Genomic DNA, 50,318 nt, shown 5'->3' with positions numbered 1-50,318 from the left:
GCGGGCCCGTGTGGGGGGTGGGGGCCCCGCTCAACACAGTCGCGCCCCCGCCGCCCCGGAACCCCCCACCCGCACGTGCGGGGTCTCCCCACCACGCGCCCCGCCCGTCGTGACGGGCGGCCACTTTTTCGGTGGGGAGCTGATCGGCGGGCCGGGGAGCTGAGCCGGCCCGCCGATCAGCCCGTCAGGGTGCCCCTCAACAGGCTGTCGCCCGAGTGGCGGGTGTTGTTGTCGTACTGCTCGGCGGACACGTCGACCACCGAATAGCTCTTGAGGTCGACGTTCGGGGGCAGGGGCAGCAGAGCGTCCGCGTCGCCACCGAGGGTGCCGATCGAGAACATCTCCATGGTCGTCGGGTTGATGAGCCAGACCTCGTAGTACCCCGGCACGCGCGGGAGATTCGCCACATGCAGATGTAGTTGGCCGCCCTGCAGGACGCGCGCGTCGCCCTGGGCCGACTTCGGCGTCGAGCCGAACGCCGCCAGTGGCGCGCTGGCCAGCACCGTCGGCGTTTTCGCCGGCTCCGGTTCGGTCGGCTTCAGCACCGAGACCGTGCCCAGCACACCGATCGCCGCCGCCGCGACGGCGGTCACCGCCGTGGCCGCCCAGCGGGACCAGCCGCGACCCCGGTGGGGCCGGCGCGTCGGGTCCAGCCGGGTGACCGTCGCGGAGGTGGTGCCGCCGTCGGCGTCCTCGGCCGCCGTCCCGTGCGCCTGCGCGGGCACCTGCTGCCGGCCGGCTCCGGTCAGCACGGCTACGGGCGCGTGGACCGCGGTGCCCTCGGCCGCCCGGATCTCGGCTTCGATGCCCTGCCAGATGTGCTCCGGCGGGTCGGGCAGGTCGCCGAGGCCCTGCGTCTCGGCGCCGAGCCCGGCCACCTGCCGCAGGGTCGTCAGCTCCGTCCGGCAGTGCGCGCAGGTGTCGAGGTGGGTGCGCTCCCCGTCGTCCGCGTCGCTCTCACCGAGCGCCAGAAAGACCAGCCGCTCGTGCTCCAGGTGCTGCACCATCCACCTCCCATCTGCGTTTCAAGCTCGCCATGCCGCGCCGGATGTGACTCTTCACGGTGCCCAGCGGCACCCCGGTCACCGCGGCGATCTGCTGGTGTGTCAGGTCGTCGTAGAAGGCCAACTCCAGCATGCGCCGCTGGTCGTCCGGGAGTCGTGCCAGCTCGTCGGCGATCACCAGCCGATCCACCACCCGGTCCGGGTCCGGCCCGGTCTGCGCCGGCTCGGGCAGTTGCCGGACCGTCTCCACCACCCGGGTTTCCCGCGCCGAGGCGCGCATGCGGTCGATCACCTTGCGCCGGCCGATGCCGAGCAGCCAGCCGACCAACGAGCCCTTGGCCGGGTCGAAGGTCTCCCGGCCCAGCCACGCGCCCACGAACGTCGCCTGGGTCACGTCCTCGGCGTCGGCCCGGTTGGCCAGCATGGTGGTCGCCAGGTGCAGGACGGCGCGGCCGTAACGCTCGTACGCCGTACGCAGCGCCGCCTCGTCCCCGGCCCGGAACCGGGCCGCGAGGTCGTCCGCCGGTGGGTCCGGTTGCGGTGGCAGCGCCGTCACGGGGCGGCCCGCCTTCGATGGGGCATGCCCGACTGTAGCTGCCACAGCCCTCGCCCCACTCTCCCGGTCAAAGTCATCTCACCTGCTCTTCGGCCGCTGACGGTGATCTGGATGCGGCCGGAACCGAGAAAAAGAAACGCGTCGAGAGCGCATCCGCCCGTCGCGGAGCCGGCGTAACCCGTTCTGCAAGCCAGGCCTGACGAATCAGCACCAATCACCAGGAGGCAGACATGCAGCTCTCGTACTTCCGTCGGGTCGCCGCGGGCGGCGCGGTCGCCGCGCTCGCCTTCGCCGGTGTCGGCGCGTTCACCGCCACGCCCGCGTACGCCGCCACGTCGAAGGTCTCCGTCGTCCACGGCATCCCGGACACCCCGGTCGACGTCTACGTCAACGGCAAGAAGACGCTTGACAACTTCAAGCCCGGTGACGTCGCCGGTCCGCTGAACCTGGCCGAGGGGGAGTACGACATCGCCCTCACCAAGCCCGGTGAGCCGGTCGGCAGCGCGATCCTCAAGGTCGACGACGCCAAGGTGCCGGGCGGGGCGAACATCAGCATCGCCGCACACCTCGACGCCGCCGGCAAGCCGAAGATCACGCCGTTCGTGAACGACGTCTCCAAGGTCGACGCCGGCAAGGCCCGTCTGATCGTCCGGCACACGGCGGCCGCCCCGGCGGTCGACGTACGGGCCGGCGGCACCCCGGTCTTCAAGGGCCTGACCAACCCGAACGAGGCCAAGGGCGACGTCGACGCCGGCGCGGTGAAGGCGGACGTGGTGCTGGCGGGCACCGACACCGTGGCCATCGGCCCGGCGGACCTGAACCTCAAGGAGGGCACCGCCACGATCGTCTACGCCATCGGCTCCGCCGAGGGCAAGAACCTCGACGTGGTGGCCCAGACGATCACCGGCCTGCACTCCGCGCCGGGCGGCGTGCCGAGCGGTGACGGTGGCCAGGCGGGTACCGGCGTGGGCACCTGGTGGTACGTGCTCACCGGTGCCGGCGTACTCCTGCTGGTCGGTGGTGGGGCGCGGATGGCGACCGCGCGGACCGGCCGCAAGTGACGGTGCGCAACCGCGGCGCGCTGGCGGCTCTGGCCGCCGGCGCTGCCGCGCTCACCGTCGCCACCCTGGTGGCGTGCAACTCGCAGCCGGCCGGAACCGTCGGTGCCGAGGAGGCGACCGCGCTGGCCAGCGCCACCCCGACCACGGCCGTCCCGTCGGTGCCGGTGACCGGCGGTGACCTGCCCGCCGGCGTTCAGGCCGTCCCGCCGGTCCGGCTGGTCATCCCGGGAATCGGTGTCACCGCCACGGTCAACGCGGTCGGCATCAACGAGCGCACCAACGAGTTCGAGGTGCCGCCGAGCGTCGACGAGATCGGCTGGTACCGCTACGGCCCCGGCCTGGAGGCCGACGGCGGATCGGTGGTCATCGCCGGGCACGTGGACAGCGCCAGACAGGGCAAGGGCGCGTTCTACCGGCTGCGCGAGCTGGACCGGGGCGACACGCTGACCGCGACCGGCAGTGACGGCACGGCGCGGCGGTACCGGGTCGTCGCCCGGGAGGAGTACGCCAAGACCAAGATCCCGTTGGACCGCTACTTCGCCCGGGACGGCAAGCCGCGGCTGACCCTGATCACCTGCGGTGGGCCGTTCGACGCCAAGGCCCGCAGGTACCGCGACAACATCGTCGTCACGGCGGTGCCCGCCTGAGCGGGCCGCGTCCGCTTCGTGCCGGGGTGGCCGTCCCACCCCGGCGCGTCGCGCGCAGGCCACTCCGCCCTCAGGTCACTGGCCGGTCGGCCGTACGCTGAAGGGTGATGGCTTACCTGGATCACGCGGCTACCACCCCCATGCTCGACGAGGCACTGGAGGCGTACGTCGCCACCGCCCGCGAGGTCGGCAACGCGTCCTCCCTGCACGCGGCGGGTCGTCGTGCCCGTCGCCGGGTCGAGGAGTCGCGCGAACGGGTGGCCGCTGTGCTGGGCGCCCGACCGTCCGAAGTGATCTTCACGGGCGGTGGCACGGAGAGCGACAACCTGGCGGTCAAGGGCCTCTTCTGGGCCCGCCGGGACGCCGTCGCCGACCGTCGGCGGGTGGTCTCCAGCGCCGTCGAACACCATGCCGTGCTCGACTCGGTCGACTGGCTGGCCGAGCACGAGAACGCCGAGGTCGGCTCGCTGCCGGTGGACCCCACCGGCCGGCTCGACCCGGAGAACCTGCGCGCCGAGCTCAGCGCGCACGCCGACCGGGTGGCCCTGGTCACCGCGATGTGGGCCAACAACGAGGTCGGTACCGTGCAGCCGGTGGCCGAGCTGGCCGCCGTCGCCGCCGAGTACGGTGTGCCGTTCCACACCGACGCCATCCAGGCCGTCGGCCAGGTGCCGGTCGACTTCGCCGCCAGCGGGGCCGCCGCGCTGACCGTCACCGGTCACAAGCTGGGCGGCCCGATCGGGGTGGGCGCCCTGCTGCTCGGCCGGGACGTGGCCGCCGTACCGCTGCTGCACGGCGGCGGTCAGGAGCGCGACGTCCGTTCCGGCACGCTGGACACCGCCGGCATCGTCGCCTTCGCGGTCGCCGTCGAGACGGCGGTCAAGGGCCAGCAGGAGTACGCGGCCCGGGTGGCCGCCCTGCGCGACGACCTGATCGAGCGGGTCCGCCGGGCGGTGCCCGAGGTGATCTACAACGGCGACCCGACCGACCGGCTCCCCGGCAACGCGCACTTCTCCTTCCCGGGTTGCGAGGGCGACGCCCTGCTGCTCCTGCTCGACGCCCAGGGCATCGCCTGCTCGACGGGCTCGGCCTGCTCGGCCGGGGTCGCCCAGCCGTCGCACGTGCTGCTGGCGATGGGCGCCGACGACGACCGCGCCCGATCGTCGCTGCGCTTCACCCTCGGCCACACCAGCACCCAGGCCGAGATCGACGCCCTGGTGTCGGCCCTCCCCGCAGCCGTGGAGCGAGCCCGGAGAGCCGCCGCCCCCCGAACCCCCCGCTAACCCCCCCGCCCCGAAACGCCCTCGCCCGCGCCTCCGGTGCGGTCGATCATGAAGTTGTGGTGCCCGGAGTGTGGGGTTCAGAGGCCTTTGTCAACCACCACAACTCCATGCTCGACCCGGTAAGGCGGGGTGGGGGTTTGGCGGGGTGGTGGTTAGGGTTGGTGGGGAAGGGGGTTCGCTGGTGAGAGTTCTGGCGGCGATGTCGGGCGGGGTTGACTCGGCCGTGGCGGCGGCGCGGGCGGTGGCGGCCGGGCACGACGTGACCGGCGTGCACCTGGCGTTGGCCCGTAACCCGCAGACGTACCGGACCGGGGCGCGCGGCTGCTGCACGCTGGAGGACTCCCGGGACGCCCGCCGGGCTGCCGACGTCATCGGCATTCCGTTCTACGTGTGGGACATGGCGGACCGGTTCCACGAGGACGTGGTGGACGACTTCGTCGCCGAGTACGCCGCAGGTCGTACGCCCAATCCGTGTCTGCGGTGCAATGAGAAGATCAAGTTCGCGGCGGTGCTGGACCGGGCGATCGCGCTGGGCTTCGACGCGGTGGTCACCGGTCACCACGCCCGGCTCGGCCCGGACGGGCTGTTGCGCCGCAGCGTCGACATCGCCAAGGACCAGTCGTACGTGCTGGCGGTCCTCACCCGCGAGCAGCTGGACCGCTCGATGTTCCCGCTCGGCGACTCGACCAAGGCGCAGGTCCGCGCGGAGGCCGCCGAGCGCGGCCTGGCGGTGGCCGACAAGCCGGACTCCCACGACATCTGCTTCATCGCCGACGGTGACACCCGTGGCTTCCTCGCCGGCCGGCTCGGCGAGACGCCCGGCGACGTCGTCGACGCGAGCACCGGCGCGGTCGTCGGCAGCCACACCGGGGCGTACGCGTACACGGTGGGCCAGCGTCGCGGCCTGCACCTGGACCGGCCCGCCCCCGACGGTCGCCCGCGTTACGTGCTCTCCATCACGCCCAAGACCAACACCGTGACGGTCGGTCCGGCCGAGGCGCTGGAGGTGTCCGAGGTCCGGGCCGTCCGCCCGGTCTGGACCGGCGGTCCGCGCCCGGACGCGCCGGTCGAGTGCGAGGTGCAGCTCCGCGCGCACGGGGACGTGGTGCCGGCGACCGTCGACCTCGACGGCGACGCGCTGCACGCCGAGCTGCGCCGACCGGTCCGCGGCGTCGCCGCCGGCCAGGCCCTGGTGGCCTACCGACCGGACCCGGCCGGCGACATCGTCCTCGGCTCGGCCACGATCTCCGGCTGAGCGCCCGACTCCCGGCCGGGGCGCACACCAGGTGCTCGTCCGCGCGGCCAGGACGTCGGCTGGTCGCCGCATCGTCGCCGCGCCCACCGGGATAGCCTTCGGCCGTGACAGATCAGGCGTGGCCCTGGCCGGCGGGCGCGGCGACCGGCATCGGTTCGCTGCCCGGCACCGACATCGCCGAGGCCCAGCGGGTGGTTCTCGGCGAGCTTCCCGACCTGCCGCACCTGCCCGAGCTGCCGGCCCGAGGCCCCGGAGCCGACCTCATCGGGCGCAGCGCCGGGCTGCTGGTCGAGCTGCCCGTCGAGCTGTACACCGGGCGTTGGCGGGTCGCCCCCCGCGCCGGCCGTGACCTGCGCCGGGCCCGGGACCTGATGGAGCGTGACCTGGACCAGCTCGCCGAGCAGGCCGAGGGGTACGCCGGCCCGATCAAGGTGCAGGCCGGCGGCCCGTTCACCCTGGCCGCCGCGCTGGAGCTGCCGATCGGTGGCCGGCTGCTGCGCGACCCCGGTGCCGTGCGCGACCTCACCGGCTCGCTCGCCGAAGGGCTGCGCGAGCACGTGGCGGCGATCGCGCGACGGCTGCCCCAGGCGTCGGTGCTGCTGCAACTGGACGAGCCGTCGCTGCCGACCGTGCTGGCCGGACGGGTGCCGACCGAGAGCGGGCTCGGCGCGTACCGGGCGGTGGAGTCGGCCGACGCGGCTGCTCTGCTGCGCACGGTCGTCGACGCCGTGGGCGTACCCACGGTGGTGCACTGCTGCGCCCCGGACGTGCCGTTGGAGCTGATCCGCTCCACCGGGGCCGTCGCGGTCGCCCTCGACCTCGGTCTCGTCACCGACCTGGATCCGCTGGGCGAGGCGATCGACGCCGGCCTCGGGCTGTTGGCCGGCGCCGCGCCGACCCGGCCGCCGTCGGCCGGTGGCGCGCCGACCTCCGGGCAGATCGCCGATCGGGTACGCCACATCTGGGACCGCCTCGGCTTTCCCCGCCGGCAGCTCGCCCAACAGGTGGTCGTCACCCCGGCGTGTGGCCTGGCCGGCGCCACCCCGCGGTACGCCCGGGAGCTACTCGCGGCCTGCCGGGACGCCGGCCGCCGGTTCAGCGAGGAGTGAGGTTTTTCTGTCGTACCCGCTGGGCAGAATGACCGCCATGATTGGACAGCTACGTTCAGTGGTGATCGACTGCCCCGATCCGCAGGCGCTGGCCGCGTTCTACTCCGAGCTGCTCGGCATCCCCTTCGCCGAGGGCGCCTCCGAGGACGACGACTGGGTGGTGCTCGGTGGCCCGCCCGGCCACCAGCCGCGACTGGCCTTCCAGCGAGCGCTCAACCTGCGTACGCCGTCCTGGCCGGATCCGGAGCGCCCGCAGCAGTTCCACCTGGACGTGACCGTGGACGACATCGAGAGCGCGGAGAAGGCGGCGCTCGCGCTCGGTGCGCGGCGGCTGCCCGGCGACGGCGAGGGTTTCCGGGTCTACGCGGATCCGGTCGGCCATCCGTTCTGCCTCTGCTGGGACTGACCGCGCCCGACGGCGGTCGCGGCGGCCGGGCATGATGGCCGCCGTGACCTCCACCGCGGTGCTGCGCGCCTCCGGTTCGCTCTTCGGTCTCGCCTACGGCGACGCGCTGGGCAAACCCACCGAGTTCCTGACCGTCGCCGACATCCAACGCCGCTATGGTCCGACCGGCCCACGTGAGCTGACCGGCGACCCGGCGCTGGTCACGGACGACACGCAGATGGCGCTGGCGGTGGGCTGGGCGCTGCACGAGGCCCCGACGTTCACCCCGGACGCGGTGGAGCCGTTGCTGCGACGCCGCTTCGTGGCCTGGTCGGTCAGCCCGGACAATGACCGCGCCCCCGGGATGACCTGCCTACGGGCCTGCGCCGACCTGGATCGGGGGCTGCGCTGGCAGCAGGCGACGGTCGCCGGTTCGAAGGGCTGCGGCGCGAACATGCGCGTCACGCCCGTGGGGCTGTTGGACGTCGACCTCGACACGATGGCCGGTCTGGCCCAGTTGCAGGCCGGGCTGACCCACGGCCACGCGACCGGTCTGGCCGCCAGCGAACTCACCGCGTACGCGGTCGTCGCCCTGCGCGGTGGCGTCACGCTGCCCGAGCTGCCCGCGATCCTCACCGAGCGGGCGCGATCCCAACGCCAGGTCTACCGGCAGGACTGGCTGGGCGACCTCTGGCGACACCCGGGGGTCGACACGCCGGAGAGGTTCATCTCCCACGGTTGGGACGAGTGCCTGACGGCGCTGCGCCGGCTGACGACCGCCCTGGATGCGCCGGACGACGGCGGCGATCCGTGCCGGGCCACCGGGCAGGGTTGGGTGGCCGAGGAGGCGCTGGCCACCGCGCTGTTCTGCGCCGTACGCCATGCCGACGATCCGGTCGCGGCGCTGGCCCGGGGCGCGACCACCGCCGGCGACTCCGACTCGATCGCCGCCCTGGCCGGCGCCTTCGTGGGCGCGGCCAGCGGCCTGGCCGCCTGGCCGTCCGAATGGGCCGAGCGCATCGAGTACGCCGATCAGCTCGCCGCCCTCGGCGAGAGCTGGGACTGACCGCGCGGCCCGCATGGCGCTGCCGGTCCGGCCCGGCTGCCCATGATCGACTCGATTTCCTGGAAGTCGGGGTGCTACCGACAGGTAGACAGGCCGCTTTCCTAAAAGTCGAGTGGATCATGGCCTGCGGTCGGGGTGCCTTCGGCTCGGCCGGCCTCAGCCGGTGGGCAGGTGGCGCAGGCCGCGGACCTTGCGCCACAGGTCGGCGTCGCAGCGGCCGGCGCGGTCGGCGAAGTCGGCCGAGCTGATCCGGACCGGCTCGGTCAGGCTGAGGTAGCTGTCGTGCTCGGCGCCGGGATCCCAGTCCCGGGTGGGAATCCGGACGTGGTCGTCGCGGTCGCTCTTGTCCTGACTGGTGATCTTCAGGACGTCGGCGCCCCGCGAGTCGGCGCGTAGCACCAGGCAGGGGCGAATCTTCGAGCCGCTGCCGTCGGCGTACGGGACGTCGGCCCACCAGATCTCGCCCGCCGCCGGAGCATCGGTAGCCCGATCGGTGTCACGGGAACGGGGCGTCCCGCCCGGCCGATCGGTGCCGCGTGGCCTCGGGGGCGCGGGACGACGCCCACCCGCGCGGGTCGTGGCACCCGGACCGGTTCGGTTGGTCGGTCGGCGCGTGGCCGCCCGGTGCCGCCAACTGTTCCACGCCCAACCGGCGGCCACCGCGAGCAGGATCGCCACCGCCCAGAGCAGCGTCTCGTTCATCGCCACCTCCGTGTCAGGCGGCACGCCGGCCGCATCGTCCGGCGATCCTCGCACGTCACCGCCCCCGCCGCCCGTCGACGACACCGCCGCTCGTGCCGCCAGCCAGCGTCCCCACCCGCCGGGGCGGTCGATCCCGCGCCCGTGCCGCCCGAGCCCGCGCCCGTGCCGGCCGATCCCGCGCCCGTGCCGGCCCAGCCGCACCCGTGCCGGCCGATCCCGCGCCCGGCCGACCCCGCGCCCGTGCCGGCCCAGCCGCGTGCCGGCCGATCCCGCGCCCGCGCCCGGCCGACCCCGCACCTGCGTCGATCTTGCACTTTCTGCTGCGACATCCGGGGCATCCCACCCCTATCGACGACCGAAACTGCAAGATCGCCGGGAGGTTGGCAGCGGGCCCGCCTCTGCCTTTCGGGGGCACCGCCGCCGGAGTGGCCGGTGTCGCCGCGAGGCCGGCGTTTATCCCCGCTGGCGGCACCTCCGCCTGGGTCGCGCGGACGGTCCCGCCGGGTCCGCGCAGTTGCGGGGCCTTGATCCACTCCAGATCGCCGATGTGGGGGCATCCGGGGCATCGGGACACCCCGGCATCGGCGATCTGGAGTTGATCAAGACTGCGGGTTCGGTGGCTACGTGCCGCGGGGCCTGGGGCCGGGCGCGCGGGGTATCACCGTCGGCGCGGGTGGGCGGCGGATTGTCAGCCCGGACCGATACCGTGCCTTAGTAGCGTGATCAGGGAGGTCACAGGCGTGTCCGAAGGTGGCGGGGTGTCCGAGGAGCAGATCGGTCAGCGGGTCAGCCCGGCTCAGGAGGCGGCGGCCGGCGCGGAGCCGACGCCGCAGGCGCGGGAGCGGCACGCCACGCTGAGTGGCGAGCTGACCGAGCATCAGTACCGCTACTACGTGCTGGATTCGCCGATCATCACCGACGCCGAGTTCGACAAGCAGCTGCGCGAGCTGGAGGCGTTGGAGCAGGAGTTTCCCGCGCTGCGCACGCCGGATTCGCCGACCCAACGGGTGGGTGGCACCTTCTCCACCGACTTCACCCCGGTCACGCACGCCGAGCGGATGCTCTCGCTCGACAACGCCTTCGCCGACGAGGAGCTGGCGGCCTGGGCCGAGCGGGTCGAACGGGACGCCGGCGGGCCGGTGCCCTACCTCTGCGAGTTGAAGGTCGACGGTCTGGCGATCAACCTGACCTACGAGGCCGGTCGGCTGGTCCGGGCCGCCACCCGGGGCGACGGCCGTACCGGCGAGGACGTCACCGCCAACGTGCGCAGCATCCGGGACGTGCCCGTCCAGCTCACGCCGTCCGCCGAGTTCCCGACGATCCCCGAGCTGCTGGAGGTCCGGGGCGAGATCTACTTCCCGGTCGCCGCGTTCGCCGACCTCAACGCGGGCCTGGTCGAGCAGGGGCGCGCGCCGTTCGCCAACCCGCGCAACGCCGCTGCCGGCAGCCTGCGGCAGAAGGATCCGAGGGTCACCGCCTCCCGGCCGCTGCGTCTCGTGGTGCACGGCATCGGCGCGCGTCGGGGGTTCCAGCCCGCCGCGCAGTCCGAGTCGTACGCGGCGCTGAAGGCGTGGGGGCTGCCGACCAGTGACCGGTGGCGGGTCGTACCGGACCTGTCCGGCGTCGCGGAATACATCGCCTACTACGCCGAGCACCGGCACGACGTCGAGCACGAGATCGACGGTGTGGTGGTCAAGGTCGACCCGGTCTCCATCCAGGGCCGTCTGGGCTCGACCAGTCGAGCCCCACGCTGGGCGATCGCCTTCAAGTATCCGCCGGAGGAGGTCACCACCAAGCTCCTCGACATCGACGTCAACGTGGGGCGGACCGGCCGGGTCACCCCGTTCGCCGTGCTCGAGCCGGTGCGGGTGGCCGGTTCCACGGTCGCGCTCGCCACCCTGCACAACGCCCGCGAGGTCGAGCGCAAGGGCGTGCTGATCGGCGACACGGTGGTGCTGCGCAAGGCCGGCGACGTGATCCCCGAGGTGCTCGGTCCGGTGGTCGACCTGCGGCCCGCCGACGCCCGCCCGTTCGTCATGCCGACCACCTGTCCGTCCTGCGGCACCCCGCTCGCGCCCTCCAAGGAGGGCGACGTCGACATCCGCTGCCCCAACACCCGCAGCTGCCCGGCCCAACTCCGCGAGCGGGTGTTCCACCTCGCCGGCCGTGGCGCGTTCGACATCGAGGTACTCGGCTACAAGGGTGCGGCAGCGCTGCTCGACGCGGAGATCATCGCCGACGAGGGTGACCTCTTCCAGCTCGACGCCGACCAACTGTCCCGGTCGCCGTTCTTCGTCAACAAGGACGGCAGCCTCGGCAGCAACGCCGTCAAGCTGCTCGACAACCTGGCCGTCGCCCGGGAACGTGACCTGTGGCGGGTGCTGGTGGCGCTCTCCATCCGGCACGTCGGCCCCACCGCCGCCCAGGCGCTGGCCCGGCACTTCCGATCCATGGAGGCCATCGACGCGGCCAGCGAGGAGGAGCTGTCCTCGGTCGACGGCGTCGGGCCGACCATCGCGGCCAGCATCCGGGAGTGGTTCGCCGTGGACTGGCACCGCGAGGTGGTCCGCAAGTGGGCCGACGCGGGCGTACGGATGGCCGAGGAGGCGGTCGACGAGGGCCCGCGTCCGCTGGAGGGGTTGACCGTCGTGGTGACCGGCACCCTCGCCGGCTTCTCCCGGGACCAGGCCGCCGAGGCCGTGCAGACCCGGGGCGGCAAGGTCAGCGGGTCGGTCTCCAAGAAGACGAGCTTCGTCGTCGTGGGGGACAACCCGGGTTCCAAGGCCGACAAGGCCGCCAGCCTCAAGGTGCCGGTGCTGGACGAGGAAGGGTTCCGGCTGCTGCTGGACGCGGGTCCGGACGCCGCGCGGGAGGTCGCCCGCGTCGAGGGCTGACGCCGCCACGTTCCCGAGGTGGCCGCCGCGTATACCAACTTAATTACGACTACTACCGATTCGTGACTGTCATACCGGGAAACTCGGGGCTGAGGGCGTTTCATTGGGTGACGACGTTCTCACCGACACGTCGACAGTTCCTCGGGAGGTGTGATGGAGGTCGCCGACCCGCGCAACTCCCTCCCACCTGGGCGGGTGGCGCCGTTCGCCACCTTCGTCGTCGGCATCCTGGTGGTGGCGGCGCTGACCGTCGCTGGTCCACTCACGACGCTTCCCGGGGAGCTGTCCCGGCTGCCGGTGGCGTTCTGGACGATGGCCGCGCTCGCGGTGATCTGCGACGCGCGTCCGTTCGTCCCGCCCGGGCGACGGCAGACCTCGGCGGTCTTCCCGTCCACCTGTTTCACCTTCGCGATCCTGCTCGGTTGGGGGCCAGGCCCGGCGGTGGCGGTGCAGGCCCTCGGGGTGATCGTCTCCGGCTGGCGGATGGGCAACGCCGCCTGGCGGACGGCGTTCAACGTCGGCCAGTACGCCTGCGCGCTCGCCGCCGCGTACGGGGTCGTCCAGCTCGGACCGGGCACCATCTTCTCCGGGGGACGCCTGCACTGGACCGACGTGGTCGCCGTCGGCGGCGCGACGCTCGCCTGGTTCTCGGTGAACTACGCGCTGGTGAGCTGGGCCGTACGACTGCGCTTCGGCGGCCGCTGGTGGCCCACCGTCCGCCAGGGCGTCGGCTTCGAACTGCTCTCCACCGGCTCGCTGCTGCTGCTCGCGCCGGTCCTCGTCGCCGCCGCCCGGCTCAGTGCGGCGCTGATCCCGCTGGTGCTGGTGCCGCTGTTCGCCGTGTACCGGATGGCCCGGTTGACCGTCGAACAGCAGCACCTCGCCGCCGCCGACCCGCTGACCGGTCTGCCGAACCGAAAGGCGCTGCTGGCCGAGGTGGCGGAGCAGGTCCACCTGCACGCCGAGCGGACCGCCCGGGGCGAGCCCGGCGGACATCTGGCGCTGCTGCTCATCGACCTGGACCGCTTCAAGAACGTCAACGACGCGCTCGGGCACGCGGTGGGGGACCGGCTGCTGGTCGAGGTCAGTGCCCGACTCGCGGACGTGGAGCCCCGACCGCAGATGATCGCCCGGCTGGGTGGGGACGAGTTCGCCATCGTGATGACCGGGCTGTCCGACGTCGGTCAGGCGCGTGAGCTGGCCGACCGGGTGGTTGGGGCGTTGGCCGAGCCGGTGCCGTTGGACGGGTTGCCGCTGGACGTCGGCGGCTCCATCGGGATCGCCCTCTTCCCCGAGCACGGTGAGGACTTCGCCACCCTGATGCGCCACGCCGACGTGGCGATGTACGACGCCAAGCACCGCAACGACACGGTCGCCGTGTACGCCCCGGAGTCCGACCACAACTCGGCCGAGCGTCTCGGGCTCCTCGCCGACCTCCGACGGGTGCTCGAATCCGGCTCACCCGCCGTCGAGGCAGATCCCACGGTCGAGGCGGGCGACGCGGTCGAGGCGGGCGACGCGGTCGAGGCGGGCGACGCGGTCGAGGCGGGCGACGCGGTCGAGGCGGGCGACGCGGTCGAGGCGGGCCACGCGGCCGAGGTAGATCACGCGGTCGAGGCGAGCCACGCGGGCGAGGCAGGTCACGCCGACAGGGCGGATCGCGCGGTCGAGGCAGGTCACGCCGACAGGGCAGATCACGCCGACGAGGCGGGGCATGCCGTGGACGCCGCGCGGGCCGTATCAGCGGGCGAGGCCGCGCCTGCCCGGCACGCCGAGCGGGGTGGGTCGGAGCGGACGGCAGACGTACCCCTCGCGGTGGAGGCCGAGGTGCGCGGCGGTGACGGCGCCGCGCTGCCGGCCGGGACCGCGCCGGTGATCGCCGCGCCGTCGGTGACCGGCGGGCGGTGGTGGGGTCGCCGTCGGCGTGCCGGCGACGAGGTGGCGCACGCCGATGAGTTGATCAATCGGATCACCACCGGGGCCGATCCGATCCGGGGCCGCAACAGTCGCGCGACGATTCCCGGTACCCGGCCCGGTCCGAGCCGGGACCGGCGTTCCGGCGGTCACGGGCGGCGCTCGCCGAACGGTGGCGCGCTGTCCGCGGTGGGCGACCGCCGTCCGGGGCGCGACGGCGGGTCCGCCACGGGCGGGCGGACGATCGGGCCGACCGGGTGGGCGCGCGACGGTGGGCCGGTCGACGACGCCGGTGAGATCACCATGTACTACCAGCCGCAGATCGCCATCGCGACGGGCGAGGTGGTCGGCGTCGAGGCCCTGCTGCGCTGGCGGCATCCCCGCCGGGGCATGGTCGACCCGGAGGAGCTGATCCGGGTCGCCGAGCAGAGCGCGGTGATGCGGCTGCTCACCCGGCGGGTCGTTGACGACGTGGTGGAGCAGCTCGCCAAGTGGTCGGCGGCCGGCATCGGGCTGCGCGCCGCGCTCAACGTCAGCGTGCGGGACCTGCACACCGGCGAGATCGCCGACCAGATCGCCGACCGGCTGGCCCGCTACGGGGTGCCGGCCGAGCGGCTGCAACTGGAGATCACCGAGGGCGCCCTGATGGCCGATCCGCGTCGGGTGCTGGCGACGATCACCCGGTTGCACCAGATCGGGGTGGCCATCGCGCTCGACGACTTCGGCACCGGCTACTCGTCCCTGCAGCACCTGCGCCGGCTGCCGCTGTCCGAGGTGAAGGTGGATCGCTCGTTCGTGCTGGGCATGGCCGAGGACGCCGACGACGCGGCGATCGTCCGCTCGACGATCGAGCTGGCGGGGGCGTTGGGCCTGCGGGTGGTCGCGGAGGGGGTGGAGGACGAGCGGACCTGGCGGATGCTGTACGCAGCCGGCTGCGACGCGGCCCAGGGGTGGTTCTACGCCCGTCCGATGCCCGCCGAGGAGCTGGTCACCTGGCTGGCCCGCTACCGGCCGGTGCGCCCCAGCGGCGGCCCGGAGACGGATGCCGGCCGCCGGCTGACGCGCTGACCCACCCGAGCAGTCGGCGCGGGGCGCGGAACAATAGACTCGCTCCGGTCACCGCGCGTCACGCTGCACCCGCCGCGCGGCCGGCACACCGCCCGACCAGCAGGACATCAGAAGGGGGCACGGATGGCCGCCATCTCCCGCGAGGAGGTCGCGCACCTGGCGCGCCTGTCGCGGCTCGCCGTCACCGAGGAGGAGCTGGACACGTTCGCCGGCCAGCTCGACGTGATCCTCCAGGCGGTCGCCCAGGTCGGCGAGGTCGCCGCCGCGGACATCCCGCCGACCTCACACTCGGTGCCGCTGACCAACGTCTTCCGCGAGGACGTCGTCACGCCGTGCCTGACCCCCGAGGAGGTGCTGTCCGGTGCGCCCGACGCCGAGGAGCAGCGGTTCCGCGTACCCCGGATTCTGAGCGAGGACGTGGCGTCATGAGCGAGCGTCAGCGAGCGAATCATCGGTGCAGTGCCGTGGTGTCTCGTGACGTCACGGAGCGAAGCGGAGTGACGGCATGAGCGATTTGACCAGAATGACCGCGACGGAGATCGCCGCCCTGGTTGCCGGCGGGGAGACCTCCGCCGTCGAGGTGACCCAGGCGCACCTGGACCGGATCGCCGCGGTCGACGACCGGGTGCACGCGTTCCTGCACGTGGACAGCGAGGGCGCGCTCGCCGCCGCCCGTGCCGTGGACGAGCGCCGGGCCGCCGGTGAGGAGTTGGGCCCGCTCGCGGGCGTGCCGGTCGCGGTGAAGGACGTGCTCGCCACCCGTGGCGTGCCGACCACCGTCGGCTCGAAGATCCTCGAAGGCTGGCGCCCGCCGTACGACGCGACGATCGTGCAGCGACTGCGCGACGCCGGCACGGTGATGCTGGGCAAGACGAACATGGACGAGTTCGCGATGGGCTCCTCCACCGAGTACTCGGCGTACGGCCCGACGCACAACCCGTGGGACCTGAGCCGCATCCCGGGTGGTTCGGGTGGTGGCAGCGCCGCCGCGCTGGCCGCGTACGAGGCGCCGCTGGCGATCGGCTCGGACACCGGTGGCTCGATCCGCCAGCCCGGCGCGGTTACCGGCACCGTCGGGGCGAAGCCCACCTACGGCGGGACCTCCCGGTACGGCCTGGTGGCGTTCTCCTCATCGCTGGACACCCCCGGCCCGTGCGCCCGTAACGTGCTCGACGCCGCCCTGCTGCACCAGGTGATCGGCGGGCATGACCCGCGCGACTCGACGTCGATCCCGCAGCCCGTACCGGACGTGGTGGCGGCGGCGAAGCTCGGCGCGACCGGCGACCTGACCGGCGTACGACTCGGCATCGTCAGCGAGTTCGTCGGCGAAGGCACCGAGCCGGGCGTGATGACGGCGTTCCGCGAGTCGGTGGACGCGCTGACCAAGATGGGCGCCGAGGTCGTCGAGGTCTCCTGCCCGACGTTCGCGTACGCGCTGCCGGCGTACTACCTGATCGCCCCGAGCGAGTGCTCCTCCAACCTGGCCCGGTTCGACGGCGTCCGGTTCGGCCTGCGGGTCGGCGACGACGGCAACCGGTCGCTGGAGGAGGTCATGTCGCTGACCCGCGAGGCCGGCTTCGGCCCCGAGGTCAAGCGCCGGATCATGATCGGCACGTACGCGCTGTCGTCGGGCTACTACGATGCGTACTACGGGCAGGCGCAGAAGGTCCGTACGCTGATCACGCGGGACTTCACCGCCGCGTTCGAGCGGGTCGACGCGCTGATCTCGCCGACCACCCCGTTCACGGCCTTCCCGATCGGTGCGCGCACCGCCGACCCGTACCAGATGTACCTGGCCGACCTGTTCACCATCCCGACCAACCTGTACGGCGGGCCGGGCATCTCGGTGCCCTGCGGCCTCTCCGAGGGGCTGCCCGTGGGCCTGCAGGTGATGGCCCCGACGATGGCCGACGACCGGATGTACCGGGTCGCGGCCGCGCTGGAGTCCGCGGTCGGCACGTTCACCCCACCGGCACTGTGAGGCAGGAGCCCAGATGACGACGACGCTGCCCGCGTACGACGAGGTCGTCGCGCGCTACGAACCGGTGATCGGCCTGGAGACCCACGTCGAGTTGGGCACGAACACCAAGATGTGGTGCGGCTGCCCGACCGACTTCGGCGGCGAGCCGAACACCCGGGTCTGCCCGGTGTGCCTGGGCCTGCCCGGGTCGCTGCCGGTGGCCAACAAGGCCGCCATCGAGGCGATCATCCGGATCGGCCTGGCGTTGAACTGCTCGATCGCCGAGTGGTGCCGGTTCGCCCGGAAGAACTACTTCTACCCGGACATGCCGAAGAACTTCCAGATCAGCCAGTACGACGAGCCGATCTGCGTCGACGGTTACCTGGACGTCGAGGTGAACGGCGAGACGGTGCGGATCGAGATCGAGCGGGTGCACCTGGAGGAGGACACCGGCAAGACGCTGCACGTCGGCGGTGCCACCGGGCGGATCCACGGCGCGACGGAGTCGCTCGTCGACTACAACCGGGCCGGCATCCCGCTGGTCGAGATCGTCACCAAGCCGATCACGGGCACCGCTGCGCTCGCCCCCGACGTGGCCCGAGCGTACGTCGCCGAGCTGCGCGACGTGATCCGTACGCTCGGTGTCTCGGACGTGCGGATGGAGGAGGGTTCGCTGCGCTGCGACGTGAACACCTCGCTCAACCTGCCGGGGCAGGAGTGGGGCACGCGCACCGAGACCAAGAACGTCAACTCGCTGCGGTCGGTGGAGCGGGCGGTCCGCTCGGAGATGCTGCGGCAGGCGTCGGTGCTGGACGCGGGCGGCCGGATCACCCAGGAGACCCGGCACTTCCACGAGGACACCGGCGACACCACGCCGGGGCGCTCGAAGGAGACGGCGACCGACTACCGCTACTTCCCCGAGCCGGACCTGGTGCCGGTCGCCCCGGATCCGGCCTGGGTGGCTGAGCTGAAGGCCGCCCTGCCGGAGCTGCCCCGGGTGCACCGGCGTCGGCTCCAGGAGCAGTGGGGCCTGTCCGACCTGGACATGCAGTCGGTGCTCAACGCGGGCGCGGTCGAGCTGATCGAGGCCACCGTGGCCGCCGGCACCACCCCGGCGGCAGCCCGCAAGTGGTGGTTGGGCGAGTTGTCCCGCCGCGCCAACGAGAGCGGTGTGGAGCTGGCCGATATCGGTGCCACCCCGGCCCAGGTCGCCGAGCTGCAGGGCCTGGTCGACGCCGGCAAGCTCAACGACAAGATGGCCCGCACGGTGCTGGAGGGCGTGGTCGACGGTGAGGGCTCGCCCACCGAGATCATGTCCAGCCGGGGCCTGGAGGTCGTCTCGGACACCGGCGCGCTCACCGCCGCCGTGGACGAGGCCATCGCCGCCAACCCGGGCATCGCCGACAAGATCCGCAGCGGCAAGGTCGCGGCGGCCGGCGCGCTCGTCGGCGCGGTGATGAAGTCGACCCGTGGTCAGGCCGACGCCGCCGCCGTCCGCACGCTGATCCTGGAGCGCCTGGGCGTCCAAAGCTGATACCCGTTGTTAGGAAGGGCCCCCTCCTATGCACCAGGCGTTAGGAAGGGGCCCTTCCTTGCACCCCTCTGCACCTTCTGCTGCGGCGTCAACGGCGACGCCCGAATGGAGCACCGTGAACGAGCACGACCTCGATGTCCTCGACGAGATCCAGCGGCGGGTGCTCTGGCTCGCCACCCGGATCGTGGATGCCGCCAACCACGACCGGGCCACCGGCGACGGCGTGAAGGTCGGCGGCCACCAGGCGTCCAGCGCCTCGCTCGTCACGGCGATGACCGCGCTCTGGTTCGCCCACCTGGACGCCGAGGACCGGGTGGCCGTCAAGCCGCACGCCTCCCCGGTGTTCCACGCCATCCAGTACCTGCTGGGCAACCTGGACCGGTCCTACCTGCCCCGGCTGCGGGCCCGTGGCGGCCTCCAGTCGTACCCGTCGCGCACCAAGGACCCGGACGAGGTGGACTTCTCCACCGGGTCGGTCGGTCTGGGCGCGGCGGCGCCGCTCTTCGCCGCCGCCACCCGCCGGTACGTCGACGCGCACTTCGGCGCCCGGCCGCACTCCCGGTTCGTGGCGTTGATCGGCGACGCCGAGTTGGACGAGGGCAACATCTGGGAGGCGGTGGCCGATCCCGCCACCACCGGCCTGGGCAACGTCATGTGGCTCGTCGACTTCAACCGGCAGTCGCTGGACCGGGTGGTGCCCGGCATCCGGATCAACCAGTGGCGGGGGCAGTTCGAGGCCGCCGGCTGGCACGTCGTGGAGGTCAAGTACGGCCGTCGGCTCGCCGAGGCGTACGCCCGGCCCGGCGGCGGGGCGCTGCGCGACTGGATCGACGCGATGCCCAACGAGCAGTACCAGTCGCTGTTCGGACTGGCCGGCGACACGTTGCGCAAGCAGTTCCTGGACGGCGCGCCGGCCGGCATCGCCGAGCTGATCGAGGGCGTCACCGACGAGGACCTCGGCCCGCTCGTCACCGACCTGGGCGGGCACGACCTTCAGGCGATGCTCGACGCCTATGCCCAGTGCGACGCGGTGACCGACCGGCCCAGCGTCGTCTTCGCGTACACCGTCAAGGGTTGGGGGTTGCCCATCGCCGGCAATCCGCGTAACCATTCCGCGCTGCTCAGCACCGAGCAGGTCGACACGCTGCGCGCCGCGCACGGGTTGACCGCCGAGACCGAGTGGGACCGCCTCGACCCGTCGTCGCCGGCCGGCGTCCGGGCCGGCGCCCGCCGGGAGGCGCTGTCCCGCGCGCCGCGCGAGCGCGCGCTGGGGGTCACCGTTCCGCAGAGCACGGGAGTACGCGCCAACAAGCCGATCTCCACCCAGGAGGTGTTCGGTCGGGTGCTGGTGGACCTGGCGCGGGACCGGGAGGTCGGCCGTTACCTGGTCACCACCGCCCCGGACGTGGCCACCTCCACCAACCTCGCCGGATTCATCAACAAGACCGGCGTGTTCGCCCCCACCGAGCAGCGTTCCTGGACCGAGGACCGGATGCTGCGCTGGACCGAGAGCCCCACCGGGCAGCACATCGAGCTGGGCATCTCGGAGATGAACCTGTTCCTGCTGCTCGGTCAGCTCGGCCTGTCGTGGGACCTGTCCGGTCAGCCGCTGCTGCCGGTGGGCACGGTCTACGACCCGTTCGTGCTGCGGGGCCTCGACGCGTTCCTCTACGGCACGTACTCGGGTTCGCGATTCGTGGTGGCCGGCACGCCGTCGGGTATCACCCTGGCCCCCGAGGGCGGTGCCCACCAGTCCACGATCACCGCGTCGGTCGGCTTGGAGCTGCCCGGGGTGACGTTCGTCGAGCCGGCGTACGCGGGCAGCCTGGACTGGCTGCTCTGCGACGCGCTCGGGCAGATCGCCGGCGGGGCGACCCCGGCCGCGACCGCCGCCCCGGCCGAGGACGGCGCGTACTACTTCCGCCTCAGCACCCGTCCGCTGGACCAGACGCCGTTCGAGGCGGCCCGGGCCCGGCTCGGTGACGCGGTGCTGCGCCGGCAGGTGGTCGCCGGGGCGTACCGGCTCGTCGACGCGCACCAGGCGTACCCGCACCTGGCCGACGCGCCGGTGGTGCAGCTCGCCGGCTCCGGCGCGGTGCTGCCCGAGGTGTTGGCCGCCGCCGCCGAACTGGCCGAGGAGGGCATCGCCGCGCACGTGGTGGACGTGACCAGCCTGGACCGGCTCTACCGGGCCTGGCAGCGCACCCTGCGGCAGGGCGTGCGCACCGCCACCGTGCCGAGCGTGCCCGGCGCGCTGCGGTCCGCGTTCGCCGACCGGGTGCCGGTGGTGACCGTGCACGACGCGGCCTCGCACGCCATGGCCTGGCTCGGGTCGGCGCTCGGCGCGCCGGCGGTGCCGCTCGGGGTGGACGAGTTCGGCCAGTCCGGCAGTGTGGCCGACCTGTACGAGCTGCACGACCTGCTGCCCGGCAGCATCGTCAACGCCGCCCTGGCCGCCCTCGCCCTGCGCTGACCGGTCTCAGCGGGTCGGCGTCGGGGTGACCGAGGCGGGCGCGCCGGCGCTCGGGTCCTGCACGATGTGGCGTTCCAGGTTGACCTGGGCCTGACCGGTGCCGCCGACGGTGATGTCGTCGTACGCCTGGAGCATCTTCTGCTGGTCGAAGTAGAGCACCGTCATCGACAGCGGGGTGGGCTTCTCGCCCTCCAGACCGCGCAGCCCGGCCCCGCCCGTGGAGCCCTCCACGAACAGGGCGGTCGGCTGCTGGCCGGGGGCCTGCGGCAACTTGGAGACCTGCCGGGCGTGCGTGTGCCCGGCCAGCACCAGTGGGCAGGTGCCGGCGAGCGGCCCGGCCGACGCCGGGTCGTGCACGAGGGCGATGTTGACCGGCCGCGGCGAGTTGCGGATCGTCGCGGCGAGCTGCTCACCCGCGCCGATCACCTGGTCGGCCACCTCCTGGGTGAGCCCGCTGCCGGCCGGTGAGGTGTTCTTGTCCGGGGTGAAGCGCGGGTCGCCGATGCCGGCGATGGTCAGGCCCGCGACCGTGGTCGTCGTGTTGTTCAGCACGATCGCGTTCGGCTGGCGGGCCACGGCGGCGCCGGTCTTGCCCGAGTCGTGGTTACCCCGGATGAACACGTACGGCTTCTTGAGCAGGCTGATCGAGCCGACGAACGACGCCTCCGGCTCGCTGCCCCAGTCGGTGATGTCGCCGGTGTCGATGACCACGTCGATGCCGAACTGCTCCACCACCGTGCGGATGAGCTGCCAGCCCGTCGGGTTGAGGTGCATGTCGGAGACGTGCAGGACCCGGGTGGTGCCCGGCGCGGGATCCAGCACCGGCAACGCGGACACCGTCGTGTAGAGCTGACTGACGTTGCCGACGATGCGTTGCAACTGCTCGGCGTACTTGGTGTAGTCGTTGGCGATGCGGCGGGCGTCGCCGACGATCGCCGGCGCGTTGACCAGCAGGCCCTCGTAGCGTGGCTCCTCGATCGCCTGCGGGCGCAGCGTCGCGGCGGCCGTGCCGAGGCTGCCGGCGGTGACCAGCAGCGCCAACCCGCCGGCCCAGGCCGTACGGCGCACGTCCCGGAAGACCAACGCGGCCAGGATGAGGGTGACCAGCACCGCCGAGGCGAGGGTACGCAGACCGAGCCGCATCACCCCGGAGCGCACATCCTCCACGGCGCTCTGGCTGGCCCGACTGATGCTCGCCGGGTCGTCCAGCAGCGCCTCGGTGCGCCCTTGGTCGAGCGCGCCGAGTCGCACGGTGAGGTGCGTCGGCCCGCTGTGGCTGTCGAGCAGCAGCGCGCCCAGCGGCGGCACGTCGATGGTCGTCCCGCCGTCGGTGGCCGGCGAGAGGGTGAGGTTGGCCCGGAACGGCCCGATGTCGGTGTTCACCCGACCGCCGGCCAGCACGCCGAGCGCCGCCCCGGCCAGGGCCACCACCAGCACGGCGAGGATCATGCCCGTGCGCCGCACCGGCCCGCCGGGGCGGCCGATCCGTCGGCGGGCCGGGCGCGACGGCTCGCCGCCGGTCACCGGGTCGTCCCGGCCCTCGGCGTCGCCGTGCTGCTCGTCGCGTTGCCCGTCCATGCTGAGATTCTGACCTGCCCGTCGAAGGATCTTGGCAAACCTGGGCGGAAGGTGACGCAGGTCAGCTGCGGCCGCCGTCGCCGCCGGCGAAGACCACCCGCAGGAGGCGGTCGTCGTCGGCCGCCGGGTCACCCCGCCCGTCGTGGTTGGAGGTGCTCACCCAGAGCGAGCCGTCGGGCGCGGCGGCCACGGCGCGTAGCCGCCCGTACCGGTTGGTCAGCAGCTCGCTCGGCTGCCCGAGCAGGGTGCCGGTGTCGGTCAGCTCCATCACCCACAGTCGCTTTCCGCGCAGGCAGCCGGTGACGAGCAGCCGGTCCGTCGCGGCCAGCCCGGAGCAGGACGCGTCGGACGTCGCCCACTGCGTGATCGGGTCGGTGTAGCGCCTGTCGCCGGCCCGCCCCTCGACCTCCGGCCAGCCGTAGTTGCCGCCCTTGGTGATCTGGTTGATCTCGTCCCAGGTGTTCTGGCCGAACTCGACGGCGTACATGCGCTTGGCCGCGTCCCAGGCGAAACCCTGCACGTTGCGGTGGCCGAAGGACCACACCGGCGAGCCGGGGAACGGGTTGCCCGGCGCGGGCTTGCCGTCGGCGGTGATCCGCAGGATCTTGCCGCCGAGGCTCTTGGTGTCCTGCGCGTTGGGCCGCTCTCCCGCGTCACCGGTGCTGACGTAGAGCTGCCCGTCCGGCCCGAACCCCAGCCCGCCGCCGTTGTGCACGTTCGCCTTCGGGATACCGGTGAGGATCGGGGTGGGTTGCCCGCCGATCTGCAGGCGGGCGACCCGGTTGTCCTGCTCGGCGGTGTAGTAGACGAAGACCGTCCGGTCCTTGGCGTAGCCGGGGGACACGGCGATGCCGAGCAGGCCGCCCTCACCCGCCGCCGCCACGTCGTTGATCGTCTGCACGACCCGGACCCGCAGCCCGTCCGGACCGGACTCCGGGCCCACCTGGAGAATCCGGCCGGTGTCCCGCTCGGTGACCAGCGCGCCGCCGTCCGGCAGGAACGCGATGGCCCACGGCACCCGCAGTCCCTTGGCCAGCACGGTGGTCACCGCCTGCTGGCCCGCGCCGCCGGCGTTCGGCGACGCCGACGGGGTCGGCAGGTTGGGTGGCTCGCCCGCCGGATCGGGGTCCGGCTCGCCGAAGCTGCAACCCGAGGCGAACAGCAGCGCCGCGCAGGACGCCGCGAGGACCGCCCGGAGGCGGCGGACGCGAGGGTACGGGGGACGGGCTCTCACCCGGCCCAGGGTAGCCCGCCGGACGGTCCGGCCGAGGTCCACCGCTCTCAGCGGGCTCGGACCGCCAGCAGCGCCGTATCGTCCTCGCGGTGGTGGATCGACGCGAGCAGCAGGTCGCACAGATCGTCCAGGGGCATCGTGTCGGTGCCGGTCAGCCGGCCCACCAGCTCGGCGAGCCCGTCGTCGATGGACCGGTCCCGACGCTCGATCAGCCCGTCGGTGTAGAGCAGCAGCGTGTCTCCGGTGGCCAGGCCGGTCGAGTGGCTGGTACGCGGCGTGGGCCGGGCCAGGCCGAGCAGCGGCTCGGGCGTCGCGTCGAGGACTTCCACCGCACCGCCGGCGCGGACCATCAGGGCCGGTGGGTGCCCGGCGTTGGACCACGTCAGCTCACGGACACCGGAGCGTTCGGGGCCGATCCGCACCAGCGTGGCGGTGGCCGCGATGGGCAGCCGCAGACCGCGGATCGCGTCGTCCAGGTGGCGCACCAGCGCCCCGACCTCGTCGTGCCGGCCGAACGCGTTGCCGCGTACCAGGTTGCGGAGCTGACCCATGGTCGCAGCGGCCTCGATGTCGTGCCCGGCCACGTCCCCGATCGCCGCGATCAGGTCGCCGTCGGGCTGCACGAAGGCGTCGTACCAGTCGCCGCCGACCTCCACCCGCTCGGCGGCCGGCTGGTAGCGGGCCGCCAGCTCCAGCTCCGGCACGAGCGGCAACCGCGGCAGCATGCTGTGTTGCAGGACCTCCGCGACGTGCCGCTGTTCCCCGTACATCGAGCTGTTTCCGATGGCCTGCCCCGCGCGGCGGCCGATGTCCACGGCGGTGAGCAGGTCGCGGTCGTCGAACTGTTGGCGGCCCGGACTGTTGACCAGGGTGATGGCGCCCAGCACGGTGCCCCCGGCGGCCCGCACCGGCACGCTGAGGTACGAGGCGATGCCCAGCCGCTCGGCGATCACCGGCAGCTCCGGGTCCGTGGTGCCCCGGGCCACGTCGGCCGGCGACGCCACCCCGCCGAGCCGGGGCTGGCCGGTCCGCAGCACCGCGCGGATCGCCGACTCCTGGTTCAGGCCGGTCCGCAGCAGCGCGGCGAAGCGGTCGACGTCCGGCGTCCGGGCCTGGTCCTGGTGCGCCGCGACGACCTCCCGGGGCTGTCCCGTGGGCCCGGCGAGGATGAGCAGGCACCAGTCGGCGAGCACCGGCACCATGGCGTCGGCGAGCCGGCGCAGCGACGTGCCCACGTCCAACGTGCCGGCCAGGGTCTCGCTCACTCCGGCCAGCAGTTCCAGGCGCTCGTGCGCCTGCACCACCCGACGACTTGCCTCCTGGGCCCCGTCCAGCGCGATCCGCAGGCGCAACTCCGACGAGCAGGCCGCCGCCAGGTCGGACAGCGTCCGCAGTTGTCGGGCGGTCCACGCCCGGGGCTTGTTGTCGATGGCGCAGAGCGAACCGAGCACCCGGCCGGAGAGGTCGGTCAACGGCATCCCGGCGTACGCGACGACGCCGAGGTCGTCGATGGCGAGGTTGTCGCGTACCCGGGGGTAGAGCCGGGCGTCCGGCAGCACCATGGGCACCTCGATGTCCACCACGTGCTGGCAGAACGAGTGGCTCAACGGGGTCTGCCGCCGCTGCGACCACGGCTCCGGCAGACCGACCGCGCCCGGGAAGAACTGCCGGTCGGCGGAGACCAGGGAGACCAGCGCGACCGGCACCTCCAGCAGATCGCTGACCAGCCGGGCGAACCGGTCGAACGCCTCGTCCGGGGCGGCGTCCAGCCCCGTGTCGGCGAGCGCGCGCAGCCGCGCCGCGTCGCCGAGCGCTCCGGGTGGAGCGGTCGATCGCCGCGCGCTGGCGGGGGAGCCGTCGGTCATCGAGCACCTGTCTGCCTAGGCGGAGGCCGACCTGCCCTCCGATCCGTGGTTTATACCTCGTCGCTGCCGGCCGAAAACCGGTGTGTTGCGTCTCGCCCGGGGCGCGGTTCCGGCGTGCCCGCGCCGGCCGCCGTGGCGACGGCTATCGTCGGCGGACGTGAAGGTATGGATTCCGCACCACGCTGGCCTGGACCTCGTTGGCGAGCTGCCGCCGGGCGTGACGGTGGAGGTCGCCGAACGCGCCGACCGCCTGCCGTCCGCCGTGGCCGACGTCCGTTTCTGGGTGCCGCCGTTCCTGAGCGGTTCGGATGCCACCGCTCTGTTGGGTGAGCTGCCCGACCTGGCGGTGGTGCAACTGCTCTCCGCCGGGGCCGACGCCTGGGTGGGTCGGGTGCCCGACGGGGTCACGCTCTGCGACGCCCGAGGGGTGCACGATCCCTCCACCGCCGAGTGGGTGGTCACCGCGATCCTGGCACAGCTCCGGGCGTTTCCCGCCTTCGCCCGCGCCCAGGGACAGCGGCGGTGGGCGTACGACGGCAACGCGCCGACCGACGAGCTGACCGGCAAGCGGGTGCTGATCGTCGGGGCCGGCTCGATCGGCACGGCGGTGCGCGACCGGCTCGCGCCGTTCGGGGTGAGCTTCACCCTGGTCGCCCGCAGCGCCCGGCCGGAGCAGTCGGTGCACGCCGTCGCGGAGCTGCCGAGACTGCTGCCCGACGCCGACGTGGTGGTGGTGCTGGTGCCGCTCACCGACCAGACCCGTGGTCTGATCGACAAGGATTTCCTGGCCGCGATGCCCGACGGGGCGCTGCTGGTCAACGCGGCCCGAGGTCCGGTGGCCCGTACCGACGCGCTGGTCGCCGAGCTGGCCACGGGCCGGATCTCGGCCGCGCTGGACGTCACCGACCCGGAGCCGCTGCCCGCCGAATCTCCGCTGTGGACGATGCCGAACGTGCTGCTCACGCCGCACGTGGCAGGGTCGGTGCGGGGGCTGCTGCCGCGTGCGTACCGGCTGGTCGGCGAGCAGGTACGGCGGTTCGCCGCCGGTGAACCGCTCGTCAACACGGTGGTCGACGGCTACTGAGCGCCGGCGGGCGGGAGCGGCCGCCTACGCGCCGGGCGTCTCGGCGGCCTCGTCCGGCATCCTCTGGCCGGTGGCGGAGACCAGGCGGGGCAGGTCGGTGCCGCGTACCGCCGGCAGGACGACCTGCTGGCCGTCGTCGAGCCGGGCGACGGCCCGTCCGCGTGCGTCGGTGGCGAACTCGACGACGTGGTCCCAGCCGATCCGGCGTTGCCCGAACAGCGCCCGCAGGCGCAGCTCCCGGGGGTCGGCGTCGGTGCCGGCCCGCCAGGCCCACACCCCGACGCCCAGCGGGACGAGCAGCACCGGCAGCAGGTACGCCCGGGCGTTCGCCAGCGGCAGGGCGCCGATGAAGGCGATGACCGAGGCGACCAGGATGGCTTGGTTGAAACGGAAGCGGACCGTGTCGCGCGTACTCACCCCGCGATGATCCCACCCCTGGTCGGGCGGGGTCGCGGCGGGCGGTGTCACGGGTGCCCGCACGCGTACAGTGACACGGGTCACTGCTTCGTGCCGATGGCGGATGCGTAACCAATCCGGTCGCCGGTCGTTTCCCAGTGTTGGGCAGCGGACTCGCAACATCCGCCGCCCATGCCACCGCAGCACCATCCGCACCATCCGCACCGCCGCACCGCCGCACCGCCGCACCGCCCCGTGCCCCCTCACGAAGGCGACCGCCGTGCTCCTCGCGTACCCGTTCCGTTTCCTCGTCCCCCGCCGGGCGGCCCCGGAGGCCGCCGTGTCCACGGCCGTGGCGCTGCTCGTCCTCGCCGGTGTGGCGGGGATGGTCCCGACCCCGGTGGTGATCGCGTTGGCCGGTGGCGCGGGCGCCACCCTGGCCGGCGTACGACTCTCCCGGCTGGCCGCCGGTCGGCCCGCACCGCCGTCGGGCGGTTACCCGGGCCGGGCGGGGCTGGTCCTGCTCGACGCGGCGGTGGTGGCGGCCGGCTGGTTCGCGGCCGCCCTGCCGCTGGTCGACACCCGGCAGCGCGCGGTCGCACTGCTCGGGTGGCTCACCGTCGCGGTCCTGTCCGTGGCCGGGCTGCGCGGGCTCCCGGCACGGACGCCCTCGCCGACCCGAGTGCGGGAGTTGGTCGAGGCGACCGGACCGACGATCGGTCTGACCCTTGCCGGGTGGTTGCTCCTGCCCGTGGACACTCTCCCCGCCCCGGCCCGGCTGCTCGCGGCGCTGGTGTTGGCCGGGTTGGGCATCGCCGCGCTCAGCGCGTTCACCGGCGCCGGGCGGCGCTCGGGCCACGCGATCTGCCGGGGCGGCCTCCTGCTCACCCTGGTCGGTCTGGCGCTGTTGACGATCCTGCCGCCCGCCTCCTCGGGGCGCGCGCCACTCCTGGCGGTGCCACCGCTGGTGCTCGGCATGCTGCTGACGGCCCTGGGCGCGACATTGGCGGTACCGTCGGCCAGCTCGACGCCGCCGTCCGGTTCACCGGCCACGACCTGGCCACGGGCGGTTCTCCCGGCCTCGGTGCTGCTGCTCGCGGCGGGCCTGCACCTCGGCTCCGGTCGCACTCCGGACCGGACGAGTCTGTTGCTCGCCCTGGCGGCGGTGCCACCTCTGGTCCTGCGGGAGCTGCTGCGCGGCGCTGACGGTGGCGTCCCCGAGCGGCCCGCCGCGCACCGCCGGGCGGCCGACCACACGGTCCGCCGCCGGGAGTCGCAACCGCCGTGGCAGGCCCCGACGACCGATTCGTGGACTCCTGCGGCCGACGTCGACGCGACCTGGCCCGAAACGGGTGTCTCCTGGTCGCGCCATGGTTTCGGCCCGGCCGGCGAGGGGCCGGGGGACCGGGCGGCCCTGCTCGCCGCCCTCGCCGCGATCGGCGACGTGCCCGCCCCGGCCGGTGCGCTGCTGCTGGTGGAGCTGCACGGCATCGAAGGGCTCGGCCCGGTGGCCCGCGAGGACGCGCTTGCCGAGGCCGCCCTGCGGGCACGGGCGGTGGTCGCGTCCGGCGATCTGGTGACCGCCTGCGCCGGCCACGGTTTCGCGGTGGTCACCGGCGCGGGGCCCGTGCTGGCGTACGCGCTGGGCACCCGGCTGCTGAGCACGCTCACCTCGCCCTACCGGTTGGCCGGGTCGGTGCTGCGCGTGCAGGCGAGCATCGGGCTGGCCGAGGTCAGTGGCGCGGGGCCGGCCGACGTGCTTCGTCAGGCCGAGCTGGCCCGGCGGCGGGCGGTGCAGCTGGGCCGGGACCGGGTCGAGTGGTACGACGCGTTCCTGGAGGAGCAGCTGGTCCGTCGGCTCGACCTGGAACGCGAGCTGCCGGGCGCGGTCGCCCGGGGCGAACTGGACCTGGTCTACCAACCGGTGCTCGACCTGACCGACCGTCAGCCGGTGGGCGCCGAGGCGCTGCTGCGGTGGCGTAGCCCGGTGCTCGGCACGGTGCTCCCGGGCGAGCTGCTGCCGGTCGCCGAGGACCTGGATCTGGTCGGCGAGCTGGAGTGGTGGGTGCTGGACCGGGCCTGCCGGCAGTTGGCGGCCTGGTCGGCGGGCCCCCGGGAGCTGTGGATGGCCGTCAACGTGACCACCCGCGAGCTGACCACGCCCGACTTCGTGCAGCGCGCCGCGGCGGTCCTGGCCGCGTACGGGGTGCCACCCGAGCGTCTGGTGGTGGAGGTGGCCGAGCCGAGGGTCGCCGCCGACCTGTCGACGGTGGTGGCCCGGCTGGCGGGCCTGCGGTCGTTGGGCGTACGCACCGCGCTCGACGACTTCCGGCCCGAACACGCCTCGTTGGCCCACCTGCGCCGGCTGCCGATCGACCTGCTGAAGGTGGGGCCCGATCTGGTCGGGGCCGAGCCCACGGGGCAGCCGCCGCTGATCGACGTGGTGGTCAACGTCGGTGAGCGGTTGGGTGTGGAGATCGTGGCGGAGGGGTTGGAGTCGCCCACCCAGGTCGAGGGTGCCCATCGGGCCGGCTGCCGTTACGGGCAGGGTTTCGCGCTGTCCCGTCCGGCGACCGCCGAGCGCGTCGAGGCGTACTTCGAGGAGTTTCCCTCGGCGTACCGGTGATGAACCGGTTCACCTGTCCCGGGGTGGTGCCGTGCTGCCGCGCGGGGTCAACTGCGGTGTCTCGTCCCGCAACCGGGTCGCCGGCTCGCCCGCGATGACGCCGAGCAGGTGGCGGGCCGCGTGCGCCCCGTACGCGGAGATGTCGCGGCCCAGGGCCGTCAACGGCGGGTGCACCAGCCGGCACAGCGGCGAGTCGTCCCAGGCCACGATGGACAGGTCGGCCGGCACGGTCAGGCCCATCTCCTGGGCCACCGAGAGTCCTGCGATGGCCATCACGTCGTTGTCGTAGATGACCGCGGTGGGCCGGGAGGTGGCGCTGAGCAGTCGTCGGGTGGCCCGCCCGCCCTCCTCGCCGGTGTAGTCGGAGAAGACGGTGACCGTGTCGGAGAGGCCGAGACGCCGGCACACCGCCGCGAAGGCGTCGGTACGGATCTGGGTGTGCCGCAGGTCGGGCAGGCCGGCGACCCGGGCGATCCGGCGGTGCCCGAGCGCGACCAGGTACTCCACGGCCTCGGTCAGCGCCGCCGCGTCGTCCGAGAAGAGGCTGGCCAACTCCCCGGTGCCGCCCGGCCCGCCGATGACCACGGCCGGCAGGCGCAGTTGTTCCAGGGCGGGGATGCGCTCGTCGTCGGTGCGCAGGTCGCAGACGAGGACCCCGTCCACCCGGCGCTCGCCCCACCACCGCCGGTAGACGGCGATCTCGGCGTCGTGATCGGCCACCACCTGCAACGTCAGCGCGTACGAGCGGGCCGACAGTTCGGCCTCCACACCGCTGATCAGCGCCATGAAGAACGGTTCCACGCCCAGCGTCCGCGCGGGGCGGCACAGGGCCAGGCCGACGGCCCGGGCGGTGGCGGCGGAGAGTGCCCGCGCGGCGCTGCTCGGACTGAACCCGATCTCGGTGGCGATGGCGAGGATGCGCTGCCGGGTGGCCTCGGAGACGCCGGGCTGCCCGTTCAACGCGTACGACACGGCGCCCTTGGACACCCCCGCCCGTCGGGCGACGTCCGCGATTGTCGGCCGCTTCACCGCGTGCTCCTTAGCGGTTCAGGGGCTTTGACACCCCGGAGGTCGGATCGTACGGTGGCTGAGCTTATCCGGTTCAGCTAACGTCTCGATCACGAAGGTGCGGTGAATCGTGAGCCGACAGGCCCTGCACGACGGCTGGACGCTGCGGGCGATGTCCGACGTGGACGTGCCCGCGGAGGTCGCCGACCGGACCGTACCGGCGACCGTGCCCGGGTGTGTCCACACCGACCTGCTCGATGCCGGGCTGATCCCCGACCCGTACCTCGACGACAACGAGTCGTCGCTGGCCTGGATCGGCCGCGCCGACTGGCGCTACCGGACGACCTTCCGTCCGCCGGCCGGCGACCACGACCGGATCGACCTGGTCTGCGGCGGCCTGGACACCGTCGCCACCGTCAGCGTCAACGGCGTTGAGGTCGGCCGCACCGAGAACATGCACCGCGGCTACCGGTTCGACGTCCGCGCGCTGCTGCGCGCCGGCGACAACGAGCTGACCGTCGCGTTCGACTCCGTGTACCGCTACGCCGAGGCGCAGCGCGACCGACTCGGCGACCGACCCAACGCGTACCCGGAGCCCTTCCAGTTCGTCCGTAAGATGGCTTGCAACTTCGGCTGGGACTGGGGGCCGACGCTGGTCACCGCCGGAATCTGGCAGGACATCGGCCTGCACGCCTGGTCCACCGCCCGGCTGGCCAGCGTCCGTCCGCTGGTCACCCTCGACGGCCGCGACGGCCGGGTCGAGGTGCACGTCGAGGTCGAGCGGGTCGCCGACGTCCCGCTGACCGTCCGGGTCGCCGTCGGCGGCGTCCGCGCCGAGGCCGTCGTCGAGGCCGGCCAGCGCACGGCCGTGCTGACCCTCGCCGTCCGCGAGCCCACGCTCTGGTGGCCCCGGGGGTACGGCGAACAGGCCCGCCACCTGCTGGACGTCACCCTGCACGCGCCGGACGGCGACACCCTGGACACCTGGTCCCGGCGGATCGGCTTCCGCTCCGTCCGACTGGACACCACGCCCGACGAGCACGGCACCCCGTTCGCGCTCTCGGTCAACGACGTGCCGGTCTTCGTCCGGGGCGTCAACTGGATCCCCGACGACGCGTTCCCCACCCGGATCACGCGCGACCGGCTCGCCGACCGGTTCGACCAGGCCGCCGCCGCCAACGTCAACCTGCTGCGCGTCTGGGGTGGCGGCCGGTACGAGTCGGAGGCCTTCTACGACCTGGCCGACGAACGCGGCCTGCTCGTCCAACAGGACTTCCTCTTCGCCTGCGCCGCGTACCCCGAGGAGGAGCCGTTCGCCACCGAGGTGGCCGCCGAGGCCGCCGAGCAGGTGACCCGCCTGACGCCGCACCCGTCGCTGGTGCTCTGGACCGGCAACAACGAGAACATCTGGGGCTGGCACGACTGGGGCTGGCAGGAAGCCCTGGCCGGGCGCACCTGGGGACGCGGCTACTACCTCGACGTACTGCCCCGCACCGTCGGCGAGCTGGACCCGACCCGCCCGTACTGGCCGGGCAGCCCCTGGTCGGGAAGCGAGACCATCCACCCGAACGACCCGGCGCACGGCACCACCCACATCTGGGACGTGTGGAACACCGACGACTACCCGAAGTACCGCGAGTACGTGCCGCGCTTCGTGGCCGAGTTCGGCTACCAGGCGCCGCCCACGTACGCCACGCTGCGACGCGCGCTCAGTGACGAACCGCTCGCACCCAACTCGCCGGGCATGGCCCACCACCAGAAGGCGGCTGGCGGTGACGCCAAGCTCCAGCGGGGCCTCGACGCCCACCTGCCCGTACCGGCCGACTTCGACGACTGGCACTACCTCACGCAGCTCAACCAGGCGCGGGCCATCCAGCTCGGGGTGGAGCACTTCCGCTCCCACCGCGACGTCTGCGCCGGCACGATCGTCTGGCAGCTCAACGACTGCTGGCCGGTGACCTCCTGGTCGGCCGTCGACGGCGACGGCCGCCGTAAACCCCTGTGGTACGCGCTGCGCCACGCGTACGCCGACCGCCTGCTCACCGTGCAACCCCGCGACGGCGGGCCGGCTGGTGGCGGTGTGCTGGCTGGTGGCGGTGGGTTGGCGCTGGTCGCGGTGAACGAGACCGGCGAGGCGTGGACCGTGCCGGCCACGGTCACCCGCGTCACCCTCACCGGGGAGCCGAGGGCGAAGACCTCGGTCCACCTCGACGTCCCGGCGTACTCCTCGGTCGTGCTGGCGCTGCCGGCGGACCTGGCGCGGCCGGACGAGAGCCGCCGTGAGCTGCTGGTCGCGGAGGCCGGCGGCACGGCGGAGCGTGCGCTGTGGTTCTTCGCCGAGGACCGGGACGTGCCGTGGCCGACGGCGGCCTGGGACGCGACGGTCGAGCCGGTCGACGGCGGCCAGCGGGTCCGGGTGACCGCGCGCACGGTGCTGCGCGACCTGACCCTCTTTCCGGACCGGTTGGACCCGGCGGCCACTGTGGACGAGGCCCTGGTCACTCTGCTGCCGGGTGAGTCGGCCACGTTCACCGTCCGGTCCGAGGCGCCCCTGGACCCGGCGTCCCTGACCACCCGCCCCGTGCTCCGCGCGGTCAACGACCTGACCTGACCTGACCCCGGTCCCACCCCACCGTCCCGCCGATCTTGCGGTTTCTGTTGTCGACATGGGGTGAGATACCCCTTGTGTCGGCACCGAAAGTGCAAGATCGCGGGGAGTGACGGTCCCGGTGGCCGCGGTGGCGGGCACTGGTGTCGGATCCTGGACTGTCCTGGCGGCAGCGGGGGTGGCGTTCAGCACCAAGAATGGTGACCATCCATCGGCGGACGGGCCCGGGAGGTGCTGGGTTGACGGACGGACCACACCCGGCGGCCGACGCCCGGCCGGCCGGGCAACCGGGGTCGCCGACGCAGACGGTCGCCCGGTGGGCGGAGGTGCACCGCCTGGCAGTGGCGGGCCGGGAGCCGGAGATCGCCCGGGACGTCGGTGACCTGGTGTCGAGGGCGTGGGTGCGCCGGTCGCGGTTCGCCGACGTGGCGGCGCTGGCGACGGCGACCCTGACTCTCGGCCCGGACGCCGACGCCTACTACCACCTGGGGCACGCGCAGTACGTGACGGGACAGCCCTGGCAGGCCCTGGCCAGTCAGGAGCAGGCCCTGCACCTGTACCGCGAGGCCGGCGACCGGAACGACGAGGCGGGCACCCTCAACAACATCGGCGCCACGTACGACCGGCTCGGGGACGGGGAGCGGGCGCTGGCCCACTACGAGGAGGCGCTGGCGATCGCCCGCGAGGTTGGCGACCGGGACGGCGAGGCGGGCACCCTCAACAACATCGGCCATCTGCACGACCGGCTCGGGGAGTGGGACGACGCGCTGTCCTACTTCGGGCAATCCCTACCCATTCAACGCGAGGTCGGCAACCGGGAGGGCGAGGCGGCCACCCTCAGCAACATCGGCTTCGTGTACGACAACCAGGGCGATCGGGAGCGGGCGCTGGCCCACTACACGCGTGCCCTGCCCATCCAACGCGAGGTTGGCGACCGGGTCGGCGAGGCGGTCACCCTCAACAACATCGGCTACGTGTACGCCCGACGCGGGGACGGGGAGCAGGCTCTGATCCACTACGCGCAGGCCCTCCCCATTCGGCGGGAGGTCGGCGACCGCAACGGCGAGGCGGCCACCCTCAACAACATCGGTCTCGTGCTCTCCGATCGGGGGGATGGGGACGGGGCGCTGTCCTACTACACGCAGGCGCTGCCCATCGCCCGTGAGGTCGGTGACCGGTTCGGCGAAGCGAACACCCTCAGCAACATCGGCCTCGTGTACGCCCGGCGCGGAGACGCGGAGCGGGCGCTGTCCTACTACGGGCAGGCGCTGTCCATCGCCCGTGCGATCGGTGACCGGCTGGGCGAGGCGAACACCCTCAACAACATGGCGTCGATTCGACTCCAACAGGGCGATCTCGTTGGCACGAAGGACATGTTCACCGAGGTTCTCGAGACCCTCCGCATCGTCGGCGACCGTAGGTCCGAGGCGACGGTCAGCGCGAACATGGCCCTCCTGCTGCTGAAGATGGCGCACGTGGACCAGGCCACCGGGTACCTGCGTCGCGCGGTCGTTCTGGCCGAGCAGACGAATCATCCAGAGCTGGACCGGTTCCGAATGATCCTCGCTCAGATAGCGCAGACCGGAGCACGGTGAGCGATGGGGACTGCGGCTGGGAAGGAGACCACTGTGGCGGGTGACCTGAACACCCATGAGCTGGAGATCTTCGAGCGGACATCGGACTACTCGGAGTTGCGGCTGTCGACCGGTGGGGAGCGGCCCAAGACCCGTGGGCTGGACCAGGCCGCCATCGACCAGTTGATCGAGCGCGTGGATCGCCACTACAGCCAGCACTCAATCGTCCAACAGGTCTTCGGCTCGCCGCAGCTTCGCGATCTCGGGACGCGGCTTGCCACTCTCCTCGACGGTGACGAGCGGTGGTTGACACCGATCCTCCAACAGCCTCCCGGCGCCACGCTGCGGATCACCGGCGCGGGGCGACTACGGCACCTGCCCTGGGAACTGCTCGCCGCGGACGGTGCGCACCTCGCCATCTCCGGCTCGGCGCCGCTGTTGCCGGTGCGGGCCGCGGGCAACGACACCGTCCGCAGGGGCCTGGTCGGTCCGGCGAACCGGCCTCTGCGCGTGCTGTTCATGGCCACCTCCCCCGAGGGCGTCGAACCCGAACTGAGGTACGAGGCCGAGGAGGCCGCGATCCTGGAGGCCACCGCCCGCACCGGCGCCGAACTGGTCGTCGAGGAGAGTGGAACGCTGGAAGGGCTGCGCCTGCTCACCCGGGACTACGGCGCGGGATACTTCGACGTCCTGCACCTGAGCGGCCACGCCACGATCAACCTGGATGGCAAGCCCGTCTTCCTGATGGAGGACGAGTTCGGCGCGCGCGTCGACGCCAACGCCGACCAGATCGTCCAGGCGATGGCCGGGCACTGGCCCCGCCTGATCTTCGTCTCCGGCTGCCTGACCGGGAACGCTCCCCACTCCGGCGCGTTCCCCTCGATGAGTGAGAGCCTGGTCGACGCCGGCGCCCCCGCCGTCCTGGGATGGGCGCTGCCGGTGAGCGACCTCGCCGCCACCGAGTTCGCCGCCGAGCTCTACCGGTCCCTGGCGGACGGGGTGCCCCTCGACCGGGCCATCGTCGAGGCCCGGCAGCAGCTGTACGCGCGCCAGCACGGTAACTGGCACCTGCTGCGCGTCTACGCCGACCGATCGCCACTCGCCCCCATGGTCACGCCCCTGCACACCAGGGGGCGTGCGCGGACCCGGATCCGCCCCGCCGAGCAGGATTTCCTGGACCCACAGACCCACCTGTCCCGGGTCGCCCCCCGCGCCGCTTTCGTCGGACGACGGCGCGTCATCCAGCGCTGCCTACGTACCCTCAGAAGCCCTACGGGCAGCGCGGGCGCGGCCCTGATCCTGCAGGGCATGGGTGGTCTCGGCAAGAGCAGCCTCGCCTCCCGGCTGCTGGAACGCATGCCCAACCACCAGCGTGCCGTCTGGTACGGCCGGGTCGACCTGACCAGCTTCCGCGACCTCGCCACCAAGGTGTCATTCCCCACCCTGGAACAACAGGTCGAGGCGGACCGGCTGCTGGCCAACGACGAGGCGCCCCTCGTCGTACGCCTCCGGCACCTGCTCGACGTCGACGGGCCACTCGGGCAGACCGCCTGCCTGTTCGTCTTCGACGACTTCGAGGAAGGCAACCTCGACGAGCGCGACGGCGGGCACGTGCTCTCGGCCGAGCTGGCAGAGATCCTTCCGGCCTTGCTCAAGGCCATTCGCGAGACCGGCAGCCCCAGCCGAGTGGTGATCACGAGCCGCTACCGCTTCCCGACCCCGGCCGGAACCGCCGTGGTCGAGTCGCTCGAAACCCTCAACCCGACCGAGCAGGCCAAGAAGCTCGCCAACCTGCCGAACCTGCGTCCGCGATCCTCCATCGACCCGGACATCCGTGAGCGCGCCGTCCAGGCCGCGGCCGGCAACCCTCGCCTGCTCGACTGGCTCGACCTGATCGTCGGCGACGGCACCCTCGACGTCGACGGTCTCATCGGTGCCATCGAACGGGAGACCGACAAGTTCCGCCGCGAAACCATCCTCGCCAAGAACCTGCTCGGCTCGCAGGACCGGGAACTGCAACGGATGCTCGCCAAGGTCAACGTCATCGAACTGCCCGTACCCGCCGAGACCGTCCGGGCCGTCCACGACCACCCCGACGCCGACCGGCACGTCGAGCGTGCCGTCCAACTCGGCCTGCTCGAAGAGGGCACCGACCCGGAAACCAGTCATCCCCGGTACTTCGTCTCCAACGTCCTGCGCCCGCTCATCCGTCCTCTGCTCACCGACGACGAGTACGCCGAGGCCTGTGCCGCCGCGGCCCGCAGCCTCTACAACATCTGGGTCGTCGACGCGGCGGCATCCGGGTCCACGTCGTGAACACCCGGTGGGTGGAGGTGCACCGGCTCGCGGTGGCGGGCCGGGAGCTGGCCATCGCCCAGCACGTCGGCGATCTGGTGTCGAGGGTGTGGCTGCGCCGGTCGCGGTTCGCGGACGTCGCGGCGCTGGCCAGCGCGACGCTGACTCTCGGCCCGGACGCCGGTTCGTTCTACGACCTGGGGTGGACGCAGGCCGCGACGGGGCAGCCCCGGCAGGCCCTCGCCAGCTACGAGCGGGCCCTGCGCCTGTATCGCAAAGCCGGCAATCGCGGCAACGAGGCGGCCACGCTGAACAGCATCGGCGTCGTGTACGACAGTCTCGGGAACAGGGACCGGGCGCTGACCTACTACGAGCAGGCTCTACCCATTCAACGGGAGGTGGGAAATCGTGCTGGCGAGGCGGCCAACCTGAACAACATTGGCTACCTGTATGACAGGAGCGGGGATGGGGAGCGGGCGTTGGGCTACTACGGGCAGGCGCTACCCATCCGACGCGAGGTGGGCGATCATGCTGGCGAGGCGACCACTCTGAACAACATCGGTGCCGTGTATGACAGTCGCGGCGATGGGGAGCGGGCGCTGGCCTACTACGCGCAGGCGCTGCCCATCCGGCGCGAGGTGGGCGATCGTGTCGGTGAGGCGGCCACTCTGAACAACCTCGGCTTGGTGTATTACCAGCGTGGGGATGCCGAGCAGGCGCTGGCCTACTACGCGCAGGCTCTGTCTCTCCAAGTGGAGGTGGGCGATCGTGCCGCCGAGGCAGTCACCCGATTCAACATAGGGATGATCCATCGGGCGGTGGGGAACCTCGACGCGGCGATCCGTGAGCTCGAACTCGTCGTCGACCTCGACCGCCAGGTCGACCACCCGGATTTGGCATCCGACACCGCCATGCTCAATCAGCTACGCGAGCAACGCAGCGGGGCACAGGACGGGACCTGACGCGATCTTGCGAAGGGGCGTGCGGTGTGTCCGCGGCCTTGATCGACACGAGATCGCCGATGTCGCGGCATCCCGTCGACAGGGATACCGCGACATCGGCGAAGTCGAGTTGATCAAGCAGCCGAGCCGCCGAGCCGCCGCGCGGCTTACTCGGGGACGCGGCGGTAGGCGCCGTCGCTGGCCGAGGTGGCCATCGAGGCGTACGCGCGCAGCGCCGCCGACACCGGACGCTGGCGATCGGTCGGGGTGTACGGCCGGTCGCGCTTCTCCTCGGCCACCCGTCGTGCCTCCAGCTCGTCCTCCGGCACGTTCAGCTCGATCGACCGGGCCGGGATGTCGATGACGATCTCGTCGCCCTCGCGGACCAGGGCGATCAGGCCGCCGGAGGCGGCCTCGGGGGAGGCGTGCCCGATGGAGAGGCCGGACGTGCCGCCGGAGAAGCGGCCGTCGGTGAGCAGCGCGCAGGACCGGCCCAGCCCGCGACCCTTGAGGAACGAGGTGGGGTAGAGCATCTCCTGCATGCCCGGGCCGCCCTTGGGGCCCTCGTAGCGGATCACCACGACGTCCCCGGCGACGACCTCCTTGGCGAGGATCGCGGTGACGGCGTCGTCCTGCGACTCGTACACCTTCGCCGGGCCGCGGAACGTCAGGCAGTCGTCCGGCACGCCGGCGGTCTTCACGACGCAGCCCTCCGGGGCCAGGTTGCCGTGCAGGATGGCCAGGCCGCCGTCGGCGGAGTACGCGTGCTCGCGGTCGCGGATGCAGCCCTCGGCGGCGTCGGTGTCGAGTGACGACCAGCGGTTGGTGGTGGAGAAGGGCTCCACGGTACGCACCCCGCCCGGCGCGGCGTGGAACAGCTCGACCGCCTCCGGCGTCGGCGAGCCACCGCGCACGTCCCAGTCGGTCAGCCACTGGGCCAGCGAGGGGGAGTGCACGGCGTGCACGTCCCGGTTGAGCTGCCCGCCCCGGTCCAGCTCACCGAGGATCGCCGGGATGCCACCGGCGCGGTGCACGTCCTCCATGTGGTACTTCGGGGAGTTCGGAGCCACCTTCGCCAGGCAGGGCACCCGCCGGGAGATGGCGTCGATGTCGGCGACGCCGAAGTCGAGTTCCGCCTCGCGGGCGGCGGCGAGCAGGTGCAGCACCGTGTTGGTGGAGCCGCCCATGGCCACGTCGAGGGCGACGGCGTTCTCGAAGGCGGCCTTGGACGCGACGGTGCGGGGGAGCACCGACTCGTCGTCGCCGTCGTACCACCGCTTGGCGATGTCGACGACGGTCCGGCCGGCCTCGACGAACAGCGACCGGCGCGCGGCGTGGGTGGCGAGGGTCGAACCGTTGCCGGGGAGCGCGAGCCCGATGGCCTCGGTGAGGCAGTTCATCGAGTTGGCGGTGAACATGCCGGAGCAGGAGCCGCAGGTCGGGCAGGCGGAGCGCTCGATCTCGCCGAGCTGCGCGTCGGTGACCGCCTCGTTCGAGGACGCGATCATCGCGTCGATCAGGTCGATCTTGCTGTGCACGATGCCCTCGATCGCCGCCGTCTTGCCGGCCTCCATCGGGCCGCCGGAGACGAAGACGGTCGGGATGTTGAGGCGCAGCGCGGCCAGCAGCATGCCGGGAGTGATCTTGTCGCAGTTCGAGATGCAGACCAGGGCGTCCGCGCAGTGCGCGTTGACCATGTACTCCACCGCGTCGGCGATCAACTCGCGGCTGGGCAGGGAGTAGAGCATGCCGCCGTGGCCCATCGCGATGCCGTCGTCGACCGCGATCGTGTTGAACTCCCGGCCGACGCCGCCGGCCTCGGCCACCGCGTCGGCGACCAGGCCGCCCATGTCCTTGAGGTGTACGTGACCCGGCACGAACTGGGTGAAACTGTTGGCGATGGCGACGATCGGCTTGCCGAAATCGTCGTCGGTCATCCCGGTGGCCCGCCAGAGGGCCCGGGCGCCGGCCATCGTCCGACCGTGTGTGGACGTCCTCGATCGCAGCTCAGGCATGCGTACCAGCATGACACCGCCGCCGCGCGGGACCCCGCGGTAGAGGGCCCGTGTCCCAACAGATGCACATCCGGTCTCCCGCGACGTGCGCTCATCCGGCACTCTTGTTGTCGTGCATCTCCCCCCGGGCATGGTCGCCGTCGCGGCGCTGAGCGGGCTGGTCGCGGCCGTGGCCACCGCGCTGCTCACCATGGTCGTCGGGCAGCGGACCGGGCCGCGCCGACCGGCGCACGTGCTGCTCGCGGGCGCCGCCGGGGTTTCCCTGGTCAGCCTGCTGGCCGGGGTGGTGGCGGTGCTCTCGGCGAGCGACCACTGGGCACACGAGCAGGGCCAGCGGACCGGATGGGCCACCGCCACGGCGATCGGTACGGCGCTGGCCGGGCTGGCCTTCGCGGCCGGTCTGCTCCGGCTGCCGGGCGTCGCGGCCACCGCCGCGGGGACCGCCCGGCTCGCGCTGGACGGCGTCACCGTGGCGGCGGCGCTGTGGTTCGTCGGCTGGGTGCTCTTCTCCGAGCCGACCCGGCTGCTCGGCGCCGCCACTCCGATGGCCTGCCCGGCGATCCTGGTGACGACGGTGAGCGCCGCGCTCGGGGCCGGCCTCGCCGTGATCGTCGTCTTTCGGGCCGCCGCGCCGCGTCGCCGGCTGGCCGTGCTCGCGACCGGCATCACCGCGGTGAGCTGCGGCGGGCTGGGCCTGAGCGCGGGGCTCTGCCAGTCCGGGCCGACCATGGCGCTCGCCGGCGCGGCGCTGCTGTCGGCCGGCCTGCTGGCCGTCGCGCTCGAGGTGCGCCGGGCCGATCAGCCGGGGGAGGTCGCGCTGGACCTCATCGGTCGGGACGGTGAGTACGCCCTCGCCCCGATGCTGGCGATGGCGGCCTCGGCGATGTACCACCTGCTCCAGGACGGCCGCTTCACCGCGCCGGGCATCCTCGCCGGCAGCGTGGAGGGCTTCGCCCTGGTGGCGCGGCAGTACCTCACCCTCAAGGACGTCCGGGACTACGCCGGCCGCCTGGTCGAGCGGGAGGCGCACTTCCGTGAGCTGGCGCACACCGACCCGTTGACGTCGCTGGCCAACCGGCGCGGGCTGCTGCGGGCGCTGCACGACGGCGCGGCGGCGGGCACGCCGTGCGTCCTGCTCGGTCTGGACCTGGACGGCTTCAAGAACGTCAACGACATGCGCGGCCACGACGTGGGTGACGCGGTGCTGGCCGAGGTGGGCCGTCGGCTGCGCGGCAACCTGCGTCCGGGCGACGTGGCGGCCCGGCTCGGCGGCGACGAGTTCGCCGTGCTCATGCCGGCCCGCCCCGCCGAGGCGGACCGGGTGGCCGAGCGGCTGCTCGGGGTGCTGAACCGCCCGTACGACCAGCCGGAGGGCCCGGTCTTCCTCTCCGTGAGCATCGGCGTGGCCGGGTGGGCCGCCGAGCCGGACGTGGAGTTGCTGCTGCGCCACGCCGACCTGGCGCTGCGCTACGCCAAGCAACGCGGCAAGAACCGGATCGAGCGCTACGACGCGGCGTACGACCAGTTGTTGCGCCGCCGTACCACCGTGGAGCACGAGTTGCGGGGCGCTATCGACCGCGACGAGCTGCGGCTCGCCTTCCAGCCGGTGGCGTCGCTGCCGTCGGTCCGGCCGGTCGGCGCCGAGGCGTTGCTCCGCTGGCACCACCCCGAGCTGGGCAACGTCCGCCCGGACGAGTTCATCCCCCTCGCCGAGGAGTGCGGGATGATCTCCACACTCGGCGCCTGGGTGCTGCACCAGGCCTGCTACCAGCTCTCGCGCTGGCTGGCCGACGGGCACGACGTGTGGGTCTCGGTGAACGTCTCGCCGCGCGAGCTGCACGCCCCGGAGTACGTGGTCCAGGTCGCCGAGGCCCTGCGCGCCCACCACGTACCGCCGCAGCGGTTGGTGCTGGAGGTCACCGAGCACGCGGTCGCCACCGATCTGGACGAGCTGATCCGGCGGTTGACCGCGCTGCGGCTGACCGGCGTACGGATCGCGCTGGACGACTTCGGCGCCGGGTACTCGTCGCTGGGGCAGCTACGCCGGCTCCCCATCGACATCCTGAAGATCGACCACAGCCTGGTGGCCGAGCACGAGCCGGTCCGCCCGGTGGGCAAGGACGGTCCGGCGTTCGCGCCCATGGTCGACATCGTCATGCGGCTGGGCCACCAGCTGGGCATGGAGGTCATCGCCGAGGGCGTCACCACGCCGACGGAGCTGGCCGCGGTGGTCGCCGCGGGCTGCCGGTTCGGTCAGGGAGCGCTGTTCGGCTGGGGGGTGCCCGCGGAGCACCTGGAGGCGATGCTGGAGGCGGCCACCTCGCCGGGCGCGCGGCCCGGTCCGGTGCCCGTCCAGCGCCGCGCACCCGGCGGGTCCGGGCAGGTCATGCCCCCTGGCGGCGGCGCGGCGTCGGCCGACGCGCCGCCGTCCGTTAACCAACATGTGGGATCAGTTGACTCATCGCGTGAGATGCGTCAGGCTTAGCCGCATGTCGTCGTACCGGTCGCTGCGAGTACTTATCTGAGCGCACTCTCCTCCGTCGAGAGTGCGCTGGCCCCGTGCATCTGCACGAGGGCCGTTTTTATTGCCGTCGGAACCTGTCGCGACGGGCCCACGCCCACGTCGCATCGCTGAACAAGCCCCAGCCACTCCAGCCGAAGGCCAGAACCACCATGACGAGACCAACGCCCGAGACCCTCGCCCACACCGCCCGGCGGGCCCGCGCGACCGCCGACCCGGCCGGCGCCGCCGACCCCGCCACCCGCGCCGCGGCCACGCCGGCAGTCCCGGCCGTACGGACATCCGCCCCGGCAGAGGTCTCCGGTGCCGGCTCGCTGGTGCGGTCCCTTGAGGCGCTCGACGTCGACGTCGTCTTCGGCATCCCGGGCGGCGCGATCCTGCCGGCGTACGACCCGCTCTACGACTCCACCGTCCGGCACATCCTGGTCCGCCACGAGCAGGGTGCCGGTCACGCGGCGACCGGGTACGCGCAGGCCACCGGCAAGGTCGGCGTCTGCATCGCCACCTCCGGCCCGGGCGCGACCAACCTGGTGACGCCGATCGCCGACGCGTACATGGACTCGGTCGCGATGGTGGCGATCACCGGGCAGGTGGCTCGCCCGTCGATCGGCACCGACGCCTTCCAGGAGGCGGACATCCAGGGCATCACGCTGCCGATCACCAAGCACAACTTCCTCGTGCAGACCGCCGAGGAGATCCCGCAGGTGCTGGCCGAGGCGTTCCACCTGGCCAGCACCGGCCGGCCCGGCCCGGTGCTGGTCGACATCCCCAAGGACGTGCTCCAGGCGTCGACCACCTTCACCTGGCCGCCCACGCTGGACCTGCCCGGCTACCGGCCCACCCTGCACCCGCACGGCAAGCAGATCCGCGAGGCGGCCCGGTTGCTGGCCGGTGCCCGGCGGCCGGTGCTCTACGTGGGCGGCGGGGTGCTCAAGGCCGGCGCCACCGAGGGGCTGCGTCGGCTCGCCGACCTGACCGGCATCCCGGTCATCACCACGCTGATGGCGCTCGGCGCGTTCCCCGACTCGCACCCGCAGCACCTGGGCATGCCCGGCATGCACGGCACCGTCGCCGCCGTGTACGGCCTCCAGAAGGCCGATCTGATCGTCGCGCTGGGCGCGCGGTTCGACGACCGGGTCACCGGCAAGCTCGACTCGTTCGCGCCGGACGCGGCGGTGGTGCACGCCGACATCGACCCCGCCGAGATCGGCAAGAACCGGCACGCGGACGTCCCGATCGTCGGTGACGCCAAGCACGTCATCGACGAGCTGATCGCGGCGGTCACCGTCGAGCGTGCGGCGGGGCGGGTCACCGACCTGAAGGATTGGTGGACCCAGCTCGACGACCTGCGTAACCGTTATCCGCTGGGCTACGACGAGCCGTCCGACGGCACGCTCTCCCCGCAGTACGTGATCAAGCGGTTGGGAGAGATCGTCGGCCCCGACACGATCTTCGTGGCCGGGGTGGGGCAGCACCAGATGTGGGCGTCCCAGTTCATCTCCTACGAGAAGCCGTACACCTGGTTGAACTCCGGCGGCCTCGGCACCATGGGCTACGCGGTGCCGGCGGCCATGGGCGCGAAGGTCGGCAAGCCGGACGCGGTGGTGTGGGCGATCGACGGTGACGGTTGCTTCCAGATGACCAACCAGGAGTTGGCGACCTGCGCGCTGGAGGGCATCCCGGTCAAGATCGCCGTCATCAACAACGGCAACCTCGGCATGGTCCGGCAGTGGCAGACGCTCTTCTACAACGAGCGCTACTCCAACACCGAGCTGGGCACGCACAAGCACCGGATCCCCGACTTCGTCAAGCTCGCCGAGGCGCTGGGCTGCGTCGGGCTGCGCTGCGAGACCGCCGAGGACGTGGACAAGACCATCGCCGCCGCCATGGAGATCAACGACGTCCCGGTGGTGATCGACTTCGTGGTCGGCAAGGACGCCATGGTCTGGCCGATGGTCGCTGCCGGCACCAGTAACGACGAGATCATGTTCGCCCGCGGCGTCCGCCCGGTCTTCGACGAGGATGACATCTGACCATGAGTGAGCGAAGCGCACGAATCATCAAGGCCGATGCCTCGACCGAGCGAAGCGAGGTCGTGGCATGACCATGCACACTCTGTCCGTGCTCGTGGAGAACAAGCCGGGCGTCCTCGCCCGGGTGTCCGGCCTGTTCTCCCGCCGCGGTTTCAACATCGACAGCCTCGCCGTCGGCGAGACCGAGAACCCGGACGTCTCCCGGATCACCATCGTGGTGAACGCGGACTCGTCCCCGCTGGAGCAGGTCACCAAGCAGCTCAACAAGCTGGTCAACGTACTCAAGATCGTTGAGTTGGATCCGCAGGTCTCGGTCGCCCGGGAGTTGCTGCTGGTGAAGGTCCGCGCCGACCGGGCCGCCCGGTCCCAGGTGCTCGAGACCGTCAACCTGTTCCGGGCCCGGGTGGTGGACGTCGCACCGGACACGCTGACCATCGAGGCCACCGGCACGCCGGACAAGCTCGACGCGCTGCTGCGCGACCTCGAGCCCTTCGGCATCAAGGAAATGGTCCAGTCCGGGCTGGTGGCCATCGGGCGCGGCTCGCGTTCGATCACCGCCGGTCCCGCGCTGCGGGCCGCCTGACCCATCCGCAAAGACCACGACGGGCACTCAGGCCGTCGTACGAAAGGGAAGTTCTCATGAGCGTTGAGGTGTACTACGACGACGATGCCGACCTCGGCCTGATCCAGGCCAAGAAGGTCGCGGTGATCGGCTACGGCAGCCAGGGGCACGCCCACGCGCTGTCGCTGCGTGACTCCGGCGTCGACGTGGTGATCGGTCTGCCGGAGGGCTCGAAGAGCCGTCCCAAGGCCGAGGAGCAGGGCCTTCGGGTGCTCACGCCGGCGGCGGCCTCGGCCGAGGCGGACGTGATCATGGTGCTTGCGCCGGACACCGCCCAGCGCAAGATCTATGCCGAGTCGATCGAGCCGCACCTGGCCCCCGGCAAGGCGATCTTCTTCGGCCACGGTTTCAACATCCGGTACGGCCTGATCAAGCCGCCGGCCGAGGTGGACGTGGCCATGGTCGCCCCCAAGGGCCCCGGCCACCTGGTGCGTCGCCAGTACGTCGACGGCAAGGGTGTGCCCTGTCTGGTCGCCGTCGAGCAGGACGCCACCGGCACCGCGTTCGCCCTCGCCCTCGCGTACGCCAAGGGGATCGGCGGCACCCGGGCCGGCGCGATCAAGACCACCTTCACCGAGGAGACCGAGACCGACCTCTTCGGCGAGCAGGCGGTGCTCTGCGGCGGTGCCTCGGCGCTGGTGCAGACCGGTTTCGAGGTGCTCACCGAGGCGGGTTACGCCCCGGAGGTCGCCTACTTCGAGTGCCTGCACGAGCTGAAGCTGATCGTCGACCTGATGTACGAGGGCGGCATCGCGAAGATGCGGTACAGCATCTCCGACACCGCCGAGTACGGCGACCTCTCCCGGGGCTCGCGCATCATCGACTCCCGCGTCAAGGATGAGATGCGCAAGATCCTGGGCGAGATCCAGTCCGGCGAGTTCGCCCGTGAGTGGGTCGCCGAGGACGAGGCCGGCCGCCCCAACTTCACCAAGTGGCAGGCCGAGGGCGCGGCGCACCCGATCGAGGAGACCGGTAGGAAGCTGCGCGGCATGATGAGCTGGGTCGACCGCCCGATCACCGAAACCGCCTGACGCCACCCCGAAAAACGGATCACCCAGCCCCGGGCCGCGCTCTCCCCAGCGCGCGCCCGGGGCTCGCTCCGAGCCCTCGTCGATCTTGCACTTTCGGATGGCGATTTGTGGGGGTTGGCCCCGTAGGTCGCCGCAGAAAGTGCAAGATCGCGGGGACGGAGGGGTGTAGGGGGGCGGGGTGGGTGGGGTTTCGGGGTGGTGAACGGTTGATGTCGGTCGCTTGTCCGGGCGTGTGAGGGCACTCACCCCGCAGACCGGAACACGCCGGCCAGCGCGGCCCCTACGATCGCGGGTAGGTGCGCTGAGCCGGCACCTGACGGCCACGGCACGGATCAGCACGGGGTGCAGTGCGGCGCCCCGCCACCCGCGCCGATCGCAAACACGACCTCTACGAGGACCGATGAATCCTGTCGTACTGATCGCCGAAGAACTCGCCCCCGCCGCCATCGAGGTGCTCGCCCACGACTTCGACGTCCGTCACGTCGACGGCACCGACCGTCCGGCCCTGCTCTCGGCGCTCTCCGAGGCCGACGCCGTCATCGTGCGCAGCGCGACCCAGATCGACGCCGAGGCGGTCGCCGCCGCACCGCGGCTCAAGGTGGTCGCCCGCGCGGGCGTCGGGCTCGACAACGTCGAGGTGCCGGCGGCCACCGCGCGGGGCGTGATGGTCGTCAACGCACCCACCTCGAACATCGTCTCCGCCGCCGAGCAGGCCGTCGCACTGCTGCTCGCCGTCGCCCGCAACACCGCCAGCGCCAGCGCGGCGCTCAAGGCGGGCGAGTGGAAGCGGTCCAAGTACACGGGCGTCGAGGTGCAGGGCAAGACCGTCGGTGTGGTCGGGCTCGGCCGCATCGGGGTGCTCTTCGCGCAGCGCATCGCCGCGTTCGGCACCCGACTGATCGCGTACGACCCGTACATCCAGCCGGCTCGGGCGGCGCAGCTCGGCGTACGGCTGGTCGGGCTGGAGGAGCTGCTGCGCGAGAGCGACTTCATCTCGATCCACCTGCCGAAGACCCCGGAGACGGTCGGCCTGATCGGCGAGAAGGAGCTGGCGCTCGTCAAGCCCAGCGTCCGCATCGTGAACGCCGCCCGCGGTGGCCTGGTCGACGAGCAGGCGCTCGCCGACGCCATCGCCGAGGGGCGGGTCGCCGGCGCCGGCGTCGACGTGTACTCCAAGGAGCCCTGCACCTCCTCGCCGCTGTTCGCCTTCGACAACGTGGTGGCCACCCCGCACCTGGGCGCCTCGACCCACGAGGCGCAGGACAAGGCCGGTCTGGCGGTTGCCAAGAGCGTGAAGCTGGCGCTGCAGGGCGAGTTCGTGCCGGACGCCGTCAACGTCCAGGCCGGCGGCGTGGTCGCCGAGGACGTCCGCCCGCTGCTGCCGCTGGCCGAGAAGCTGGGCCGGGCCTTCACCGCCGTCGCCGGTGGGGTCGCGGCCAACGTCACCGTCGAGGTTCGCGGTGAGGTCGTCGGCCACGACGTGTCGGTGCTCAAGCTGGCCGCGACGAAGGGCCTGTTCAGCTCGGTGGTCGAGGACCAGGTCACCTACGTCAACGCCCCGCACCTGGCCGCCGAGCGCGGCGTCGAGGTCACTCTGGACAGTCAGGCCGAGACCGCCGACCAGCCTCTCCTGGTCACGGTGCGCGGTGCCCTGCCGGATGGCCGGGCGGTGAGCGTCTCCGGGACGGTCACCCACGCGGGCAGCCGCGACGTCCCGCGGCTGACCGAAGTGGACGGCTTCGACGTGGAGATCGCCGCGGAGGGCATCCTGCTGTTCCTGCGGTACGCGGACCGCCCGGGCGTCGTCGGCACCGTCGGTACGCTGCTCGGCGAGTCGGGCATCAACATCGCCGCGATGCAGGTGGCCCGGCGCGAGGCGGGCGGCGAGACGCTGATGACCCTCACCGTCGACCAGGCGCTCGGCGCCGATCTGCTGACCTCGGCGGCCGACTCGATCGGCGCGACCGCCGCCAGCGCGGCCGACCTGCGCGACGAGTAGTTAGCGGCCGCCACGCGACAGGTGGCGGCGCGGACGACAGCACCACGGGGGGCCCGGCGACAGCGCCGGGCCCCTTCGTCGTACGCCGGGAGGTGTTCCGCCCCGGGAACGGTCAGTTCGGCAACCGGACCGGGGGCGGGTAGACCGAACCGTCCTGGGCGTCGAAGAGCATCAGCCCGTGCTCGCCGGCCAGCCGCTCGATGTCGAGCAGCACCTGGTCCGGGCAGGTCGGGTGCAGGTTCAGCTCGACGTGATCGTGGGCGGCGTGCAGCGGCGCGACCGCCCACGGGCTGTCCGGGCCGGGGTGACGGTCCGGATAGGACGCGGTGATCGCCCGGTAGAAGCCGACGACGCGCGGGTCCGGGTATCGGTCCACGTGCCGCCCCTGCCGGCAACCCTCGACCGCTGCCCGCACGTCCTCGGGCGTCGCCCCGTCCTCCAGGGCCCACACACTCAGATCGAAACTCACGGCGGACAGCGTGCCATCCGTCGTTCACCATGTCGAAACTGCCTCACCGCCGGCCAATCGCCGAACCCGTGCGGGCGGCGTCCGAAGGCGTCCGCTGTGGAGACTCTTGCGTCGAGTTGCGTCGATTCGCTAGCGTACGACTGCGGTTACTGGCCGCCAGGCCGTGGCGCCGGCCCGTCTTCGGGTGGCGCGGTCGACGTCCGGCCCGACCGGTCCGCACCCCTCGATTGTGCGAGCCACGCGCACTCGTCGCTGATCGGCCCCCACAGCCGTTGCCGAGGCCGTGGGGGCCGATCGCAATTCACGCGCTCTGCGGGTCACCCCGTCTGACGTGCGACGCGGCTATGATCGGCCGCCGTGACAAGCGCCCAGTTGTTCAATGGCGGTGGCCGCCGGGTCGCCCGGCCGCGGCGACCTGCGCCGCCACGACGAGCCCTGCGGTCGACGCGGCTCCTCGCGGCCCTGGTGGCGGTGCTCGTGCTGGCCGGCTGTTCGCCCGATCCGACCGGCTCGCCCGCTTCGCGCGACTCGTCGTCGGCTCCGGGGACCGCCGAGCCGCGGTCGACGAGTGGGCTCGGCCCGGCCGGGGGCCGGCAACCCGGCACGGGCAGCGCGGACGAGGCCCAACGCCGCCGTTTCGCGGCGGCGGCCACCCTCCTGAAGAGCAAGCCGGGGGTGCTCGGAATCCTGGTACGGGACCGGCGCACCGGCACTTCCTGGCGGGCGGGGACCACCGATCATCCGATCTGGACGGCCTCCACCATCAAACTCGCGATGGTCGTCGGGCTGCTGGAGCGCTCACGGGCGGGGGAGATCACGCTCGACAGCGCCGCCCGTCGACAGATCGCCGACATGCTGAACTTCTCCTCCGACGACGCGGCCACCGCTCTGTGGAACCGCTACGGCCGGGACGGACAGCTCAAACGCTTTCAGCAGCGCTACGGCATGACCGGGCTGACCACCGTCGCCGGCTACGCGCGCTTCTGGGGTCACCTCAAGTGCACGGCTGAGGATCTGCAGCGGTTGATGTCGTACGTGCTGGACGACCTCGACCCGACCGACCGGGCCTACATCGTCGGCGCGATGCGTTCGGTCGGCTCGATCCAGCGTTGGGGTGTCTGGGCGGCCGGCAGCGACAAGCACCCCGGCACCAAGGACGGCTGGTCGATCGAGCCGGACCCGGGCGGGGAGCACTGGGTCACCAACACCGTGGGGTTCGCCGGCGACGACCAGCGCTACGTCGTCGCCGTCATGTACCAACTGCCACCCGGCAAGGGGATCGATGTGGGGGTGCACGCGGTGAGCGATCTGGTCGCCACCGTCTTCGGGGCACGGACCCCGGCGCGGGTGACCGTGCCGGACCCCAGCACGGGACGCTAGGGCCTGTTTCATAAGAACTGGCCGGCCTGCGGCGGGCCCGGACGACGACCGGCGGCGTTGGGGGGGGGGGGGGGGTGAGAAACAGGGTGGGGGGGGAAAACCGCGGGGGGGGGGGGGGCCGGCGGCGG

35 protein-coding genes are annotated in these 50,318 nt (G+C 72.6%); 25 read left to right on the top strand and 10 right to left on the bottom strand.

The genetic code is table 11. From position 1 onward, the window contains the following. Positions 1-176: 176 nt before the first annotated feature. Together AB0J36_RS24435 and AB0J36_RS24430 are read right to left on the bottom strand one after the other, a co-directional pair. Positions 177-1,004 (bottom strand): anti-sigma factor, encoded by an 828-nt coding sequence (locus AB0J36_RS24435; RefSeq protein ID WP_357128016.1) that lies wholly within the window; start codon positions 1,002-1,004, stop codon positions 177-179. After that, on the bottom strand, positions 958-1,560 hold the full coding sequence (locus AB0J36_RS24430; RefSeq protein ID WP_357127442.1) for a sigma-70 family RNA polymerase sigma factor: 603 nt from the start codon (positions 1,558-1,560) through the stop codon (positions 958-960). The genes AB0J36_RS24435 and AB0J36_RS24430 overlap by 47 nt, the downstream gene beginning before the upstream one ends. Positions 1,561-1,790: 230 nt before the next feature. Between AB0J36_RS24430 and AB0J36_RS24425 the strand changes: the two genes are divergently transcribed. From AB0J36_RS24425 to AB0J36_RS24395, 7 genes are all read left to right on the top strand, one after another. Then, a complete protein-coding gene (locus AB0J36_RS24425) occupies positions 1,791-2,621 on the top strand; it encodes a DUF4397 domain-containing protein (RefSeq protein WP_357127439.1) in 831 nt (276 codons plus the stop codon). After that, the gene (locus AB0J36_RS24420) at positions 2,618-3,268 is read left to right on the top strand and encodes a class F sortase (protein WP_363661149.1); all 651 of its coding nucleotides are present in this window, start codon (positions 2,618-2,620) and stop codon (positions 3,266-3,268) included. The genes AB0J36_RS24425 and AB0J36_RS24420 overlap by 4 nt, the downstream gene beginning before the upstream one ends. A 107-nt stretch (positions 3,269-3,375) precedes the next feature. After that, positions 3,376-4,551, top strand: coding sequence for a cysteine desulfurase family protein (locus AB0J36_RS24415; RefSeq protein ID WP_357173172.1), 1,176 nt, complete (start codon positions 3,376-3,378; stop codon positions 4,549-4,551). A gap of 181 nt (positions 4,552-4,732) precedes the next feature. After that, entirely contained in the window at positions 4,733-5,806 is a 1,074-nt protein-coding gene (mnmA, locus tag AB0J36_RS24410; RefSeq protein WP_357127430.1) for a tRNA 2-thiouridine(34) synthase MnmA, read from the top strand. Between the two features lie 104 nt (positions 5,807-5,910). Beyond that, positions 5,911-6,915, top strand: a complete 1,005-nt coding sequence (locus tag AB0J36_RS24405; protein WP_363661148.1) for a methionine synthase — start codon at positions 5,911-5,913, stop codon at positions 6,913-6,915. A 37-nt stretch (positions 6,916-6,952) separates the two neighbouring features. Beyond that, the gene (locus AB0J36_RS24400; RefSeq protein ID WP_357127423.1) at positions 6,953-7,321 is read left to right on the top strand and encodes a VOC family protein; all 369 of its coding nucleotides are present in this window, start codon (positions 6,953-6,955) and stop codon (positions 7,319-7,321) included. A gap of 31 nt (positions 7,322-7,352) precedes the next feature. After that, positions 7,353-8,366: an ADP-ribosylglycohydrolase family protein gene (locus AB0J36_RS24395; protein WP_357127420.1), complete on the top strand. Its 1,014-nt coding sequence runs from the start codon at positions 7,353-7,355 to the stop codon at positions 8,364-8,366. A 156-nt stretch (positions 8,367-8,522) separates the two neighbouring features. On the opposite strand, the gene AB0J36_RS24390 is transcribed toward AB0J36_RS24395, so the two are convergent. Continuing rightward, positions 8,523-9,068, bottom strand: a complete 546-nt coding sequence (locus tag AB0J36_RS24390; RefSeq protein WP_363661147.1) for a type II toxin-antitoxin system PemK/MazF family toxin — start codon at positions 9,066-9,068, stop codon at positions 8,523-8,525. A 758-nt stretch (positions 9,069-9,826) separates the two neighbouring features. On the opposite strand from AB0J36_RS24390, the gene ligA reads away from it, so the two are divergent. From ligA to AB0J36_RS24360, 6 genes are all read left to right on the top strand, one after another. Next, positions 9,827-11,962 carry an NAD-dependent DNA ligase LigA gene (gene ligA, locus AB0J36_RS24385; protein WP_357127414.1) on the top strand — a complete coding sequence of 712 codons (2,136 nt, stop codon included), beginning with the start codon at positions 9,827-9,829 and terminating at the stop codon, positions 11,960-11,962. A 153-nt stretch (positions 11,963-12,115) separates the two neighbouring features. Continuing rightward, a complete protein-coding gene (locus tag AB0J36_RS24380; protein ID WP_363661146.1) occupies positions 12,116-14,944 on the top strand; it encodes an EAL domain-containing protein in 2,829 nt (942 codons plus the stop codon). A 123-nt stretch (positions 14,945-15,067) separates the two neighbouring features. Next, the gene (gene gatC, locus AB0J36_RS24375) at positions 15,068-15,373 is read left to right on the top strand and encodes an Asp-tRNA(Asn)/Glu-tRNA(Gln) amidotransferase subunit GatC (RefSeq protein WP_355052147.1); all 306 of its coding nucleotides are present in this window, start codon (positions 15,068-15,070) and stop codon (positions 15,371-15,373) included. 76 nt (positions 15,374-15,449) lie between these two features. Beyond that, entirely contained in the window at positions 15,450-16,925 is a 1,476-nt protein-coding gene (gene gatA / locus AB0J36_RS24370) for an Asp-tRNA(Asn)/Glu-tRNA(Gln) amidotransferase subunit GatA (protein WP_357394067.1), read from the top strand. Between the two features lie 13 nt (positions 16,926-16,938). After that, positions 16,939-18,438, top strand: a complete 1,500-nt coding sequence (gene gatB / locus AB0J36_RS24365; protein WP_357127405.1) for an Asp-tRNA(Asn)/Glu-tRNA(Gln) amidotransferase subunit GatB — start codon at positions 16,939-16,941, stop codon at positions 18,436-18,438. A 115-nt stretch (positions 18,439-18,553) separates the two neighbouring features. Next, positions 18,554-20,911, top strand: coding sequence for a pyruvate dehydrogenase (locus AB0J36_RS24360; protein WP_357127402.1), 2,358 nt, complete (start codon positions 18,554-18,556; stop codon positions 20,909-20,911). 6 nt (positions 20,912-20,917) lie between these two features. Here AB0J36_RS24360 and AB0J36_RS24355 read toward each other — a convergent pair whose 3' ends face one another. From AB0J36_RS24355 to AB0J36_RS24345, 3 genes are all read right to left on the bottom strand, one after another. After that, on the bottom strand, positions 20,918-22,489 hold the full coding sequence (locus tag AB0J36_RS24355) for a metallophosphoesterase (RefSeq protein ID WP_363661145.1): 1,572 nt from the start codon (positions 22,487-22,489) through the stop codon (positions 20,918-20,920). A gap of 61 nt (positions 22,490-22,550) precedes the next feature. Further along, positions 22,551-23,723, bottom strand: coding sequence for a PQQ-dependent sugar dehydrogenase (locus tag AB0J36_RS24350; protein ID WP_357127396.1), 1,173 nt, complete (start codon positions 23,721-23,723; stop codon positions 22,551-22,553). Between the two features lie 47 nt (positions 23,724-23,770). Further along, positions 23,771-25,588: a SpoIIE family protein phosphatase gene (locus AB0J36_RS24345; protein ID WP_357127393.1), complete on the bottom strand. Its 1,818-nt coding sequence runs from the start codon at positions 25,586-25,588 to the stop codon at positions 23,771-23,773. Positions 25,589-25,745: 157 nt separating this feature from the next. On the opposite strand from AB0J36_RS24345, the gene AB0J36_RS24340 reads away from it, so the two are divergent. Beyond that, a complete protein-coding gene (locus AB0J36_RS24340) occupies positions 25,746-26,672 on the top strand; it encodes a 2-hydroxyacid dehydrogenase (protein WP_357173195.1) in 927 nt (308 codons plus the stop codon). A 24-nt stretch (positions 26,673-26,696) separates the two neighbouring features. Here the strand turns inward: AB0J36_RS24340 and AB0J36_RS24335 are convergent, their stop codons facing one another. Continuing rightward, a complete protein-coding gene (locus tag AB0J36_RS24335; protein WP_357127387.1) occupies positions 26,697-27,089 on the bottom strand; it encodes a PH domain-containing protein in 393 nt (130 codons plus the stop codon). Between the two features lie 259 nt (positions 27,090-27,348). Here AB0J36_RS24335 and AB0J36_RS24330 point away from each other — a divergent pair, with 259 nt between their 5' ends. After that, positions 27,349-29,694, top strand: a complete 2,346-nt coding sequence (locus tag AB0J36_RS24330) for a GGDEF domain-containing phosphodiesterase (protein ID WP_363661144.1) — start codon at positions 27,349-27,351, stop codon at positions 29,692-29,694. A 9-nt stretch (positions 29,695-29,703) separates the two neighbouring features. On the opposite strand, the gene AB0J36_RS24325 is transcribed toward AB0J36_RS24330, so the two are convergent. Beyond that, entirely contained in the window at positions 29,704-30,723 is a 1,020-nt protein-coding gene (locus AB0J36_RS24325; RefSeq protein WP_357173203.1) for a LacI family DNA-binding transcriptional regulator, read from the bottom strand. Between the two features lie 151 nt (positions 30,724-30,874). Here AB0J36_RS24325 and AB0J36_RS24320 point away from each other — a divergent pair, with 151 nt between their 5' ends. From AB0J36_RS24320 to AB0J36_RS24305, 4 genes are all read left to right on the top strand, one after another. After that, the gene (locus AB0J36_RS24320; RefSeq protein WP_363661150.1) at positions 30,875-33,313 is read left to right on the top strand and encodes a glycoside hydrolase family 2 protein; all 2,439 of its coding nucleotides are present in this window, start codon (positions 30,875-30,877) and stop codon (positions 33,311-33,313) included. 236 nt (positions 33,314-33,549) lie between these two features. Next, the gene (locus tag AB0J36_RS24315) at positions 33,550-34,905 is read left to right on the top strand and encodes a tetratricopeptide repeat protein (RefSeq protein ID WP_357127378.1); all 1,356 of its coding nucleotides are present in this window, start codon (positions 33,550-33,552) and stop codon (positions 34,903-34,905) included. Between the two features lie 33 nt (positions 34,906-34,938). Next, a complete protein-coding gene (locus AB0J36_RS24310; protein WP_363661143.1) occupies positions 34,939-37,200 on the top strand; it encodes a CHAT domain-containing protein in 2,262 nt (753 codons plus the stop codon). Beyond that, complete coding sequence (locus tag AB0J36_RS24305; protein WP_357394062.1) at positions 37,197-38,141, top strand: tetratricopeptide repeat protein; 945 nt, start codon at positions 37,197-37,199, stop codon at positions 38,139-38,141. The genes AB0J36_RS24310 and AB0J36_RS24305 overlap by 4 nt, the downstream gene beginning before the upstream one ends. A 146-nt stretch (positions 38,142-38,287) precedes the next feature. Here AB0J36_RS24305 and ilvD read toward each other — a convergent pair whose 3' ends face one another. Further along, entirely contained in the window at positions 38,288-40,135 is a 1,848-nt protein-coding gene (gene ilvD, locus AB0J36_RS24300) for a dihydroxy-acid dehydratase (RefSeq protein WP_357394060.1), read from the bottom strand. Between the two features lie 112 nt (positions 40,136-40,247). Here ilvD and AB0J36_RS24295 point away from each other — a divergent pair, with 112 nt between their 5' ends. From AB0J36_RS24295 to serA, 5 genes are all read left to right on the top strand, one after another. Next, positions 40,248-42,620, top strand: a complete 2,373-nt coding sequence (locus AB0J36_RS24295) for an EAL domain-containing protein (protein WP_357394058.1) — start codon at positions 40,248-40,250, stop codon at positions 42,618-42,620. A gap of 188 nt (positions 42,621-42,808) precedes the next feature. Next, positions 42,809-44,689 carry an acetolactate synthase large subunit gene (locus tag AB0J36_RS24290; protein WP_357127363.1) on the top strand — a complete coding sequence of 627 codons (1,881 nt, stop codon included), beginning with the start codon at positions 42,809-42,811 and terminating at the stop codon, positions 44,687-44,689. Positions 44,690-44,756: 67 nt separating this feature from the next. Then, a complete protein-coding gene (gene ilvN, locus AB0J36_RS24285) occupies positions 44,757-45,272 on the top strand; it encodes an acetolactate synthase small subunit (RefSeq protein WP_355052170.1) in 516 nt (171 codons plus the stop codon). Between the two features lie 56 nt (positions 45,273-45,328). After that, positions 45,329-46,342 carry a ketol-acid reductoisomerase gene (gene ilvC / locus AB0J36_RS24280; RefSeq protein ID WP_357127359.1) on the top strand — a complete coding sequence of 338 codons (1,014 nt, stop codon included), beginning with the start codon at positions 45,329-45,331 and terminating at the stop codon, positions 46,340-46,342. Positions 46,343-46,742: 400 nt separating this feature from the next. Beyond that, a complete protein-coding gene (gene serA, locus AB0J36_RS24275) occupies positions 46,743-48,341 on the top strand; it encodes a phosphoglycerate dehydrogenase (RefSeq protein WP_357127356.1) in 1,599 nt (532 codons plus the stop codon). 112 nt (positions 48,342-48,453) lie between these two features. Here serA and AB0J36_RS24270 read toward each other — a convergent pair whose 3' ends face one another. After that, on the bottom strand, positions 48,454-48,810 hold the full coding sequence (locus tag AB0J36_RS24270; RefSeq protein ID WP_357127353.1) for a hypothetical protein: 357 nt from the start codon (positions 48,808-48,810) through the stop codon (positions 48,454-48,456). A gap of 357 nt (positions 48,811-49,167) precedes the next feature. On the opposite strand from AB0J36_RS24270, the gene AB0J36_RS24265 reads away from it, so the two are divergent. Next, positions 49,168-50,190, top strand: coding sequence for a hypothetical protein (locus tag AB0J36_RS24265; protein WP_357127350.1), 1,023 nt, complete (start codon positions 49,168-49,170; stop codon positions 50,188-50,190). Positions 50,191-50,318: the final 128 nt, after the last annotated feature.

The organism is Micromonospora sp. NPDC049662 (assembly GCF_040675055.1).
In the GTDB taxonomy this organism is placed as follows: Bacteria; Actinomycetota; Actinomycetes; order Mycobacteriales; family Micromonosporaceae; genus Micromonospora.
This window is presented reverse-complemented; position numbering and strand designations above follow the sequence as displayed.

Excerpts from the sequence above, each read along its gene's own strand:
- AB0J36_RS24425 (WP_357127439.1), top strand. The coding sequence starts at position 1,791 with ATGCAGCTCTCGTACTTCCGTCGGGTCGCCGCGGGCGGCGCGGTCGCC.
- ilvN (WP_355052170.1), top strand. The coding sequence starts at position 44,757 with ATGACCATGCACACTCTGTCCGTGCTCGTGGAGAACAAGCCGGGCGTC.
- AB0J36_RS24400 (WP_357127423.1), top strand. The coding sequence starts at position 6,953 with ATGATTGGACAGCTACGTTCAGTGGTGATCGACTGCCCCGATCCGCAG.
- AB0J36_RS24290 (WP_357127363.1), top strand. The coding sequence starts at position 42,809 with ATGACGAGACCAACGCCCGAGACCCTCGCCCACACCGCCCGGCGGGCC.
- AB0J36_RS24390 (WP_363661147.1), bottom strand. The coding sequence starts at position 9,068 with ATGAACGAGACGCTGCTCTGGGCGGTGGCGATCCTGCTCGCGGTGGCC.
- gatC (WP_355052147.1), top strand. The coding sequence starts at position 15,068 with ATGGCCGCCATCTCCCGCGAGGAGGTCGCGCACCTGGCGCGCCTGTCG.
- AB0J36_RS24380 (WP_363661146.1), top strand. The coding sequence starts at position 12,116 with ATGGAGGTCGCCGACCCGCGCAACTCCCTCCCACCTGGGCGGGTGGCG.
- AB0J36_RS24345 (WP_357127393.1), bottom strand. The coding sequence starts at position 25,588 with ATGACCGACGGCTCCCCCGCCAGCGCGCGGCGATCGACCGCTCCACCC.
- gatB (WP_357127405.1), top strand. The coding sequence starts at position 16,939 with ATGACGACGACGCTGCCCGCGTACGACGAGGTCGTCGCGCGCTACGAA.
- ilvD (WP_357394060.1), bottom strand. The coding sequence starts at position 40,135 with ATGCCTGAGCTGCGATCGAGGACGTCCACACACGGTCGGACGATGGCC.
- gatA (WP_357394067.1), top strand. The coding sequence starts at position 15,450 with ATGAGCGATTTGACCAGAATGACCGCGACGGAGATCGCCGCCCTGGTT.
- ilvC (WP_357127359.1), top strand. The coding sequence starts at position 45,329 with ATGAGCGTTGAGGTGTACTACGACGACGATGCCGACCTCGGCCTGATC.
- AB0J36_RS24415 (WP_357173172.1), top strand. The coding sequence starts at position 3,376 with ATGGCTTACCTGGATCACGCGGCTACCACCCCCATGCTCGACGAGGCA.
- AB0J36_RS24395 (WP_357127420.1), top strand. The coding sequence starts at position 7,353 with ATGATGGCCGCCGTGACCTCCACCGCGGTGCTGCGCGCCTCCGGTTCG.
- AB0J36_RS24355 (WP_363661145.1), bottom strand. The coding sequence starts at position 22,489 with ATGGACGGGCAACGCGACGAGCAGCACGGCGACGCCGAGGGCCGGGAC.
- AB0J36_RS24320 (WP_363661150.1), top strand. The coding sequence starts at position 30,875 with ATGTCCGACGTGGACGTGCCCGCGGAGGTCGCCGACCGGACCGTACCG.
- serA (WP_357127356.1), top strand. The coding sequence starts at position 46,743 with ATGAATCCTGTCGTACTGATCGCCGAAGAACTCGCCCCCGCCGCCATC.